General features: G+C 64.7%; 59 protein-coding genes (2 of these 59 cut by a window edge). 14 read left to right on the top strand and 45 right to left on the bottom strand.

Annotation, left to right across the window (positions count from 1 at the left end; translation table 11 throughout):
* Window positions 1-634, bottom strand: the 5' portion of a protein-coding gene (locus GGD67_RS35120) for a FadR/GntR family transcriptional regulator (RefSeq protein WP_179739185.1). It extends 179 nt beyond the left edge of the window; only the first 634 of its 813 coding nucleotides appear in the window; the start codon lies at window positions 632-634; the stop codon falls past the left edge of the window.
* 141 nt (window positions 635-775) lie between these two features.
* On the opposite strand from GGD67_RS35120, the gene GGD67_RS35125 reads away from it, so the two are divergent.
* Both GGD67_RS35125 and GGD67_RS35130 read left to right on the top strand, forming a co-directional pair.
* Window positions 776-2,260: a mannitol dehydrogenase family protein gene (locus tag GGD67_RS35125; protein ID WP_179739188.1), complete on the top strand. Its 1,485-nt coding sequence runs from the start codon at window positions 776-778 to the stop codon at window positions 2,258-2,260.
* Between the two features lie 98 nt (window positions 2,261-2,358).
* Window positions 2,359-2,766 carry a nuclear transport factor 2 family protein gene (locus GGD67_RS35130; protein WP_018318475.1) on the top strand — a complete coding sequence of 136 codons (408 nt, stop codon included), beginning with the start codon at window positions 2,359-2,361 and terminating at the stop codon, window positions 2,764-2,766.
* Window positions 2,767-2,790: 24 nt separating this feature from the next.
* On the opposite strand, the gene GGD67_RS35135 is transcribed toward GGD67_RS35130, so the two are convergent.
* Window positions 2,791-3,540: an HAD family hydrolase gene (locus GGD67_RS35135; protein WP_179739191.1), complete on the bottom strand. Its 750-nt coding sequence runs from the start codon at window positions 3,538-3,540 to the stop codon at window positions 2,791-2,793.
* A 146-nt stretch (window positions 3,541-3,686) separates the two neighbouring features.
* Between GGD67_RS35135 and GGD67_RS35140 the strand changes: the two genes are divergently transcribed.
* On the top strand, window positions 3,687-4,535 hold the full coding sequence (locus GGD67_RS35140) for an SDR family oxidoreductase (RefSeq protein ID WP_179739194.1): 849 nt from the start codon (window positions 3,687-3,689) through the stop codon (window positions 4,533-4,535).
* 120 nt (window positions 4,536-4,655) lie between these two features.
* Complete coding sequence (locus GGD67_RS35145) at window positions 4,656-5,924, top strand: serine hydrolase (protein ID WP_179739196.1); 1,269 nt, start codon at window positions 4,656-4,658, stop codon at window positions 5,922-5,924.
* Window positions 5,925-5,988: 64 nt separating this feature from the next.
* On the opposite strand, the gene GGD67_RS35150 is transcribed toward GGD67_RS35145, so the two are convergent.
* A complete protein-coding gene (locus tag GGD67_RS35150; protein ID WP_179739200.1) occupies window positions 5,989-6,876 on the bottom strand; it encodes a dienelactone hydrolase family protein in 888 nt (295 codons plus the stop codon).
* Between the two features lie 659 nt (window positions 6,877-7,535).
* On the opposite strand from GGD67_RS35150, the gene GGD67_RS35155 reads away from it, so the two are divergent.
* Window positions 7,536-8,114, top strand: a complete 579-nt coding sequence (locus GGD67_RS35155) for a MarR family winged helix-turn-helix transcriptional regulator (protein WP_018318472.1) — start codon at window positions 7,536-7,538, stop codon at window positions 8,112-8,114.
* Between the two features lie 14 nt (window positions 8,115-8,128).
* On the opposite strand, the gene GGD67_RS35160 is transcribed toward GGD67_RS35155, so the two are convergent.
* The gene (locus tag GGD67_RS35160) at window positions 8,129-9,085 is read right to left on the bottom strand and encodes a hypothetical protein (protein WP_179739202.1); all 957 of its coding nucleotides are present in this window, start codon (window positions 9,083-9,085) and stop codon (window positions 8,129-8,131) included.
* A gap of 820 nt (window positions 9,086-9,905) precedes the next feature.
* Here GGD67_RS35160 and GGD67_RS35165 point away from each other — a divergent pair.
* A complete protein-coding gene (locus tag GGD67_RS35165) occupies window positions 9,906-10,676 on the top strand; it encodes a response regulator transcription factor (RefSeq protein ID WP_179739205.1) in 771 nt (256 codons plus the stop codon).
* Between the two features lie 371 nt (window positions 10,677-11,047).
* Here the strand turns inward: GGD67_RS35165 and GGD67_RS35170 are convergent, their stop codons facing one another.
* From GGD67_RS35170 to motA, 37 genes are all read right to left on the bottom strand, one after another.
* A complete protein-coding gene (locus GGD67_RS35170) occupies window positions 11,048-11,506 on the bottom strand; it encodes a hypothetical protein (protein ID WP_018318468.1) in 459 nt (152 codons plus the stop codon).
* A complete protein-coding gene (locus GGD67_RS35175; protein WP_179739208.1) occupies window positions 11,503-12,015 on the bottom strand; it encodes a flagellar biosynthesis protein FlgN in 513 nt (170 codons plus the stop codon). The genes GGD67_RS35170 and GGD67_RS35175 overlap by 4 nt, the downstream gene beginning before the upstream one ends.
* Before the next feature lie 42 nt (window positions 12,016-12,057).
* The gene (locus tag GGD67_RS35180; RefSeq protein WP_179739210.1) at window positions 12,058-12,534 is read right to left on the bottom strand and encodes a rod-binding protein; all 477 of its coding nucleotides are present in this window, start codon (window positions 12,532-12,534) and stop codon (window positions 12,058-12,060) included.
* Window positions 12,531-12,950, bottom strand: a complete 420-nt coding sequence (locus GGD67_RS35185; protein ID WP_179739212.1) for a hypothetical protein — start codon at window positions 12,948-12,950, stop codon at window positions 12,531-12,533. The genes GGD67_RS35180 and GGD67_RS35185 overlap by 4 nt, the downstream gene beginning before the upstream one ends.
* A 7-nt stretch (window positions 12,951-12,957) precedes the next feature.
* A complete protein-coding gene (fliR, locus tag GGD67_RS35190) occupies window positions 12,958-13,710 on the bottom strand; it encodes a flagellar biosynthesis protein FliR (RefSeq protein WP_018318464.1) in 753 nt (250 codons plus the stop codon).
* Window positions 13,707-15,788: a flagellar biosynthesis protein FlhA gene (gene flhA / locus GGD67_RS35195; protein WP_179739214.1), complete on the bottom strand. Its 2,082-nt coding sequence runs from the start codon at window positions 15,786-15,788 to the stop codon at window positions 13,707-13,709. The genes fliR and flhA overlap by 4 nt, the downstream gene beginning before the upstream one ends.
* Window positions 15,789-15,865: 77 nt before the next feature.
* Window positions 15,866-16,132 carry a flagellar biosynthesis protein FliQ gene (fliQ, locus tag GGD67_RS35200; RefSeq protein ID WP_018318462.1) on the bottom strand — a complete coding sequence of 89 codons (267 nt, stop codon included), beginning with the start codon at window positions 16,130-16,132 and terminating at the stop codon, window positions 15,866-15,868.
* Window positions 16,129-16,551, bottom strand: a complete 423-nt coding sequence (gene flgD / locus GGD67_RS35205; RefSeq protein WP_179739216.1) for a flagellar hook assembly protein FlgD — start codon at window positions 16,549-16,551, stop codon at window positions 16,129-16,131. Before flgD ends, fliQ begins: the two co-directional genes overlap by 4 nt.
* A 14-nt stretch (window positions 16,552-16,565) precedes the next feature.
* The gene (gene flbT / locus GGD67_RS35210; protein ID WP_179739218.1) at window positions 16,566-16,976 is read right to left on the bottom strand and encodes a flagellar biosynthesis repressor FlbT; all 411 of its coding nucleotides are present in this window, start codon (window positions 16,974-16,976) and stop codon (window positions 16,566-16,568) included.
* On the bottom strand, window positions 16,976-17,320 hold the full coding sequence (gene flaF / locus GGD67_RS35215) for a flagellar biosynthesis regulator FlaF (protein WP_026202022.1): 345 nt from the start codon (window positions 17,318-17,320) through the stop codon (window positions 16,976-16,978). Before flaF ends, flbT begins: the two co-directional genes overlap by 1 nt.
* Before the next feature lie 55 nt (window positions 17,321-17,375).
* Window positions 17,376-18,422, bottom strand: coding sequence for a flagellar hook-associated family protein (locus GGD67_RS35220; RefSeq protein ID WP_179739221.1), 1,047 nt, complete (start codon window positions 18,420-18,422; stop codon window positions 17,376-17,378).
* Between the two features lie 3 nt (window positions 18,423-18,425).
* Complete coding sequence (gene flgK / locus GGD67_RS35225) at window positions 18,426-19,904, bottom strand: flagellar hook-associated protein FlgK (protein WP_179739224.1); 1,479 nt, start codon at window positions 19,902-19,904, stop codon at window positions 18,426-18,428.
* 34 nt (window positions 19,905-19,938) lie between these two features.
* The gene (locus GGD67_RS35230) at window positions 19,939-21,171 is read right to left on the bottom strand and encodes a flagellar hook protein FlgE (RefSeq protein ID WP_179739227.1); all 1,233 of its coding nucleotides are present in this window, start codon (window positions 21,169-21,171) and stop codon (window positions 19,939-19,941) included.
* Between the two features lie 90 nt (window positions 21,172-21,261).
* Window positions 21,262-21,843 carry a transglycosylase SLT domain-containing protein gene (locus tag GGD67_RS35235; RefSeq protein ID WP_179739241.1) on the bottom strand — a complete coding sequence of 194 codons (582 nt, stop codon included), beginning with the start codon at window positions 21,841-21,843 and terminating at the stop codon, window positions 21,262-21,264.
* Window positions 21,794-23,113 (bottom strand): flagellar hook-length control protein FliK, encoded by a 1,320-nt coding sequence (locus GGD67_RS35240; RefSeq protein WP_179739243.1) that lies wholly within the window; start codon window positions 23,111-23,113, stop codon window positions 21,794-21,796. Before GGD67_RS35240 ends, GGD67_RS35235 begins: the two co-directional genes overlap by 50 nt.
* On the bottom strand, window positions 23,110-24,288 hold the full coding sequence (locus GGD67_RS35245) for a chemotaxis protein (RefSeq protein ID WP_179739246.1): 1,179 nt from the start codon (window positions 24,286-24,288) through the stop codon (window positions 23,110-23,112). Before GGD67_RS35245 ends, GGD67_RS35240 begins: the two co-directional genes overlap by 4 nt.
* Window positions 24,285-25,598 (bottom strand): MotB family protein, encoded by a 1,314-nt coding sequence (locus GGD67_RS35250; protein WP_179739250.1) that lies wholly within the window; start codon window positions 25,596-25,598, stop codon window positions 24,285-24,287. Before GGD67_RS35250 ends, GGD67_RS35245 begins: the two co-directional genes overlap by 4 nt.
* Before the next feature lie 6 nt (window positions 25,599-25,604).
* Entirely contained in the window at window positions 25,605-26,297 is a 693-nt protein-coding gene (locus GGD67_RS35255; RefSeq protein WP_179739253.1) for a hypothetical protein, read from the bottom strand.
* Window positions 26,294-27,919: a flagellar basal-body MS-ring/collar protein FliF gene (gene fliF, locus GGD67_RS35260; RefSeq protein ID WP_179739255.1), complete on the bottom strand. Its 1,626-nt coding sequence runs from the start codon at window positions 27,917-27,919 to the stop codon at window positions 26,294-26,296. Before fliF ends, GGD67_RS35255 begins: the two co-directional genes overlap by 4 nt.
* 301 nt (window positions 27,920-28,220) lie before the next feature.
* A complete protein-coding gene (locus GGD67_RS35265) occupies window positions 28,221-29,132 on the bottom strand; it encodes a flagellin (RefSeq protein WP_018318449.1) in 912 nt (303 codons plus the stop codon).
* A 263-nt stretch (window positions 29,133-29,395) separates the two neighbouring features.
* Complete coding sequence (locus tag GGD67_RS35270) at window positions 29,396-30,301, bottom strand: flagellin (RefSeq protein ID WP_028145737.1); 906 nt, start codon at window positions 30,299-30,301, stop codon at window positions 29,396-29,398.
* Between the two features lie 241 nt (window positions 30,302-30,542).
* Entirely contained in the window at window positions 30,543-31,283 is a 741-nt protein-coding gene (gene fliP, locus GGD67_RS35275; protein WP_179739258.1) for a flagellar type III secretion system pore protein FliP, read from the bottom strand.
* Window positions 31,280-31,723 carry a flagellar basal body-associated FliL family protein gene (locus tag GGD67_RS35280; RefSeq protein ID WP_179739261.1) on the bottom strand — a complete coding sequence of 148 codons (444 nt, stop codon included), beginning with the start codon at window positions 31,721-31,723 and terminating at the stop codon, window positions 31,280-31,282. The genes fliP and GGD67_RS35280 overlap by 4 nt, the downstream gene beginning before the upstream one ends.
* Window positions 31,724-31,765: 42 nt before the next feature.
* Window positions 31,766-32,473 carry a flagellar basal body L-ring protein FlgH gene (gene flgH / locus GGD67_RS35285; protein WP_018318445.1) on the bottom strand — a complete coding sequence of 236 codons (708 nt, stop codon included), beginning with the start codon at window positions 32,471-32,473 and terminating at the stop codon, window positions 31,766-31,768.
* A complete protein-coding gene (locus GGD67_RS35290) occupies window positions 32,474-33,241 on the bottom strand; it encodes a MotE family protein (RefSeq protein ID WP_179739264.1) in 768 nt (255 codons plus the stop codon).
* Between the two features lie 67 nt (window positions 33,242-33,308).
* Window positions 33,309-34,439 carry a flagellar basal body P-ring protein FlgI gene (gene flgI / locus GGD67_RS35295; RefSeq protein ID WP_018318443.1) on the bottom strand — a complete coding sequence of 377 codons (1,131 nt, stop codon included), beginning with the start codon at window positions 34,437-34,439 and terminating at the stop codon, window positions 33,309-33,311.
* Entirely contained in the window at window positions 34,436-34,912 is a 477-nt protein-coding gene (gene flgA, locus GGD67_RS35300) for a flagellar basal body P-ring formation chaperone FlgA (RefSeq protein ID WP_179739267.1), read from the bottom strand. Before flgA ends, flgI begins: the two co-directional genes overlap by 4 nt.
* A gap of 13 nt (window positions 34,913-34,925) precedes the next feature.
* Entirely contained in the window at window positions 34,926-35,714 is a 789-nt protein-coding gene (gene flgG / locus GGD67_RS35305) for a flagellar basal-body rod protein FlgG (RefSeq protein WP_018318441.1), read from the bottom strand.
* 17 nt (window positions 35,715-35,731) lie between these two features.
* The gene (locus GGD67_RS35310) at window positions 35,732-36,061 is read right to left on the bottom strand and encodes a flagellar hook-basal body complex protein FliE (protein WP_018318440.1); all 330 of its coding nucleotides are present in this window, start codon (window positions 36,059-36,061) and stop codon (window positions 35,732-35,734) included.
* A gap of 2 nt (window positions 36,062-36,063) precedes the next feature.
* Window positions 36,064-36,480 carry a flagellar basal body rod protein FlgC gene (gene flgC, locus GGD67_RS35315; RefSeq protein ID WP_028145745.1) on the bottom strand — a complete coding sequence of 139 codons (417 nt, stop codon included), beginning with the start codon at window positions 36,478-36,480 and terminating at the stop codon, window positions 36,064-36,066.
* Window positions 36,481-36,491: 11 nt separating this feature from the next.
* Window positions 36,492-36,893 carry a flagellar basal body rod protein FlgB gene (flgB, locus tag GGD67_RS35320; protein WP_018318438.1) on the bottom strand — a complete coding sequence of 134 codons (402 nt, stop codon included), beginning with the start codon at window positions 36,891-36,893 and terminating at the stop codon, window positions 36,492-36,494.
* A gap of 64 nt (window positions 36,894-36,957) precedes the next feature.
* Window positions 36,958-38,043 (bottom strand): flagellar biosynthesis protein FlhB, encoded by a 1,086-nt coding sequence (gene flhB, locus GGD67_RS35325; protein WP_179739269.1) that lies wholly within the window; start codon window positions 38,041-38,043, stop codon window positions 36,958-36,960.
* A gap of 13 nt (window positions 38,044-38,056) precedes the next feature.
* The gene (locus GGD67_RS35330; RefSeq protein ID WP_018318436.1) at window positions 38,057-39,097 is read right to left on the bottom strand and encodes a flagellar motor switch protein FliG; all 1,041 of its coding nucleotides are present in this window, start codon (window positions 39,095-39,097) and stop codon (window positions 38,057-38,059) included.
* Window positions 39,098-39,099: 2 nt separating this feature from the next.
* Window positions 39,100-39,489: a flagellar motor switch protein FliN gene (fliN, locus tag GGD67_RS35335; RefSeq protein WP_179739272.1), complete on the bottom strand. Its 390-nt coding sequence runs from the start codon at window positions 39,487-39,489 to the stop codon at window positions 39,100-39,102.
* A 76-nt stretch (window positions 39,490-39,565) separates the two neighbouring features.
* Window positions 39,566-39,880, bottom strand: coding sequence for a hypothetical protein (locus tag GGD67_RS35340; RefSeq protein ID WP_092253783.1), 315 nt, complete (start codon window positions 39,878-39,880; stop codon window positions 39,566-39,568).
* The gene (locus GGD67_RS35345; RefSeq protein ID WP_092253785.1) at window positions 39,861-40,802 is read right to left on the bottom strand and encodes a flagellar motor switch protein FliM; all 942 of its coding nucleotides are present in this window, start codon (window positions 40,800-40,802) and stop codon (window positions 39,861-39,863) included. The genes GGD67_RS35340 and GGD67_RS35345 overlap by 20 nt, the downstream gene beginning before the upstream one ends.
* Window positions 40,799-41,695: a flagellar motor stator protein MotA gene (gene motA, locus GGD67_RS35350; protein ID WP_028145751.1), complete on the bottom strand. Its 897-nt coding sequence runs from the start codon at window positions 41,693-41,695 to the stop codon at window positions 40,799-40,801. The genes GGD67_RS35345 and motA overlap by 4 nt, the downstream gene beginning before the upstream one ends.
* A gap of 143 nt (window positions 41,696-41,838) precedes the next feature.
* Between motA and GGD67_RS35355 the strand changes: the two genes are divergently transcribed.
* The 4 genes from GGD67_RS35355 to GGD67_RS35370 all read left to right on the top strand — a co-directional run bounded on the left by GGD67_RS35355 (window position 41,839) and on the right by GGD67_RS35370 (window position 46,215).
* Window positions 41,839-42,624: a DUF1217 domain-containing protein gene (locus GGD67_RS35355; protein ID WP_018318431.1), complete on the top strand. Its 786-nt coding sequence runs from the start codon at window positions 41,839-41,841 to the stop codon at window positions 42,622-42,624.
* 3 nt (window positions 42,625-42,627) lie between these two features.
* Entirely contained in the window at window positions 42,628-43,356 is a 729-nt protein-coding gene (gene flgF / locus GGD67_RS35360; protein WP_018318430.1) for a flagellar basal-body rod protein FlgF, read from the top strand.
* Window positions 43,357-43,398: 42 nt separating this feature from the next.
* Complete coding sequence (gene fliI / locus GGD67_RS35365) at window positions 43,399-44,724, top strand: flagellar protein export ATPase FliI (RefSeq protein ID WP_179739275.1); 1,326 nt, start codon at window positions 43,399-43,401, stop codon at window positions 44,722-44,724.
* A gap of 855 nt (window positions 44,725-45,579) precedes the next feature.
* Window positions 45,580-46,215: a MarR family winged helix-turn-helix transcriptional regulator gene (locus tag GGD67_RS35370; protein ID WP_018318428.1), complete on the top strand. Its 636-nt coding sequence runs from the start codon at window positions 45,580-45,582 to the stop codon at window positions 46,213-46,215.
* A gap of 589 nt (window positions 46,216-46,804) precedes the next feature.
* On the opposite strand, the gene GGD67_RS35375 is transcribed toward GGD67_RS35370, so the two are convergent.
* Window positions 46,805-48,376, bottom strand: a complete 1,572-nt coding sequence (locus tag GGD67_RS35375) for a porin (RefSeq protein ID WP_018318427.1) — start codon at window positions 48,374-48,376, stop codon at window positions 46,805-46,807.
* 510 nt (window positions 48,377-48,886) lie between these two features.
* Here GGD67_RS35375 and GGD67_RS35380 point away from each other — a divergent pair.
* Window positions 48,887-49,366: a MarR family winged helix-turn-helix transcriptional regulator gene (locus tag GGD67_RS35380; protein ID WP_018318426.1), complete on the top strand. Its 480-nt coding sequence runs from the start codon at window positions 48,887-48,889 to the stop codon at window positions 49,364-49,366.
* A gap of 75 nt (window positions 49,367-49,441) precedes the next feature.
* On the opposite strand, the gene GGD67_RS35385 is transcribed toward GGD67_RS35380, so the two are convergent.
* Both GGD67_RS35385 and GGD67_RS35390 read right to left on the bottom strand, forming a co-directional pair.
* Window positions 49,442-50,524, bottom strand: coding sequence for an alpha/beta hydrolase (locus GGD67_RS35385; protein ID WP_179739278.1), 1,083 nt, complete (start codon window positions 50,522-50,524; stop codon window positions 49,442-49,444).
* Window positions 50,525-50,744: 220 nt separating this feature from the next.
* Complete coding sequence (locus GGD67_RS35390) at window positions 50,745-51,023, bottom strand: hypothetical protein (protein WP_179739280.1); 279 nt, start codon at window positions 51,021-51,023, stop codon at window positions 50,745-50,747.
* Between the two features lie 361 nt (window positions 51,024-51,384).
* Here GGD67_RS35390 and GGD67_RS35395 point away from each other — a divergent pair, with 361 nt between their 5' ends.
* A complete protein-coding gene (locus GGD67_RS35395; RefSeq protein ID WP_179739283.1) occupies window positions 51,385-52,449 on the top strand; it encodes a ketopantoate reductase family protein in 1,065 nt (354 codons plus the stop codon).
* Window positions 52,450-52,477: 28 nt separating this feature from the next.
* Here GGD67_RS35395 and GGD67_RS35400 read toward each other — a convergent pair whose 3' ends face one another.
* Window positions 52,478-53,062 carry a LysE family translocator gene (locus tag GGD67_RS35400; RefSeq protein WP_179739286.1) on the bottom strand — a complete coding sequence of 195 codons (585 nt, stop codon included), beginning with the start codon at window positions 53,060-53,062 and terminating at the stop codon, window positions 52,478-52,480.
* 261 nt (window positions 53,063-53,323) lie between these two features.
* Between GGD67_RS35400 and GGD67_RS35405 the strand changes: the two genes are divergently transcribed.
* Window positions 53,324-54,142, top strand: coding sequence for a YkgJ family cysteine cluster protein (locus GGD67_RS35405; RefSeq protein ID WP_179739289.1), 819 nt, complete (start codon window positions 53,324-53,326; stop codon window positions 54,140-54,142).
* Window positions 54,143-54,245: 103 nt separating this feature from the next.
* Window positions 54,246-55,253: the 5' portion of an ATP-binding protein gene (locus tag GGD67_RS35410; RefSeq protein WP_179739292.1), read on the top strand. Its footprint extends 507 nt past the window's final position; only the first 1,008 of its 1,515 coding nucleotides appear in the window; the start codon lies at window positions 54,246-54,248; its stop codon lies off the right edge, out of view.

Raw genomic sequence — 55,253 nt, forward strand, 5'->3', positions numbered from 1 at the left:
CGCGCGCGGCTTGCGGATCATGCGCCGCGATCGCCTCGCGCACGGCGCGATGCTCGTCGAGCGCGGTGCGCCAGGTGCCCGGGCTTTCGAAATAATGCGCGAGCTGCGCGAAATAGGGATTGAGGCGCTGGTCGAACAGCTCGCCGACCACGCGCACCAGAACGGCATTGCCGAGGCTTCCGGCGATCGCGACGTGAAACGCGCGGTCATGCACCATCGAGGCTTCGCCGGGATGCTCGACGTTCTCCATCGCGATGAGCGAGGCGTCGATGCGGGCGATGTCGTCCCTGGTCGCGACGCGCGCAGCCTGTTCGGCGATGGCGCTTTCGAGGAATTCGCGGGCGCGCAGCAGCTCGAACGGCCCCTCGATGACGGACGCGGCTGCGGGCGCGGCGATTGCGGCGGGCTCGATCACATAGATGCCGGAGCCGACGCGGATGCGCAGGCGGCCCTCGACCTCGAGCGCAATCAAGGCTTCGCGCACCGTGGGCCGGGACACCCTAAGCTGCTCGGCGAGCTCGCGCTCGGTCGGCAAGCGGCTGCCGACCGCGTACTCGCCGCTGTCGATCAGGCTTCGCAATTGATCGGCGACCTGGCGATAAAGCCGTCTCGCCTCCACAGCTTCCAGCGGCACGCTGGTCCTCCCGAAAGGGTCGCGCGGGGCATTCGAGCCCGCGGCCCGCCAATTTTGGAAAATTGGTCTTACCAATTGACCGGAGCATTGACCTGATACGGGCGCCATGTCAAGCAGCGGCAAAGCAAAGGGGAGACGTCCATGCGCCCAGGTTCAATGCGCCTTGGCCGCGCCAATCTCGACCGGCTGGCAGCTGGCGTTCGCCGCCCGGCCTACGACCGGTCGCGCATCACGCCCGGCATCGTGCATCTCGGCCTCGGCGCGTTTCATCGCGCGCATCAGGCCGTCGTCATCGACGATTGTCTTGCCGCAGGAGCCGCGTCCTGGGGCATCGTCGGCGCCAGCCTGCGCAGCCCGGATACGCGCGACGCCCTCGCCCCGCAGGATCATCTCTACACCGTTGCCGTGCGCGCCGCCGAAGGCACCGAGCACCGCGTCATCGGCGCGCTGCTCGACAGCGTCGTCACACGCGAAAGCCCGGCGGCGTTGGTCGAGCGGATGGTCGATCCCGCCATTCGCATCGTCTCGCTGACGGTCACCGAGAAGGGCTATTGCCACACGCCGCAGACCGGCGATCTCGACGAGCGGCATCCTGACATCGTGCATGATCTCAACAATTTCGACGCGCCGCGCTCGGCGCCCGGCTTCATCGTCGCTGCGCTGGCGCGGCGGCGCGCGCTGGGGGCCCCGCCGTTCACCGTGCTGTGCTGCGACAATCTCGCCGCCAACGGCCACACCGTGCAGCGGATCGTGACGCAGTTCGCTGCGCTCCGCTCCAGGGAACTCGGCAAGTGGATCGTGGATAATGCCGCTTTCCCCTCGACGATGGTCGACCGTATCGTGCCGGAGACGAATGATGCCGACCGCGATGCGGTCGCGAACGCACTCGGCATGCGCGATGCCTGGCCTGTCATGACCGAGCCGTTCACGCAATGGGTGGTCGAGGATCGTTTCACCGCGGGCCGGCCCGACCTTGCTGCAGCGGGCGTCGAGCTCGTCGCCGACGTCAAGCCGTTCGAGCTGATGAAGCTGCGGTTGCTCAACGCCAGCCATTCGGCGCTGGCTTATCTCGGCTATCTCGCAGGCTATGAGACCATCGCCGACACCATGCAGGATCGGCATTTTGCGCAGCTCGCCGCACAGGTGATGGAGGAGGCCGCGGTGACGCTGACGATGCCTGCGGGCACTGACCTTGCCGCCTATCGCGCCTCGCTGCTGAAGCGCTTTGCCAATCCGGCGCTGCATCACCGTACCTGGCAGATCGCGATGGATGGCTCGCAAAAGCTGCCGCAGCGGCTGCTCGGCGCGATGCAGGACCGCCTCGCGAGGGGCCTGCCGATCGCAACGCATGCGCTCGCGGTGGCCGGCTGGATGCGCTATGTCGCCGGCCTCGACGAGCAAGGCCGCGCCATCGACGTGCGCGATCCCCTTGCCGCCGAATTCGCCGCGCTGGCGCGCGAGGCGGGGCCTGTTGCCGAACGGCTCGCGCCTACACTGCTCGGGGTTCAGAAGGTGTTCGGGCCGCTGGGTGCTGATCCGCGCCTGCGCGAGGCCGTGACCACGGCGCTCGGCCGTCTTTACAAGGAAGGTGCGCGGCGGGCCGTGGAGACGCTCGTCTCGGCCTGACCACTGAGCGGGCAATGCTGCACTGCGGTCTAAATCGGACACAAGGTCGAACGGAAGTCGCGCTTGATTTTTGCCTGTCCTTGCCCCACCCGAGAGCGATGGCAAAGGACAGCAAGATCATCGCCGCCAACGCGGCCTTTTATGCCGCGTTTTCGACCGGCGACTTCGACGGCATGGAACGGATGTGGGCGGACGACGACGGCATCTCCTGCATCCATCCCGGTTGGCCGGCCATCATCGGGCGCGCGACGGTGATCGGAAGCTGGCGCGACATCCTGCAAAGCCCGGAGCGGCCGCAGATCGTCTGCGCCGAGCCGCAGGTCATCGTCGACGGCGATAGCGCCCGCGTGCTCTGCATCGAGATCGTCGACGGCACCGCCCTGGCCGCCGCGAACCATTTTCGCCGCGTCGGGGACGAGTGGCGCCTGGTGCACCATCAGTCGAGCCCGATCGCGCAGATTGTCGAGCAGGCTGAAGACGATAGAACGAGCCACCGGGTCCACTGAACGCGGCGGACACGCGGGCGTGATCTACTGTGCATGGGGTTGTTTTTCAGTTTCTGGTTTGGCGGCCCCGAGTTCCGACAGGTCATCCAGCACGGCCCGCGCCGCGGAAAAATCATCATCCGCAAAGAACATGCTGCGGGTGATCAGAACCGGAATGCCGGCGCGTGAGGCCGCCATCAGCCCGTTGGCGGAATCCTCTATTGCCACGCAGTCGGCCGCGCCGAGCTGCAGCCGCGCCAGCGTTTCCAGATAGACGTCCGGTGCCGGCTTCTTGTGCCTGACATCGTCACCGGCGACGATGGCGTCGAACTCGGCAGCCCAGTTCGCCCCCAGCGCCTGCGACAGCAGCGCATCGATGTTGCCGTGCGAGGTCGTGGTCGCAATCGCCAGCCGCTGGCCGCGCGCCTTCGCCGCAGCGAGCAGCTCGATCACGCCCGGCCTTAAGGGACAGCAACCGGTCTCGATCAGCCCGGCGTAATGCGCGGTCTTGATGTGGTGAAGCGCGGCGATGGCCTCGTCCGGCAATGGCGGGCTGATCCCTAGCTTTTCGTGGTAAGCGCGCATGCGCTCCTTGCCGCCGGTCACCCGCAGCAGGTCCTTGTAGAGAGCGCGGTCCCACTGCCAGTCGAGACCGTGGCGGGCGAAGGCATGGTTGAAGGCCTGCCGATGCAGCTCCTCGGTCTCGGCGAGGGTGCCGTCGACGTCGAAGATCAGCGCGTTCGCGCGCCGGATCAGCGAATCCGCCGGGGCGAAAGCGAGCGCTTCTGCCTGCATGATCGATGCCTCCCTGTGACAGGCGAACATCGCCCGAGGCAGAAGGCGAGACAAATCGCAATATCTTTTGCCGGACCCAAAAATCTCTTATGAGCAAACGACGCGCGACGGCGCGAACGGGAACTTTCGACCTGCACGGGAGACGCATGCGGCTCTTTATCCTTGGGCTCGGCTACAGTGCCCGGCATTTCGCCCGCAAACATGGCGGCAGCTTCTCGCATATCGCCGGCACCGTGCGCGATCCCGCGCAGCGGAACGGCCTTGCCGACATCGAGGTCCACGCCTTCTCCGGCGAGCCCCTCGCACGCGAGACGATCGAGCAGGTCCGCGATGCTGACGTCCTTGTGGTGTCGATCCCGCCCGGTAGCGGCGGCGATCCCGCCATCACGGCGTTCGGCGACGTGTTGGCGGCGGGCCGCCGCAAGATCGTCTATCTCTCCACCATCGGCGTCTACGGCGATCACGGCGGCGGCTGGGTCGACGAGAGTACCCCGCCGCAGGCGACCCTCGACCGCGCCCGCATGCGGGTTGCTGCCGAGCAGGCCTGGATGGACATTGCGCACGGCGATGCCGCGATCCTGCGGCTTGCGGGCATCTATGGCCCCGGCCGCAACGCGCTGGCGACATTGCGAGCGGGAACGGCGCGTTGCATCATCAAGCCCGGCCAGGTCTTCAACCGCATCCACGTCGACGACATCGCGAGCGCGATCATGGCCGCGATTCAGCACAAGGGCGGCGGGACCTGGAACGTCTGCGACGACGAGCCGGCACCGCCGCAGGACGTGATCGCCTATGCGGCGAAACTGATGGGCGTTGCGCCGCCGCCGGAAGAGGCGTTCGCCACCGCCGAGATGTCGGCAATGGCGCGCAGCTTCTATGCCAGCAGCGCCCGCGTCTCCAATGCGAGACTGAAGCGCGAGCTCGGCGTCGCGCTTGTCCACCCGACCTATCGGCACGGCCTCGATGCGCTGTGGCACGCAGGCGAAGCACGATAGGGTTCCGGCGTCCCGGCGCGTCCCAGACATGCTTTGCCCGCGCTTGACTTCGCGCCGGTGCAGTCGTGATCTAGGCGTGCAACGAGCCGCTCACACAACGAGCTCGTGCGGGAGGACATAATGAACAAGACGATCGCCATGATCGCGGCGGCGGCTGCCGTCATCACATTCGGCACGGCCATCGCCGCGCCGCTGCCCGAAGCCAAACCCGACGATGTCGGCTTCTCCAGTCAGGGCCTTGCGCGCCTCGACAATTTCTTCGCTCGCGAGATCGCCGCCAAGCGCGTGCCCGGCGCGGTGGTCGCCATCGCGCGCGACGGCAAGCTCGTGCACTACAAGGCTTACGGCATGCTCGATCCGGACAAGGGCACGCCGATGCCGATCGATGCGATCTTCGCGCTGGCCTCGATGACCAAGCCGATGGCCGCGGTCGCGGGCCTGACGCTGATGGAGCAGGGTCGGCTGCCCCTCCAGGCCAAGCTGTCCGATTACTATCCCGGCTTTGCCGACATGAAGGTCGGCGTGAGCCAGGCGGACGCTTCGCTCAAGCTCGAGCCGCAGGCTTCGCCGATCTTCATCCACGATCTCTACCGGCATACGTCCGGATTGATGTATGGCGGCCGTCCCGACAGTTCGAGCCCGGTGGCGCGGCAATATCCTGACGGCATCGCGCCGGCGATCGAAGGCGACACGCAGGCCTTCATCGACCGCATCACCAAGCTGCCGCTGGCGCATCAGCCCTCGACCGAATTCGAATACGGCTTCTCGATCGACGTGCTCGGCGCCGTCGTCGAGAAGGTGAGCGAGCAGAAGCTCGGCGAGTATCTCGCCGCCAATGTCTGGCAGCCGCTCGGCATGAAGGACGCGACTTTCCATCCGACCGACGCGCAGCGCCCTCGCCTCGCCCGCCCGTTTGCCAACGATCCGCTGACGGGCAAGCCGCAGGCGATCAAGCTGCTCGACACCCCGACCAAGTTCGACTGCGGCGGCGCTTGCTCGTTTGCGACGGTCGGCGACTACGCCCGCTTCGGGCAGATGCTGCTCAACGGCGGCGAGCTCGACGGCCAGCGCATCCTCGGTCCGAAGACCGTGCATCACATGACGACTAACCATCTTGGCCCCGAGATCAAGAACAACGTGGCCAATGTCGAGCCGCATCGCGGCGGCTTCGGCTTCGGCCTTTCGGTCGCGGTTCGCACCAGCGAAGGGCTGTCGTCGGTCCCCGGCAATCCCGGCGAGTTCACCTGGAACGGCGCCTACGGAACGCAATTCTTCTGCGACCCGAAGGAGCGTCTCGTCGTCGTGGTGGGAACGGCTGCGCCGGGCGAGCTCAGGAAGTATTATCGCGAGCAGGTTCAGGACATCGTCTATGGTGCGATGGTGAAGTGAGATCGGCACGCACTGAACGAAAAAGGGCGGCCGATCGGGCCGCCCTTTTGTTTTGATCCAGCGCTCAGCTCAACACGCCGTACTTCTTGAACCAGGCCTGCGCCTGCTTCCAGGCATCTTCCGCGGCGTCCTTGCGGTAGCTGCCGCGGTAGTCGGCATGGAAGCCGTGCGGCGCTTCGGGGTAGATCTTGAACCCGGCCGTCTTCTTGCTCTGCTCGAGCGCGGCCTTCATCTGCTCGACCTGGGCGACGGGAATGCCGGTATCGGCGCCACCATAAAGGCCGAGCACCGGCGCCTTCATCTCGGGGGCGAGCTGCATCGGGCTCTTCGGCAACAGCGGATTTTCGGGATCGACCAAGGTGCCATAGAAGGCGACGCCGGCCTTGAGCGCGCCGCTGTGGGCGGCATATTCCCAGACCGTGCGACCGCCCCGGCAGAAGCCGATGATGCCGAGCTTGACCGTGTCACCGCCCTGCGATCCTGCCCATGCCACCGTCGCGTCGAGATCGGACATGAGCTCCGCGTCCGGCTTGGCATTGACCACCGGCAACAGATCCTTGACCTCGGCGACCTTGGTCAGATCGATGCCTTTGCGGAAGTAATAGTCAGGCGCGATTGCGAACGCACCAAGCTTGGCGAGACGCCGCGTCACGTCCTTGATGTATTCGTGCAGGCCGAAGATCTCCATCGCCACGATGATCACCGGCGCCTTGGTATTGCCGGCGGGACGGGCGAAATAGACGGGCATCTCTTCGGAGCCGACCTTGATCCTGGCGTCACCGACCTGGAGACCATTGGCGTCGGTCGTGATCGCCTCGGCGCGCACGGGCCCGGCCGCAAGCGTGTAGCCGGCGGCGACGGCCGCGGTGGCGCTCATGAATCCGCGACGCGAAACCGGGGCGGCTTTCGTCAACCCGACGACGTCGGATGTCATGGTGGTTTCGAAGCTCATCGGTCTATCCCTTGCTGCTGCCTGTGCTGATGCCCCCCGGGGGCGACGCATTCGCCAATAGTTGCCGGCGAGATGCAAATCACCAGCCTGCGAGCACGCGCGCTTTCAGGCCAGACCGTGCCAGGCGACCGTGGCTGCCAATGCTGCACGACGTTGAATGGCGCTGACTATTTCGAGTCCCAACGACACTCTGACACCCATCGCTCGTGCGCCGGACTTAACCGTCTAGCTGCACTGCATCGCAACATCCATTAACCGAAAAAGACGGTTCTCTCACGGCTGCCCGCACCGCCAATTGCTGCGGCTGATGCGCATGTGCGCGCATTCGACGCGCTCACTCGCAACAAATGGGCACCGCAGCGGCAATAATGACACATCATGTTGCTCGCGCATCGGCACATCACCGTCAATCACGTGCGAGCCGTCGTCATTTGATTGAAATTTTCAGCGGACTTGAGCCGTGCGATTTACTCGAACTTTCTTTGTGACGCCCTAGTTCCACGGCCGGAAGTTCCATCTCTGCAGAGAGAGCTTCTTCCCCGCGCGCGGTCCGCCGTCCGGCAACGGACCAAGGGGCACGCGGGGACTTCATTCTCGTCCACGCAGATTGCGCACCCCAAGGCTCAATTGAATAAAGCTTTATCCGATCTGGAATTGAAATGAATTTGGCTCGCGAATCGATTGAACTGTTGGAGCAAGTCGCACGAATCCTGTGGTTCGAAGGCACCAAGCACGGCCTGCGCGACCGCGAGTGGATGGCACTGCGATTCCTCTCCCGCGCCAACCGTTTTTCCCGGACGCCTTCGGCGCTCGCGAGTTACGTCGGCACCACGCGCGGCACCGCCTCGTTCATCATCGGGGAGCTCGAGCGGCTGGGTTACATCGAGCGAAAACGCTCGGCCACCGACAAGCGCTCGGTGATGCTGAGCGTGACGCAGCAGGGCAAGAAGTTCCTGGTGCGCGACCCCGTCAGCGTTCTGATCGATGCGATTGCCGTTCTCGACGACGAGGTCAAGATCCGCTTCCGCGACACGTTCCGGCACGTGCTGGATCAGTCGGACGCGGCCGAGCAGCGGCACCACACCGACGTCTGCAAGCGATGCATCTTCCTCCGCGAGGAGCGCACCACCACCGACAGCAAGGCAGCGGCCGAGTTCAGCTGCCGCCTGTTTCGCTCGCCGATCGCGGAGGCGGAGGTCGATCTGCTATGCACCAGCTTCGAGCATCACCGCCAATAGAGGACAGCCCTCGATCAGGGCGTCGCCTTGCGTGACGAATAGATGACACCGCCGCTCGCCTCCACCACCAGGCGCCCGTTCTCGCTCCTGATCTCCTCGATGCGGCCAAGGCCGGGCACCTGCTGTCCCAGCACCGCCTCGATGACGCCGTTCGGACCCTGCAGGATCGCAATGCCTTCATAGGCCTGGCGGACCGACCAGCCCTTGATCACCTTCCGCGGCGCCGGCGCGCGCTCCGACGGAGACACCGAGCCCGTGAACTCGGGTGCTGCGGCCGAGGCCAGCATCGATCCTTGCTGTGGCGAGGGCTGCGATTGCACCATGGCCGGCGCCGGAGCCGGCGTCTGAACCTGCGCTTGAGCGAGCTTGTCGAGCTTCACTGTCGAGGACGAGCTCACCCGCTCGATACGGTCCAAATTCTCGGCGAACCTGCCGAAACGGTCATTGGTCGCCTTGCTCGATTGATCCACCGCGGTGCGCAGGCCGTCGAGATTCTCCGACACGCCCGACACCTGCTTGCGCAGATGCGCGACGGTCTCGCGCAGATTCCTGATCTCCGTATTGGCTGCAACGTTGTTCTGGGCGGGCTGCGTGGTGAGATAGGCGATCACGCCGGTGCAGGCGCAGACCACCAACATGGCGGCGACCGCCAATGTTGCGAGCGGCGCAACCCATGTCGGACGGGGCGGCGGGGGCTTGGCGACGATCACGGCCGGCTTGATCACGGTCGGCGCGGGCTTGGGGATCGCCATCTTGTCGAGACGCGCCTTGGCGCGAATACGTTTCAGCCCCTCGAGTGCCTCCTTTGCCAGAGCTTCATCGCTTGCCGCGGCCGATGCCCGCTTTGCGCCCGCAGCGGGCCTGGGCGCTCGCGCCATATCGTCCTTCGTATCGCGTGCTTCGGAAGTCGGCTTCGTCGTTGCGGAAACATCAGCGGTCGCGTTGGGACGAGCTTGTCCATCGGACAACATGTGAAAATGCTCCGTTCGGTTCGATCTGTCGAACGGTGACGTTATTTGCCGAAGCTTGCCTGAAACGTGCGCATCGAAAACTTTTCCATCGCGCGCGATGCGACGTCACATGAGTCAATCGCGTCATGCACGTGGCGAGAGTGCGACTCGAAAGACACACACTCGCCAAGATTTCGCCAAGCTGGAGTCTCGCCGCCACACGTGAGTCGAATTGTCGCATGGGGAAACACGTCCATGAGAGTCAATCCCGGGTTGAAAACCCCTCGGTATGCCTCATCCCCCACACCACCTAAAATAGCTGTGATTGTACGGGGATGCGGAACCTTAGACCCATCACGATGCAGAACTAGTTTAGCTTCCAAATCAACTGATGCGTTTGAATATATCAAGAAACAACCCGAAACAAACCAACAGCATCAAGCACACGTAGCAATCGCTTTGTTACGCACGCTTGATCGGAAATCGGCAATTGTTACGGTCCTACTCAAGTGATTCTCGCCAGTTGGCGAGGAGATCGACACAGATTCAGTGGCGTTCGGACGCGATGAGCAACTTGGCGCAACTGTTCTAGGTCGTTTCTCAATCCGCCCCGCGAGGTGATCCGTAAGACACCCGCCGGGCCTCACGCAGTAAGCGTTCAGTATCGAGTTGAAGTAACAGGCCTGCGAGACGCAGGCACTGAATGCGTAGGGCTGCCCGCGAATATCGAAACCATAACAACGGTTCGCGGGAAGGAATGTCGTCAAACAGCATCGTTGCCGAGCCGGGCATCACAACAACCAACCGGCGGCGACAGGTGCGAAACAGGGGCGAAAGACTGATGTATATTATCGTTGATGATCGCGAGAGCGTCGCGAACAGCTATGTCGGAGGGCTCGTTCGCGAAGGCGTATCGTCGATCGGCTTCTCCTCCGGAGAATTCTGGGACTGGATGCAATCCGCCAGTGAATCGGATCTGGCGGCGGTGGACGCCTTCCTTCTCGGGGATTGCGATGCCCGCGGAAGCCTGCCGCGGGCGATGCGCAAGCGTTCCTCGGCTCCCATCATCGCCATGAGCGGCCAGAAGATGCTCAAGAACACGCTGGAGCTGTTCGAGTCGGGCGTCGACGACGTCGTGCACGTGCCGATCCACCTGCGCGAGATCCTAGCCCGAACGGCCGCGATCGCGCGCCGCCGGGTGGGCGAGCTGCCGAGGCCCTGCGAGAGCAGGATCCAGGTCTTCTTCAACGGCCGTGACCCCGAGATCGCGGGCCACGCCCTCACCCTGCCCCGCCGCGAACTGCGCATTCTCGAGTATATGGTCAGCAATCACGGCAAGTGGATCACCAAGACGCAGATCTTCAACGCGGTCTACGGCATCTTCGAGTCCACCTTCGACGAGAGCGTGATCGAGAGCCACGTCAGCAAGCTGCGCAAGAAGCTCCGCGACCGCCTCGGCTTCGATGCGATCGTGGCCCGGCGTTACGTCGGCTACCGCCTCGACATCCCCGCCGGCGAGACTCTCGACGTGCCGATGCAGGAGCTCGACGAGGTCGGCATCATCTTGAACAGGGCGCATGCCGTCCCGGCCGCCTATCCGGTCAACAACTGACACGGCACAAGCCTGCGGGCGAAACCAACAACGGCCTCTGCGAAGCACCTTCGCAGAGGCCGTTGCACGTTCGGGGCGGGAAGACGGATGGGATGAGCCCTACGAGTGCCCCGATGGAGCTGCGTTCCCCTACCCTACCCCTGGTGAGCAGGGCAATCGCATATGGGCGCGATTTCGCCTGTGGCCATCCTTCGAGACGCCCGCCGTTGGCGGGCCCTCAGGATGAGGACCGAGAGCGTTGCGCCAGTTTTGACGAGTGTCGATGCCCGCTTAGCCTCATCCTGAGGAGACCGCGAAGCGGTCGTCTCGAAGGACGAGGCGCGCGCTCAGCTCGCGCAAAGCGCCAAATGCGATAGCCCCGGCATCACGTTCTACGGCTTCTGCTGAAATTCTTCCTTGGAGACGTAATTGAAATCCTCGACCAGGACGTCCTGGACGACGTCAGCCTGCATCCGCTCGTTGACGCGCTGCTTGATGGCGGCCGTCAGGATGGAGAGGTCGTAGCGGGCGAGCTTCCTGAAGTCGAGACGGTCGTCGGCATAGATCCTGCGAAAGGCCTCGTCGACGACGAACGGCTCCGGCGGAACGTTGAGCTGGTGCATCGTCCGCGCCTCCACGGTGTAGACGAAGCGCGCGACGATATAGCCCTGCACATTGCCGTTCTCGACCATGGGCACGCTCAATGCCCGGGTCTTCTGGTATTGCAGCCCGTCGAGATATTCGTCCTTCGCCGGCAGCAGGCTGCCGTTCTCCTTCCAATAGGCCACGCCATAGCTCGTGCCCGCGGTGAGGATGCATACCCAGAGCCCGGCCAGCACCAGTCTGATCATTTTCCGTCCTGTGCTGCGCGGCCGGTATAGGTGCCGTCCGACTCGGCCTCCTTGATCGCCTTGACGATGATGCCCGCGACCTCGCGCACCGCGTCGTAGTGCATTTCGAGGATCGAGCGATTCCGCTCGAGCTTCTCGCGCAGCCGCCGAATTTCCTCGGTGACCTCGACGTCGCCGCCGAGATGCATCCGCGCCCGCATCAGGCGGACGAATTCGAGCATGCTCCGGCTCTTCCGCGCGCTGAAGTCGTCGAAATCGATCTTCTGACGCGTCGTGAGCGCGACCGTCTCCTCCTCGACGATGCTCTTGAGTCGGCGGATCGCTGCCAGCAGGCCGCGCACTTCATCCGATCTCGCCGCATCCGCGCCGTCGACCACGACCTCGCCGCTCATGACCGGCAGCAGCACCGGCAGCAGCGCATCGGCTTCTGCTGCTTCCGTCGTCATCACCCCGGTATCCACGACTGGCTGCTCGATCACCATGGCCGCCGCGCTGTCTTGTGCCTGCATAGGAAATCCACCCTTCAACTTCTGTCACCCGTTCGAGGATCATCATCCAGCCTTGCCAGCACCGTTCGGCCCCGCCGGATTGGCGGCGGCCAGCTGCTTGGCGATGCCAACGCCGTTGCCCTTTGCCAGCTGGCTGCCGAGCTGCTCCGCCAGCATCGACTTCCAGACGCCGCCGGCCGTGCCCTTGCCAAAGACCTGCTCGGATTCCTTCGGCAGCATCGTCTCGACGAAGGTCTGGAGGATGAAAGCTTCGAACTTCCGGTACACCTCGCCGGACGCCGGCGCCTTGATCATCCGCACCGGCGCCCCGTTCACCACATCCGACTGCGCCTCGGAAACCTTCGTCGCGGTCTGCTCGGCAGCCGCCGCCGCCTTGCCGGCCTCCGCGTCCATCGTGGCGGCGAAGTCGGCATCGGAGGACTTCAGCGCATCGAGTTTCGCGGTCGCCGCGCGCTGGGTCACGGGATCGGCGGCCTCGAGGACGTCGAGAACGAGGTCGGGCGTCGCGGTCACGATCATGGCTTGTTCCGATTGGCTGGCCGTGGCGTCCACGCGCGCACGGCTGGGCTTATTCCCGTCATCTCCTCGAGCGAGCGCTTCTCGGCGTCACGGAGCTTGTCGGCCAGCGCCGCCTTCGCGACCTGCTCGAGCTGCTTCACGCGGCGGCTCTCGGCGCGGACTTGGTCGAGCTGCTGCGCGGCCTGCGTCTGGATCGCGCGCGCACCGACGCTCGTCCTGTTCAAGCGCCGCGCGATCGAATCGCTCGACGATCCCGCCGGCGGCTTGCCATCATTCAGGGCTCCCACCAGCCATTCCTGCTCGTCCCGCAGGCTTCTCTCCTGCTGCCGCAGCTGCGCGAGCTGCCATTCGGACAGCCGGAGCTGGAGCTTCACCAGCGAAACCATCCGGCCGAGCTTGTCCGCGCGGGACGTCATCACAGGCTCACTCCGCCAGCCAGGACGAGAGGCCGAGCATGAATTGCGTCAGCAGCTCGTCGCTCGTGAGGTAGAGCAGCAGGAAGCCGCCGAACAGCACGAAGGGCACGGAGATGAAATAGACCGGAATCGCCGGCGTCAGCTTGTTGATCAGGCTGACCGCCAGGTTGACGATCACCGAATAGACGATGAACGGGCTGGCGATCCGCAGCGTCAGCACGAATGCTTCCGACAGGCGGCCGACGAGCAGGTCGAGTGCCATGCCGCCGCCGAGCCTGTCGCCGGGACGCCAGACGTCGTAGGAGTTCATCAGCCCGCGCAGGACCTGCCAATGCTGGTCGGTCATGAAGAACAGCGTGGTGACCGACACCATGATCAGCGGCACCAGCGCCGGCGCCGGATCGCTGTCGGCAACCGGCGTTCCCGGGATGTTGCTGAGCCCGATCGCGCTCGCCATCACGGTCGCCATGGTCTGGAGCGCCAGAAAGAACACCCGCCCGCCGAGCCCGATGACGCTGCCGACCACGAGCTCGGAGCAGATCAGGAGCGCCAGCGTCAGCGGCGCGGCGTTGTCCGTGAGCGGCTTCAGCACCGCGATCAGGATCGGCGTCAGCGCGAAGGTCGTGACGAGCGCGACGAACAGGCGGACCTGGGCCGGAACGTTGACGCTGGAAAAGCCGGGCACCAGCATCAGGCAGGCGCCGATGCGGCAGAACACGATGAACGTCACCAGCACGCTGTCGGCAAGGCCGCTGATCACGACACCGCTCCGAGCGCCCTGATCTCGGCGCTGCGCGCGACTTCGACATGCGACAGGATCGGCAAGGTCGGGAACACCCGCTCCAGGATCATCCGGACATAGGGCCGGGCTTCCGGCGTCACCGCCAACACGACGCTGGTGCCGTTCTCGGTGAACTTGCGGATCGCGGCGCTGGCTTCGGTCGCGAACTGCTCGATCAGGCGCGGATCGGCGTCGAACTCGACGACGTCGCCCTTGGCGTCGCGCTTCAGGCTCTGATGGAACGCCAGCTCCCAGCGGTTGCCGAGCCGGACGACGTTGAGCACGCCGTTGTCGGAGAGATCGCCGCAGATCTGCTGGGCAAGCCGGGTCCGCACGTGCTCTGCGACCTGCTCGGAGCGCCGCACATGAGGCGCGATCTCGGCGATCGCCTCGAGGATGAGGTGAAGATTGCGGATCGAGACCCGCTCGGCCAGCAGGATCTTCAGGATCGCCAGCAGGCCGGAATAGGAGATCTGCGACGGGCAGAGATCCTCGACGAGGCGCTTGTATTCGGGATCGAGCCGGTCGAGCAGCGCGCGCATGTCCTTGTAGGACAGGAGCTGGGCGAGGTTCGCCCGGATCACTTCGCTCAGATGCGTGAGCAGCACCGACAGATTGTCGACCGGCTTGCAGCCCTGCCGCTTGACTTCGTCCGTGAAGGCTTCCGTCACCCACAGCGCCTTCATGCCGAAAGCGGGTTCGACCACCTCTTCGCCGGGCACGTCGGGCTTGCCGTCCTTGTCGACCAGCACCAGCACCTCGCCGAGCCTGAGCTCGCCATGGGCGACGCGGGTGTCGTGGATCCGGATCTGGTAGCCCTTGGGGTCGATCGACAGATTGTCGCTGAGCTTGATCTCGGGAATGACGAAGCCGTACTGCTTGGCGAACTTCTTGCGGATCTTGGCCACGCGGTGGGCCAGCTCGGTGCGCGAGCCCAGCAGATGGACCGAAAGATGGCCGCCGAGCGCCAGCTCGATCTCGGCGGTCTTGAGCTGGTCCTTGACGGATTCCTTGGCCTCAGCCTGGGCGCGCTCGTCGGCCTTGCGCGCGTCCTCCTTCTGCTTCAAGGCCGCCTGCTGCTTCGGCAGCGAGTAGCCGACGAAGGCCATGACGCCGCCGAGCAGCACGAAGGGCGCCAACGGCAGCCCCGGCATCAAGGCGAGCACGAACATCATCAGCGCGGCGGCCGAGACAGCACGGGGATAGCCGCCGAGCTGGCGCAGCACGGCCTGCTCGGCCGATCCTCTCGTGCCGCCCTTGGAGACCAAGAGGCCGGCCGACAGCGACACGATGAGCGCCGGCATCTGCGACACCAGACCGTCGCCGACGGAGAGCTTCGTGTAGACGTCGGCGGCGCGCGACAGCGTCAGGCCGTGATGGGTGACGCCGATGATGATGCCGCCGAAAATGTTGATCGCGGTGATGATCAGGCCGGCGATGGCGTCGCCGCGAACGAATTTCGAGGCACCGTCCATGGCACCGAAGAACGCGCTTTCCTCTTCGAGCTCGCGGCGCCGGCGCTGGGCTTCCTTGTCGTCGATCAGGCCCGCCGACAGATCGGCGTCGATCGCCATCTGCTTGCCGGGGATGGCGTCGAGGGTGAAACGGGCGCCGACTTCGGCGATACGCGTCGCACCCTTGGTGATCACGACGAAATTCACGGTGACCAGGATGGCGAAGATGATCAGGCCGATGACGAAGTCGCCGCCCATGACGAACTTGGAGAAGCCGGCGACGACGTGGCCGGCGGCCTGCTCGCCCTCCCCGCCGCGCGACAGGATCAGGCGGGTGGTCGCGACGTTCAGCGCCAGCCGCAGGATGGTCGCGATCAGCAGCACGGTCGGGAAGGCCGAGAAGTCGAGCGGTCGCTGGATCCACAGCGCGACCATCAGGATCAGCGCCGACAGCGCGATCGAGAACGCAAGGCCGAGATCGATCAGGATCGGCGGGATCGGCAGGAACAGGATCGTGAGCATGGCCACGATACCGCCGGCGAAAAAGGCGTCGGCCCCCAATCGTCGTGGGGTCGGCAGGCTAGCAGCTAACGTATCGGCCATGGGTCACCGGCAGAGGGTCCACCCCTAATCTGCCCGGCAAAGCTTACGCGGGGATGGTGGCAGATCGCTGGCGCGGATCAGAAGCCGCGCTCGATCCGCGAATAGACCATCTCGGTGAAGGTGGAGAGATGCGCGCCGATGAAGGAGCCGGAGACGGCAACGACCAGGAGGATGACAATGATCTTCGGAACGAAGGTCAGCGTCACCTCCTGGATCTGGGTCAGGGCCTGGATCAGCGCGATGATGGTGCCGACCAGCATCGCGGCGCCGACCGCGGGCCCGGAGGCGACGATGATGGTCCAGATTGCCGCCTGGACGATGTCGAGAGCGTCCCGTTCGTTCATGACTGGCTGATCGTGAGTCCCGGTCCGACCGCGACCTTGGTGCCGTTCTCGAGGGTCGCGATGGAGCCGTCGGCGTTGATGGAGACCGAGACGACCTTGCCGCTGAAGTTCGCGCCGGTGGCGTCGGTGAAGCTGACGGTCTTCCCGATCAGGCCGTTGGCCTGTGACAACGACTGCGAGGACAGCAGCGCATCTAGCTTCGAGTTGGTCTGCATGGCCTGCTCGACCGTCGAGAGCTGCGCGAACTGGCTCATATATTGCGAGGTATCCATCGGATTGGTCGGATCCTGGTTCTTCATCTCGGCGACGAGAAGCTGAAGAAACGTGTTGTAGTCGACGCTGTTGCTCGAGGTCGAATTGGTGGAGCCGGTCGAACTGGACGACTTGCTCGTGCTGTCGGTCGCGCTGTTGACGTTCATGTAGCTCTCCGCTGTCAGGCAGCCTGGAATGGGGACTCGGTGATGGCGCCGGCCAGGATGGCCTGCTCCACCGGGAACAGGGCCCGGATCCGCTTCAGCGCCTCGAAGTAGCGGGTCGTCTCGACCAGCTCGTCGACCGCGCCCAGTCCGTCCAGCATCTCGCGGCTCTCGCACACGGCGCACAGGGCCGCGTGATGCTGGGTATAGAGCGCCGCGGCGTCGCGGATGTCGGTCGGGTTCATCAGCATGAGCTGGACGATGAAGTAGAGCTGCCGCAGCGCCGTGGTGGCGTCGGAGGCCTGCATGACCTGCCCTTCGAGCAGGAACATCACGTCGTTGACCAGCTCGACGGAGACCTTGCGGTCCACGCGCAGCACCGCGCCGTTGATGTAGATCCGTTCGCCCGCCCGCAAGGAGATCTTCATCAAAGAGCGTCTCGGATCAGGCGGTTGATTTCGATGAGCTGCATCACGTCGTTCGACTTCTCCTCGCGAAGCCGATCGGCCTCCTTGACGACCCACAGGCCGATCGAGATGATGTCGGCGCGCAGCTTGTCCGGGAGCCCGTTCTCCGGATGCGAGAGATCCTCGATGAAGATCGTCCATAGCCGCCGCACATAGAGCAGGCTCTCGACCAGATCCTCGAGGCGGAACACGCCTCGCTGAATCCGCTCGAGCCGGTCGATGCCGAGGCTGAGCGCCTGCCGCTCGCGGCCCCGCGCCTCGTAGCCGCTCTCGTCGACGACCGATTCATAGGCTTCAAACGTCATCAGCATCACTCTGCGCAGGAGACCGGTTAACAAAACGAGGCTGCGAGCCTCGGCTCTAGAGATAGTTGATGAGGCTGATCTGCTGGAGCTGCGAGGTCAGCGCGAGCGCCGTCTTGATCTGGGTCTGCAGGGTGTTGACGCGGACCGAGGCCTCGGTCGGGTCGACCGCCTCCAGCTTGACGATCTGGTCGTTGAGGATGTCCTTCTGGATCTTCAGCTTCTCGGTCGCGCCGGTGACCCGCTGCTGGATCGAGCCGACGGTACCGCCGAGCACGGCGAGATCGTTGATCGCGCCGCTGACCAGACTGATGGCCTTGTCGACGACGACCTGAAACGTGTCCTTGCTCAGGCTCGTGTTCCCGAGATCAGTGAGCATGGTGTAGGCCTCGGCCAGCTTGCGGAAGCCGGGCTGGTTGGCGCTGACCGAGCTGTCGACGACCTCGGTCGTGGAGATACGGCTCGACAGCGTCTGGTCCGTGGCCGACGACCAATTGGCGTTCCAGGCCGGGCTGGCGAACTCGGGGTCGAGGGTGTTGTCGAGGAAATTCTGCATCTGCGCCGGCGTGATGGTGCTGACACCGGCCGCAGCCTGCGAAAAGCCGAACGTCGCCAGGAAATCCGCATCGACCTGGTTCTTGCTGGCCGAGCCGGCCGTGTAGTTCGTGATGGGCACGGTTTGCGTATCGATTCCGCCGAACAGATACGACCCGTTGTAGGAGACGTTGAGCGCGCCGATGACGTCCTGAAGGTTCGCGGACGCGCTCGGCAGGATGATCTTTGCGCCGCTGTCGGCGTCGCGGGCCGCGATCAGGTTCTTGAGGAATTCCGACGCGGTCTTGCCGAGCTGCGTAATCCGGTTCTGGGTCACGTCGAGGCGCCCCGAAACCAGCTCGTTGGTGTCGACGAGCTGATCGGCGAAGTTGAAATCGGCGCGCAGCGCCACGTCGCGGCCCGTTCCCGTGCCGAGCTCGAGGCCGACATCGGCGAAACGCCCGGTGGTCGCCTCCTTCGAGGCCTTGGTCAGCGCGCTCTGGTTGTTCGTGATCGACGACCTCAACGATGAAGACAGCATCAGGGTCGAGATGTAGTTCGCGCTCATCATGACTTAATTCCCCACGGCAGCCAGCAGGCTCTGCAGCATCTCATCGACGGTGGAAATGATCTTCGACGACGCCGAATAGGTGCGCTCGACCTGGAGCATCAACGCCATCTCGTCGTCCATATTGACGCCGCTGACGTTGGACAGCGCCGCAGTGCTGCGGTCGAGCAGCGTATTCTGATACTGGACGTTGTCGTCGGCGGTCTTGCGCTGGCTTTCGATCCAGCTCGCCGAGGAAGACGCGAACTCGATCACGCTGCCGCTCGGCTTGCCCTGGGCCGTGGCATCGAACGGCTGCGGCGCTTCCATCTTGTTGATGAGCTGCTGCAGCCGCGCCGAGAAGCCGGCATTGCCGGTCGTGTTGTAATTATAGGCGGCAACGCCGCTGATCGCGCCGTCGCGCAGCAGGTTCGGGTTTCCGCCCACGGCCGGATCGACCGAAGCGGCAACCGAGATCCTCCCGGCGAGGCCCACCGAGATCGTGGCGCTCGCGGGCATCGCGGGCGCGCCGGGATAAGTGAACAGGCCGGGCCGGTCCGCCAGCGTCGGGACAGCCGACTGGTCGCTTTCCTTGAAGGCGTCGATCAGGCCGCGCGCGATTTCGTCGAGCTGGCTCTGATACGTGACCGTGTCCTTGTCGCGCAGCTGGGCCAGGCCGGCGAGCTTGCCGGACTTGAGCGGCATGACGGAATTGGCACCGGTCACGGGAACGCCGTCGATGAAGACGGCATTGCCCGTGGTGCCGGCGGTATAGGCGTTGGTCGGCGCAAAGCTCACGGCCCGCGCCGTCTTGTCGAACAGCACGACGCCGCTGTCGGTATAAAGCGCGGCATCTCCATTGGTCCGGATCGACATCGAGACGCCGACCTCCTGCGACAGCCTGGAGACGATGCTGTCGCGCTGGTCGAGATAGTCGGTGACGTCGTCGCCGAAGATCGTGCCCTTCACGATGGCGGTGTTGACGGTCTGGAACTGGGACAGCAGCTGGTTGATGTTGGCGACCGAATTCGCCATGTCGGCGTCGGCCCCCTCGCGGACCGACTGCACCGTCCTTGTGGCCTGGTTGAGCCCGGTCACCATGTCCTTGGCGGACGTCACGGCGGCCTGCGCCAGGGTCGCATTGTCGGTGGAGTTGGCGAATTGCTGCAGCGCCTGCTTCAGCTTGTTGAGCTGGGCGGTCGGTGACTGCTCGAGCTCGGGATCGTCCACCGTCGCGGCCGCGATCTTCTGCAGGCCGTCATAGATCACGTTCTGCTTGGCCGACGACGAGGTCGCGGTCAGCACGTTCGAGTAAAGGCCCGAACTGGCCGCGCGCTGGATCGCCGCGACATAGACGCCGGTGCCGGGTAGGTTGTCCAGCACGGCGATCTTGCGCGAATAGCCGGTGGCGCTGGCACCGGCGATGTTGCGGGAGATCGTCGACGACTGGATGCCCGACGCCATGAGCGAGGCGCGAGCGGAGTCGAGGGCGGCGGTAAGGGACATGATCTGCTCTTGCCGGGGGTGAGCGCTGGAGAATTCAGCGCTTCAGGTTGACGACGACGTCGAGCAGGTCGGCGCCCGTCTGGAACGATTTCGAGTTGGCGGTGAAGCCGCGCTGCGCCTCGATCATCCCGGTGAGCTCGTCCGCGAGATCGACGTTGGAGTCCTCCAGCGCACCGGACTGGACCGTGCCGAGCCCGCCGGTGCCGGCATTCCCGGCCTGCGCATTGCCGGAATTCATGTTGGTCGAATAGACGTTACCCGGCTCGGGCGTCAGATTGTCGGGGCTCGCGACGTCGGCGAGCATGATCGTGTAGAGCGTCAGCTGCTGCCCGTTCTTGAGGATCGCCGTCACGTGGCCCGCCTCGTCGACATCGACCTTGTCGATCGCCGCGGGGACGCTGCCGTTGACGGTGGCCTTGAAGCTGAAGTCGGCTCCAACCTGCGTCATGTTCGACAGGTCCATGGTCATCGCCGCGCCGCCCGGGACCGTGAACGTAAGGCCCGTCGGGCTCGCCGCGGCCAGCGCGCCCTTTCCGGTCGCGGTGGTGTCGAAGGTGAAAGTGGTGGCGGCGGCGAGCGAGGTGCCCGTCGCGGAATTGTAGACCTGAACCTGCCAGGTATCCGAGCCGGCCGCCGTCGCGGTGTGGGACATATAGACGTCGAGCGTAACGGCCTGGCCGATATTGTTGTAGGCGACGATCGAGCTTTTCGACGAATATGACGCCGGACCCGGCGGACCGGCAATGACAGCCCCCTTCGGATCGAGATTGCCGGTCGTCAGGGTGCCCGCAGTCGACGGCACCGGCACCTGCGAGACCTGGGCGATGTTCACGATCTGCATTCCAGCCAGGCTGTTCTGCGAAAAATTGGTCACTTTACCGGGCTGGCCCAGAAGGTAGTAGCCGGCCGCGTTGACGAGGTTACCCTGAGCGTCCGGCACGAAGGAGCCGGCGCGCGTCAGATATTGCTGCGTGTTGGTGGCGTTCGAGACCACGAAGAAGCCGTTGCCCTGCACGGCAAGGTCGGTGGACGAGGTCGTGAACTGGGTATGTCCGGCGTCGCTGATGGCGTAACGGACGGTCGTCTCGACGGCGCCGGAGTCGTAATTGCCGGAGCCGCTCTTCAGGATCAGCGAGGAGAATTCGGTCGAAGCCCGCTTGTAACCGGTGGTGTTGACGTTCGCGATGTTGTCCGAAACCGTCGACAGCTTGTTAGACTGCGCGCTCATACCGGAAACGCCGGTGCGCATAACACCATACAGGCTCATGAAGTGGGCTCCTTTGGTAGGTTGCAGTTACAATGGGGGATCTTGCTTGCGCGGGGCTGATGGTTCGGAACCATGCACAACTTCACGTCGTCATGTCGTTTTCGGCTGACAGAACGAGCGCGCCTTGTCGGTCCAGGCGCCGAAACCGCTCGACACGAGGTGCGCCACGATGTGACAGACATAGCGCTTCTGCGCCGGCTGGTTGTTGGGCCCGGCATTGTAGCGAGCCACCGCCATGGTCCAGCTGCCCTCGCGCTGCTTCAGCTCTTTCAGGAAGCGCGCGGCATATTCGACGTTCTTCGCGGGATCGAACATCGCGCGCACCGAGACGAACTTGTCACCGTGATAGTAGTGATTGATCTGCATGCAGCCGAGATCGATCAGCTTGATGCCCTTGCTGCGCATGACCTGGAAATTTGCGATCGCATCATCCATGTCCCTGGCGAACACGGTCTGGCCGTCGGCGCCGAGGGCGTAAGGATGAAGCGCGCCGCGGCGGCCGGTCTCGGTGAGACCGACTGCATAGAGAATGCCGAGCGGAATCCCATGCTGCTGGGCCGCGCGCGCCATCTCGCGCTCGCAGGGGCGCACGACGTCGGTGGCCGCGTCCGCGGCGCGCGCATTACAGATAAACAGGGCCGCGACGATTCGGCTGACCCACGTCCTGGTCATGACGCGTCTCCTGGGGCTGGCGTTCCTGGCGGGCCTGTTTCGCGCTGCCATCGGATTGCCCCGACGACGTGCCTGCGCCACCGAACGCACCTTGCGACTGCGACGAGGGCTGTTGCTGGCCCGAGAGCTGCGGCTGCGACTGGCCGGAGCCGCTCTGGAATCCATCCAGCGAGCCGTGCTGCACGGGCGCGACGTCGGCGACATAACCCGCCGTCTGCATGAGATCGCGGATCTGGTCGCGCTGCTGATCCAGCATCTGGCTCGTGTCCTTGCGCGCGGCCGCAAGGTGGACGGACACTTCGGTGCCGACGAGACGAAGGCGCACGGTGACGTTGCCGAGCGCCGGCGGCTCGAGATTGATGGTCAGGATCTTGAGCGGCTGATCCGGCGCATTGGTCTGGGATGCTGCGAGATCGGGCGCTGCCGACGCCGCCGGGGCTGCGGAGTCCTTCAGCTCGGCGACGACCGCATTGGCGACCTGTTGCGGGGCGTTGAACTGCGCCGGGGGCAGATGCGTCTCCTGCTGGACCACGGTGACCTTGGTCGTCTCCGGCAATGCGTCGCGCGTCGAGACCTTGGCGGCGCGTTCGACATTGCCCGTGACCGCCTCGAAGCCTGAGGTCGCGGGCATGGCTTTGGCTGAAGCCTCGCTGCCTGGCTGTGCGGCCGCGGCTTGCGATACATCGCCTTGTGCACGCGCGCCGGTCGGAACGGCAGAAGACGGCGCGGAATCCGCTGTCGTTGCCTTCGCCAAGCCTGTGGCCGCAACTTCGCGCTTCGTCCCGGATGAGCGCTCGTCGCGCGCGGGCACGTCTTTCCTGTCGCCCGACGGCAACGGCATTTGCGGCTTCGCGGCGGCAACGAGATCCTGTCCCGCGATCACGGGAGCGTTCGGGCGGTTTGAAACGTCCGGCTTCGGATCATGGCCGACCGGACTTTGCGTCTCCGACGATTTGTCGGTCGTCTGGTCGCCGGCCTTGAGCACGTCGGTCGCCTCGGTGCGCTCGTCCGTCTCGTCCTTCGACTTGTCCTTGCCCGCTGGGTGGGCCAGACGCGTGCGCAGCGCTCCGGCCTTCGCCGTCGTATCGCTGCCCTCATCGTTGAGTGCCTGCTTGGCGAGGTTCGAGACGGTGTGGAGCAGATCGTTGAACGACGAGCCAGCCTGCGATTTGGCCCCGGCGCTCTTTGCCGAACGCGACGTGCCGCGGATGTTGAGGCTCTCGGCGAGACCCGAGAAGAGCTGTCCGGAGGTTCCACTGAGCTTGGTCATGGGCGGCGGTCCCTGGTAAGGAGTTCGAGTTCGCCGAGCTGCTTCTGCGCGCGCGCGAGCGTCACGGTCGATGACGCCAGATCGAGACGCGCCGGCGTTGCCGGAGGCTTGTCGGCCGAGGCGGCGGATCCGCCCGGAAACGGCTTGCGAACATCGAGCGCGAGCTGCACCGTGGCATTCATAAGGGGCACGTCGCGCTCGGGCAGCTTCGACCGGTCGACTGCCTTCAGCTCGGCAAGACCGCCGTCATATTCGTCGGTGAGCGCTCGCGCGGCGCCGCGGAAGAAATGCGCCCGCTCGCGATCCGCCGAGGCGTCGGCGCTGAGCGTCAGCGCCCGCTCGCCGGCAAGCCGCGTCACGGCCATCTGCCCGCGCACCATCGCCGCGCGCGCGATCACGAGATAGAGCTTGAGGCGGCTCGCGCGATCAATCTGCTCGAGCAGCGCTGCGATCCGCGCGAAGCGGCGATCGTCGAGCGCCAGACTCGATTGCGTCAGGCCCGAGGAAAAGCGCTGCCAGAAATCGCCAGCATAGATCGAGTTGCGGTAATGGCGGATATAGGCCAGCGCCAGGAACTCGAACTTCTCGAAATCCTCCGCCTGCCCCACCAGCAGGATCTCGCGCCGCAACGCCGCCTCCTCCACCAGCGTACCGGGCAGGAGCAGGCGCGCGTCGTCCAGACGCTCGATCGCCAGCGATGCCTCGGAACGCGCGAACAACGCGCCCTGGACCAGCGCGACCTGTCCGCCAAGGCCGGAGGACAACGTCCGCGGCTTGACGTCCTTGAGCAGCTCCCGCGCCTCCTCCTGACGGCCCTCGACATAGGCGAGCGCGCCGTTGAACAGCCGCTCGTCGACGTTCATCTTGTCGCGCGGCAGCTTGCGGACGATTTGCGGCGCGCCGCCGCTGAGCAAGTAGATGACTGCAGCCTGGCTGTTCTGCGCATTGCTCCACACGTCCGGATCGGCGGCGAGAAACTTCTCTCCGATCTGCCGGATCAGCGCGACGTGGCTGCCATGCGCGGCGGTGTCACCGTTGGCGATGCCATCCTGCACGGCCTGCAACGCGCGGACGAGCTCATAGGGCTCGCCCGACTGGCGCGCGGGTTGTGCGAGCGCGTTCGCTGCCGTGAACGGCAGGAGCAGCAGGACGGCGCAGAGGAGCGGCCTGATCAAGGGCGCTTCTCACGGATCAGGATCTCGATTCGGCGGTTCTGAGCAGCCGCCGGATCGTTCGGAAGCTTCGGCCGGCGGTCGGCATAGCCTTCGACATGCTCGATCCGCTGCGCGTCGACACCGGAGCGAACCAGCATGTAATAGGCCATCTGCGCGCGGGCGGTCGACAGCCGCCAATTGTCGTAAGTCTCAGAACGATACGGCCGATTGTCGGTATGGCCGCGGACGATGATCATGCCCTGGCGTTTCGTCAGCAACGGCCCGATCTTGTCGATCACGCGGATCAGTTCGGGCCGCGGCTCGGCCGAGCCGACCGCGAACATGCCGAAGCTCGCATCGTCGGTCAGGCTGATCAGGAGGCCCTCCTCGACCTGACGCACCTCGGCCGCCGGCCCGGCGCCCGCCTTGATGTCAGACAGCGCGTCCGCGATCGCGGCCTGAAGCTGCTTCACGGTCGGCTGCTGGGTTTGCGCCGCATCGCGCGGCTCAGACTCCTTCGTCGTATCGTTGGGACGCGCCTGCGCGGCGGCGTTGGCTTGAACGCTCGCTTGCGCGCTGCCCTCGCGCGGGGCTTGCGCCGGCGCGGGCCCTGGCGGCAATAGCGGCGACAGGTTTGCGGACGCTGCATCCGCGTTCGGCGCCAGGCTTCCGCCGGCATCGTCCGCCTTGGCACGACGGGCCTGCGGCTCGCCCTGATTTGTGCCCGAGGCGCCGTCGCGCGCGGAGGCATTCGGCTTGGGCTCGCTCTCGATCATGCGATCGGCATCCTTGGATGCTTGCGGCGCCAGCTTCCAATAGCCGGGGTCGAAGGGATCGCGGTAGGCGTCGCCGCCCTTGAGACCATCCTCTTCGGCGGACGTCAGCGCGCCGGCGCGCCGCTGTCCCGTGGACTGGTTCGCGCTGTTCGCGATCTCGGAGAGCGTCGCATAGGGATCACGGAACAGGACTTTCTCTTCATAGGAGGCCGGCTTCTCGGCCGTCGGCGAATCGCCGCGACGTTCCTCGTTCGAGCCGGCCGGCTGACGCTTGCCGTCCTGACCTTCGAACGAGGTCGGCTCCTTCTTGGAGAGATTCTTCAGGCCCTTCGGCGCGGGGGCATTTTCCGCGAGCTGGATCGGATTGAAATAGCTCGCGACGACCTGCTTCTGGTCCTGGTTGAGCGCGTTGAGCAGCCACATGACCAGGAAGAACGCCATCATTGCGGTCATGAAGTCCGCATAGGCGATCTTCCACACGCCGCCGTGATGCGCCTCCTCAGCGAAAGCGCTGCGCCGGCGGACGATCACGAGTTCATGCTTGACCTCTTCCATGGCGGGCTACCGGCGTGCTTCCTTCAGACGTTCGCTCCAGGCCGTGATCTGCGTCTCGATCACGGTCTGGTCGGCCACGACGCGAACCTCCAGGGTGTCGGCGGCCTCGTACTCGATGCCGGTGCGCCTCGACGCCTCGAGCTGCGTCTTCACGAGGTCGAGCAACTCGCTCGGGCCGGTGACCTTGAACGCCGGCACCGACGAGTTGCCGGTCAGCGCCGCGATCTGCTCGACCAGCGATCCGATCGCCTTGTCGCGGACCGCCTCGGTGAGGAACGGCAGCAGTATCCGCGCCACGGAGCTTGCGATGTTGGTCTCGATCTCGCGGCAAGCCGTCTCGAAGCCGCTCACGATCGCGACCGCCTGCTGGTCGGACCATTTGGCGCGCTCCTCGCCGAGCCGGATCGCGCTGCGGACGCGCTCCTCGGCAAGCCTGGCGTCGCCTTCCGCGACGCCGGCCGCATGGCCGCGCCGGTAGGCGTCGTCCAGGACATTGGCCGGCGGGGCTTCCGCCTTCGGCGCTGGAGACGGCGACTGCGGCAGCGGCTGCGAATGGGCCTGGGGCTGCGGCAAAGGCTCGCGCATGACCTCCTTCGGCCTCGTCAGCACGTCCTGGATCCTGGGCGGCGGAGGCGGCGGTGATTTGGCCCGGCCGTTCGCGTCGAACTGCGTCAGGAATTTTCCGATTGCCGCGTTCATGCCGCCTCCTCGCGTCGCATCCAGTCTTTAAGGATCGCTGCGGCCTGCGCCTGGTCGAGCCGGACGATCTGCTCCAGTCGTTTCTGCGGCGTTCGCTGCATCTTGCCTTCGAGATCTTCGACGAGATTGAGCTCGGGGTCCTGACTCTCGGCCAATGCAAGGGCCGCAGCAGCCTCGATCTCAGCGGCCTCGGCGGCCTCCACCTGCTCCTGCTCCGCGCGATGGGTCAGAATGCCGTTGACCGCCGGCCGCAAGCCGAACCAGACCAGCATCGACGCGACGGCCAGGATCGTCACCGCGTTGATGACGCTGCCGAGCTGCTTGTTGATCATCTCGACGAAGCTGATCGGCGGCACCGGCGCCAGCTCGCGCGAGCCCTCGATGAAGTCGACGGCGGTCACCTGGATCTGGTCGCCGCGCTGCTTGTCCAGTCCGCCGGCCGTCGCCGCGAGCTGGCTGATCTCGGCGAGCTTACTGTCGACGATGGCCTGGTTGCTCTTGTCGCCGAGATCGGCGACCAGCCGCGCCCGATTGACCAGGACGGCGATGAAGAGCTTCTTCACCGAATAGCCGTCGCTCACCGTCGTCGTGGTCTTGGACGAGACCTCGAAGTTGGTGACGTCCTCGCGGCGGGTCCTGTCCTCGCTGGAGTTCTTGCCGCCGCCGGCGTTGACCTGCTGATCGGGAAGGTTCTGCTGCACCGTGGTCGGCGTCGAACGGTCGGCGTTCTGCGAGGATTCCTTCTCGCGCACGTTCCGCACCGAACGCTCGGCCCGGCTCTCCGGATCGTAGACGGTCTCGTTGATCTGCCGCTTGTCGGTGGAAAGCTGCGGCGCGACGCTGACCTCGAAATTGTCGAGGCCCAGATACGGCGTCAGCGCCTTGCGGATGTTCTCCTGCACCATGCCGCCGACCGTCTTCTGCAGGCTCGCCATCTTGGTCGGGGCGGCGCTCGCCTCGTCCTCCTCGGCGAGCAGCATCGAACCGTCGGCATCCAGCACCGTCACCTTGTCGCGGTTCATGCCTGGAATGGCGGCGGCGACGAGATGGCGGATCGACTGCGCGGTGCGGGCCTCGATCGCGCCATCGGTGCGCAGCACGACCGATGCCGATGGCGGCTGCTGCGTCGCGCGGAACGAGCCGCGCACCGGCAGCACGATATGCACCCGCGCCGCCTTGACGCCCTTCATCAACTGCACCGTGCGCGCGATCTCGCCTTCCAGCGCCCGGAGCTTGGTGACCTCCTGCATGAACGAGGTCAGGCCGAGCGAGCCGATCTTGTCGAACAGCTCGTAGCCGGAATTGGCGCTGGTCGGCAGCCCCTTCTCGGCCAGCAGCATCCGCGCCTGCATGGTCTGGCTCGGGCGCACCGAGAGCGCGTCGCCAGCGGTATTGACGTCGAAAGTGATGTTCTGCTCGCGCAGCGCGGCGCCCATGCGCGTCACGTCTTCGCGGGTGAGGCCGGTATAGAGCGTCTCGAATTCAGGCCGGCTCAGATAGTACGCGCCGCCGACGACGGTCACGAGAACGGCAAAACCGATCAGGCCCAGGGCCATCAGGCGTCGCGGCCCAAGCTCCAGCAGATTGTTGAGCAGTTGCTGTACCTGCGCACGACTGAGCATATGACCTCGTACCAATGCGAACGTACGGGACACTCCGCTGCCAACCTTGTCTGAAGGTTGCGCGAGGACACGAATGTGTCAGTTCGCAGGCGAGGCGTTGCAATTTTACAAGAAGGCCGGGTGACGCAATCGGGCCAGCGGCTACATGCGCCGGGACGCATGGCCGCACGATCGGCCGCGGCGTATCGCATGAAATTCAACGTCGGGAGATCGATTGCGGGCGTCTTGTGCCGCCACCTCCGCCGGTCACGGCGGGGACCGTGCTCCCTTAAGGGAGCACGGTCGTTTTCGAAAGCGCCGCTTAGCCGCGGAACAGCGACAGGATGCTCTGGCTGTTCTGGTTGGCGATCGAGAGCGCCTGAACGCCGAGCTGCTGCTGGGTCTGCAGCGCCTGGAGCCGGGTCGATTCCGCGTTCATGTCGGCGTCGACGAGCTGGCCGATACCGCGATCCACCGAGTCCATCAGCGACTTCACGAACTCAGTGTTGTTCGAGATGCGGTTCTTGATGGCACCGAGGTTGGCGGCGGACTGGCTGACCGTGTTGATCGCGGTGGTGACCTGCGCGATGTAGCCGTCGAGGATGGTCTGGTCGGCCGTCGAGTCGGTCAGCGAACCGATACCGATGGTGTTGACCGACGCGCTGCCGGTCACCGTGTCCAGGATACCACCCGTGGTCGCGGTGTAGAGCGAGTAGTTGGCGACCGTCACCGTGATGGTGTTGATCGTCGGCGTGCCGCCGACGCGCGAGAACGACGACACCAGGTTGACGGTGGTCGGCGTGGACGCGTTGGTGCTCAGCCAGTTGACGCCGTTGAACGTCGCCGCGTTGGCCACGTTCTTCATGTCCTGCTGGATCTGGGTGATTTCGGCCTGGATCTTGGTGCGGTCGATGCCGGCGGTCTTGGCTTCGACCAGCAGCGCCTGGAGCTTGGTCAGGCCGGAGTTCTGGTCGCCGATGACCTTGTTCAGAGCGGTGTACTCGGTGTCGACCGTCGCAGCCGACAGACCGAGCGAGTCGGAGACGGCGGAGAGCGCGGCGTTGTCGGCGCGCATCGAGGTCGCGATCGACCAATAGGCCGAGTTGTCCGAAGCGGTCGAGACGCGCTGGCCTGTGGAGATGCGGTTTTCGGTGGTCTGCAGGCTGGCGCTGACATTCCGGAGGGTCTGGAGCGCAGTCATTGCAGCGGAGTTGGTAAGCAGGCTGGAAGCCATCTTTGATGTCCCTTTGAAAACAGATTGGATGGGGACATACCGGGCTTGCACCGGTACGACAGGGCGGCATCATGCCTTTGGGCTGCGGAAATGCGCGTAAACCCAATCCGTCGTAACGGCCAGACTAGCCGGCGAAGCTTGTGCGGGGCTTGTGGCGCTGTGCCCCCGCGGCAACAGGGCAGCCGAAATCACGGTGCGCGGGTCAGGCAAACGAAAGGGCCGCGCTTCGCAAGAAGCGCGGCCCTCCCGAGATCGTCGAAGGCTTAGCGGAACAGCGACAGGATGCTCTGGCTGTTGTTGTTGGCGATCGAGAGCGCCTGAACGCCGAGCTGCTGCTGGACCTGGAGGGCCGCCAGGCGGGTGGACTCCTGGTTCATGTCGGCGTCGACGAGCTGACCGATACCGCGATCCACCGAGTCCATCAGCGACTTCACGAACTCCGAGTTGTTCGAGATACGGTTCTTGATGGCGCCGAGGTTGGCGGCGCCCGAAGACACCGTGCCGATCGCTGCGGTGACCTTCGCGATGTATCCATCGAGAATGGTCTGGTCAGCAGCCGAGTCGGTCAGCGCACCGATGTTGAGGCTGTCGACCGACGCGCTGCCGCTCACCGTGTCGAGGATGCCGCCCGTGCTGGAGGTGTAGAGCGAGTAGTTGGCGACGGTCACCGTGATCGAGCTGGTGGTCGGCGTGGAGCCGACACGCGAGAACGACGACACGAGATTGACGGTCGTCGGCGTGGAGGCGTTCGTGCTCAGCCAGTTGACGCCGTTGAAGGTCGCCGCGCTTGCGACGTTCTTCATGTCCTGCTGAATCTGGGTGATTTCCGACTGGATCTTGCTGCGATCGATACCGGCGGTCTTGGCTTCGACCAGCAGCGACTGCAGCTTGGTCAGGCCGGAGTTGCTGTCGCCGAGGACCTTGTTCAGAGCGGTGTACTCGGTGTCGACGGTCGCGGCCGACAGACCGAGCGAGTCGGAGACGGCGGAGAGCGCGGCGTTGTCGGCGCGCATCGAGGTCGCGATCGACCAGTAGGCGGCGTTGTCGGCGGCGGTAGCCACGCGCTGGCCGGTGGAGATCCGGCTCTGCGTGGTCGAGAGTTGCGAGCTGACAGACCGCAGGGTCTGGAGCGCGGTCATGGCGGACGAGTTCGTGAGCAGGCTTGACATTGCGAATGTCCCTTTATGTACGCGTTACATTTTCATCAGGGGACATACCGGACTTGCACCGGTACGGAGGGGCGGCATCATGCCTTTGGACTGATGTGGGTGAGGTCCAACCCGCCGTGACGCCTTGCTAACACGTCGAATCTTGCCGGCGGATTAAGATCGGCTTGAATTCCGCAGCAATATCATATGGTTAATATTACTTTCCGCTAACCATAACGCGCCGGGCCGACGCTCGCCGCCGCTACGAGAACGAGCGCACCAGTCCGGAGGCGAGCAGATTCCAGCCGTCGATCAGCACGAAGAACAGCATCTTGAACGGCAGCGCCAGGATCGTCGGCGGCATCATCATCATGCCCATCGACATCGTCAGCGTCGCCACGATCATGTCGATGACGAGGAACGGCAGGATGATGAGAAATCCGATCTCGAACGAGCGCCTCAGCTCGGAGATCATGAAGGCCGGAATGATGACGCGCAAATCGACGCGCTTGTCGTCGAACTTCTTGCGAAAGCTCTCCGCGGCGAGCGACTCGAAGGTCTGGAGATCCTTGTCGCGGACATGGGCCAGCATGAACTCGCGGAACGGATCCGTGATCTTCAGATAGGCCTGCTCTTCCGAGATCTCGTTCTTCATCAGCGGCTGGACGCCGGTCTCCCAGGCGCGATCGAAGGTCGGCGCCATCACGTAGAAGGTCATGAACAGCGCGAGGCTGATCAGCACCAGATTGGCCGGCGTGGTCTGGAGGCCGAGACCGGCGCGCAGGAACGACAGCGCCACCACAAATCGCGTGAAGCTCGTCACCATGATGAGCAGTCCCGGCGCCACCGACAGCACCGTGATCAGCGCCATCAGCTGGATGATCCGGCCGCTGGTCGAGCCGTTTCCGGGCGGCAGCAGCGAGTTGAGGTCCGGAATCTGGGCGAGCGCCACTTCGGGCAGCACGACCAGGACCAACGCGAGCAGCAGGATTTTCACTCTCACTGAATCACCAGAGTCTCAATGATCAATTCGCGCACCTTGCCCGACGAGCGGATATTGGCGCGCTCGGTCAGGTCGTCGCGCAGATGCTGAAGCCCGCGCGATCCCTCGAATTGCGTCACCGTCGCCGACCGCAGATAGGTGACGATGTCCTCGCTGATGTGGGCGGCCAGGATGCCGGCATCCTCGTCGCTCATGCTCTCGGTCACCATGGAGGCTTCGATGCGGGCCCAGTTGTTGGCCGGCGCGGACAGATTGGTCACGATCGGGGACAGCTTCCTGAGCCGCGCGCTGCCGGCGTAGCTCGAGGCAAGCGGCGGCGGCGTGGTGGTTTTCTTCGCGTCGGCGACGCGCTCGGCGGCCGCGAACAGATGCAGCCCGGCCAGCGCGCCCGCACCGATCGCGACAAGGGTCAGCGCCACGATGGCCGCAATCAGGCGCATCACGTCCCCTGCCCTCGCGACGCGGCCAGACCGGCGCGGACTTCAGAATGGTGCCACGGCGTCATAGATCCGATGTCCCCATCCAGGCTGCTGCACGTCGGACAGATTTCCGCGACCGCCATAGGACACGCGGGCCTCGGCGATCTTCTCGTAGGAGATCGTGTTGGTGCGCGAGATATCGCGCGGACGCACGATGCCGCCGACGTTGAGCACGCGCATCTCCGTGTTGACGCGAAACTCCTGCGAGCCGCTGATCATCATATTGCCGTTCGGCAACACGTCGGTGACGATGGCCGCGATCGAGAGCTTGATATCCTCGGTGCGATCGATCTGGCCATTGCCCTTGATCTGGGTGTTGGTGCTGAGATTGGCGTTGGCCGATCCCTTGTCGCTCCACCCTGCGACATCCATCAGCCAGTCGAGCCCGAACTTGACCTGCGAATCGCGCGAGCGGCCGGTCTTGTTGTCGAGCTTGGCCTTGTCCTGCATCGAGATGATCACGGTCACGACGTCGCCGGTGCGCCGGGCGCGGGGATCGCGGTAGAGGTCGGTGCCGTCGTCCCAGGTCGAGCGATAGCTGACGGGCGTGCGCATGCGCGGCGTCACGGGAATCGGATCGGCCTGGGTCCGGAGGCCGCTGCCGACCGGCGACATTTGCGGGCCGGTCAGGACCTCGGACGGATCATGGAAGCATCCGGCCAAGGGCACGGACGCCAGCACGAGCGAGAGGATGAGGATCGGCTTCTTCATCTATTTGGTCTTTCCGTCATCCACGCGACGCATTCCGCCGAGCAGGTCGGCGAGGTGCGCCGCGCGTGCCGTATCCATCTCGTTGAAGATCGCGCTCGAGTTCCTCGGGCTGAGCTTGGCGAGCACGGCGGCGGCAGTCTCGTCCGCCATGCCGGCAATCTGGGTCGCCGCAGCTTCAGGCTTCATGCGTGAATAGATCTCGACGACGCTGGCTTCGGCCTTCTTCAGGAAGTCATCGCGCAACGCCATCCACTTCTCGTATTCGACGCGCTTGGCCTCGACCTCGGCAATGCGCTCGCGCAGCAGGCTCTCGGCCTTTTCGAGCTCCTTGAGCTGCCAGGCCAGCCTCGCATCGACGGCGGGATCGGCGACGTTGCTGCAGAACAGGGCCACTTCGTTGTCCGCCGATACCGCGGCCTGTGGCGGCGCAGGTTTCGGCGGCGCCGTGACGCTGCCGGGCTTGGCCGGACGTGCCGGTGGTGGTGCAGGTGCAGCCGCTGGCGTCTGGGAAGCAGGCACCGCGCCGGTGGTCGCAGGTCCCTGGTCTTCGGCGGCCCATGCCGTCGCCCGGATCGACGCATTGTCGCCAGGCATCGCCGTGACCGGCTGCGGCTTCTGCGGGCCGGAGGCGCGGGCGCGCGCGAAGGAGAGCAGGTTGAGCGGCTTCGATTGCTTGGCCTCATCCAAGGCCAGCACGGGCGACGCGCCCGCGAGCACGGAGGCCGCGACCAGCAGGAGGAGTTTGGCTTTGTGATCCAGCTTCAGCATCGGGCCGCGTGCGATTCTCGGTCGAGACACGAGCATTGAGCGACCAAGCTTGCACGACGCTTGCGCATCATTGCACGATGACATCGGCCTGGAGCGCACCGGCCGTCTTGATCGCCTGCAGGATCGCGATGATGCCCGACGGCTTCAGGCCGATCTGGTTCAGCCCGCGCACCAGGCGCTGGAGATCGACCCCGCTGAGGATCGCCACCTGAGATCCGGCCTCGTTGGCCTCGACCACGGTCTGCGGGACCACCACGGTCTGCCCTCGCGAGAACGGCGCCGGCTGCGACACCACGGGCATCTCCGTGACACGAACCGTCAGATTGCCGTGCGTCACGGCGACGGTCGATATCCGCACGTCGCGCCCGATCACGACAGTGCCGGTGCGCTCGTTGATCACCACCCGGGCCGGCGTATCCGGCTCGACCGTTAGTTCCCCGATCTCGGCAAGGAAGCGGACAGGGCCGATGTGGCGCGGCTTCGACAGCACGATGGTACGGTAGTCGCGCTCGAAGGCGATTTGCGCGCGGTAGCGTCCACCGGCGTACCGGTTGATGGCGTCCAGGATGCGCGTTGCGGTGACGAAGTCGGGGTTCTTCAACTGCAGCACCAGGAACTCCATCTCATGAAGACTTCCCTGCACCTCGCGTTCGACCAGCGCACCGTTCGGGATGCGCCCGGCCGTCGGCGTACCCTGACTGACGTTCTGCGCCTGGCCTCCGACGCTGTAACCGGCGACCGTGATCGCGCCCTGCGCCACCGCATAGACGGCACCGTCCGCCGCACGCAGCGAGGTCATGACCAGCGTACCGCCGAGCAGCGAGGTCGCATCGCCGAGCGACGACACCGTCACGTCCATGCGCTCGCCGGGCCCGATCGAGGGCGTCAGGTCCGCAGTCACCATCACGGCCGCGACGTTGCGCGTGCGCAGCGTCGTCGGACGCGGGGGATTGTTGGTGCTCGTGGTCTCGTTCCTGACGTTGATGCCCATGTTCTCGAGCATCGATTGCAGGGACTGCTCCGTGAACGGAGCGTTGCGAAGCGTGTCGCCGGTGCCGTTCAGGCCGATGACGAGGCCGTAGCCGACGATCTGGTTTTCGCGCAGGCCCTTGATGTCCGCGATGTCCTTGATGCGGACGGCGGCATGGGCGCTGGCGGCCGAAAGCAGCAGGACGAGCGCAAGCAGGATTCTGGTCATGACCCGTCCACGACCTTCACGGTGCCGTCCGGCTGGACCACGCCCCTGATGATCACGCCGGTATCCGTATTGCGCACCGGGATGAGCGCGCCGGACGCACCCGATTGCATCGCCGAGCCGTAAGTGACGATGGACAGGCCGCTGTCTTCCACCACGACCTTGACCATGGCGCCGCGGGCGACGGTCCAGGGGTCTTCCACCGAGTTGGTTGGGATGGGCTGGCCCGGCAGCAGCGCGCGCCGCGCCATGCGGCCGACCAGGACCTGGCGCCCTTCGACGAACATGGCAACGCCGAGCAGGCTTGGCGCGAAGGCGCGCTCGGTGATCATGTCGTCCCGGATCAGCTCGCCGGGGCGGATCGCAACCGCCGGCACGGGAAGCCGCTTCTCCTCGGCCATGGCAAGGCGCACCGAAGCCAGAACCAGCAGCACGGCGGCCAACCCGCGCACGATCAGGCCCACCCTGTTCAACATCGAGACACCGGAACTAGCGCATGCCCTTCGATACTGTCTGGGCCATTTCGTCCGAGGCCTGGATGACCTTGGCATTCATTTCGTAGGCGCGCTGCGCCGAGATCAACTCGGTGATTTCCTTGACCGGGTCGACGTTCGAGGCTTCGAGCCATTTCTGGTTGATCTTGCCGTATCCGGAATCGCCCGGCAGGCCGACGACCGGCGTGCCCGACGCCGTGGTCTCCTTGTAGAGATTGCTGCCCAGCGGCTCGAGGCCTGCCTCGTTGGCGAAGTTGGCGAGGTTGAGCTGGCCGATCTGGCGCGGGTTCACCTCGGTATCCAGCTTGGCGAAGACCTGGCCGGTCTGGTTGACCGTGACCTCGACCGTGCCCTGCGGTATTGTGATCGCGGGATCCAGCAGATAGCCGTCGATCGTGACGAGCTGGCCGTTGGCATTGGTGTTGAACGAGCCCGCGCGGGTGTATTGCACCTCGTTGTTCGGACCGAGCACCTGAAACCAGCCGCGGCCGTTGATCGCCATATCGTAGGGGTTGCCGGTCTGCGTCAGCGCGCCCTGGATGTGCAGCTTGCGGATCGCGGCCGACTTGACGCCGAGACCGAGATTGGCGCCTTCCGGGATTGGCGAGGAACCGTTGACGTTCGCGACGCCCTGCATGCGGTCCATCTGGTAGAACAGATCGGTGAACTCGGCGCGGGCACGCTTGTACGACGTCGAATTGATGTTCGCGATATTGTTCGCGATGACTTCGATGTTGGTCTGCTGGGCGTTCATGCCCGTGGCCGCAATGGCGAGCGATTTCACAGCTTCATTCCTTCAGATCAAATCGACATCCGGACGACTTCCTGGTAGGCCTGCACGACCTTGTCGCGAACCGCGACCGCCGTCTGCAAGGCCTGCTCGGCCGACATCAGCGCCTCCACGACCTTGCGCGTCGATTCCTTGCCCTGCATCGCCGAGATCGACGCCGCTTCGCCTGCCTTCAGCGTCCCGATCGCGTCGGTCGTCACCTGCTTCATCACCGATTCGAAGCCGACATCGTCGGTGGACTGAATGGCGGTCGGAGCCGCCGGCGAGATGGCCTGCGCCTCGGTCGCACGGCTCGCCGCCTGCCCGGCGGAAATCGCAGTGGATGAAATTGCCTCAAGCATTGTCAGCTCCTCAAGAGGTCGATGGTCATGCCGAGCATCGACCTCACCTGTTTCACGACCTGGAGATTGGCTTCATAGGACCGGTTGACTTCCCGCATGTCGGCCATCTCGATCATCATGTTGACGTTCGGCAGCTTGACGTAGCCGGCCTTGTCGGCAGCGGGATGTCCCGGGTCGTACTCCACGCGGTACGGCGTGGTGTCGACCCCGATCTCCTTGACCTTCGCCAGCTGCGAGCCCGAGGCACGATCCATCGCAGCATCGAAGGTGATCGTCTTGCGCTGATAGGGATCGGCGCCGGCGGTGCGCCCCGTCGAGGTCGCGTTCGCCAGATTCTCCGAGACGATGCGCATACGCGTCGACTGCGCTTCGAGCCCGGAGCTCGCGACCGTCAATGACGCTTGCAGTGAGTCCAGCATCTCAATTCACCTCAGCTCTTCGCGCTCGACAGCAGCATGCGGTGAAAAGACCGCACGATCGCCGAGTTCATCGAGTAATCGCGACTGACGTCGCTGCCCTTGATCATTTCCTGCTCGAGGCTGACCGAATTGCCGGAGTGAACCACTTCCCAGCTGTCCTTCTTCGCGGTCGCCCGCGTGTCGGTCTCGGCCGCGGCCAGCTGCATGTGCGACGGCGACGTCATCGCAAGCCTCACCGGCAAGCCGTCGAGCACCTTGTTGAAGGGCTCGACGTCGCGCGCCTTGAAGCCGGGCGTGTTGGCGTTGGCGACGTTGGTGGCGATGGTCGACTGGCGGAGCTCGAGGTACCGCGCCTGCGACGATGCGAGTTCGAAGAGATAAAGCGGTCCCACGACAGCCCCGTTCTGGTCCATTCGGGAGAAGCCTAGGGCGTTAAGCTTTCGTCAAGCTGTTGGGCCGGACGTCGTCCTCTGAATTCTACTGGACCTTCTCGGTGCGCGACGCCTGCTTCGACTGGAGGAAGTAGATGATCTCGGCGACGGGGCGGAAGAATTCCGCCGGGATCACCTGATCGACCTGGACCGCCTCGTAGAGTGCGCGCGCCAGCGCCTTGTTCTCGATCACCGGAATCCGGTTCTGCTCGGCGACCTCGCGGATCTTCAGCGCGATCACGTCCATGCCCTTGGCCACCACGAGCGGCGCGGGATTTTCCTCGCGCTTGTAGCGCAATGCGATCGCGAAGTGCGTGGGGTTCGCGATCACCAGCGTCGCGCGCGATGCGGACGCGATCATCCGCTGCCGCGAGCGGTCGCGCGCCAGCGAGCGCAAGCGCGCCTTGATCAGCGGATCGCCTTCCGCCTGCTTGTGCTCGTCCTTGATCTCCTGCTTGGTCATGCGCAACTGGCGCCGCCAGTGGAAGCGTGCCCAGGCGAGATCGATCGCCACCAGGACGATGGTCGCGATGCAGATCGCCGAGACGATCCGCATCGCGATGTTGAGAATCATCTCCGGCAGCGCAACCGGATCGGTGTACATCGCCTCGAACGCCTTCGCCTCCGACGCGCGCAGCACGAAGGCGACCACGGAGGTCACCGCGGCCAGCTTGAACAGCGACTTGGCGAATTCGACCAGTCCCTGCGTTCCGAACAGACGGCTCCAGCCGCTGATCGGAGAGATACGCGACAGGTCGGGCTTGATGCGCTCCAGCACCAGGCGCGGCGCGTTTTGCAGCAGCGAGGCGGCGAGCCCGAACGCGCCGAGGGTGACGACCAGCGGCACCAGGAAGCGCAATGCCTGGAGGCCGACCACGGTGAGCAGATTCTGCGCGTCCGCGCCGGTCGAGAGCGGGAAGCCTTCGGGATCGTCCAGCAGGTTCTTCAACGTCGGCGTCAATTGCTGCACGCCCTGGCCGATCAGGAACGCCTGAATGACCATCAGCGCGGCCATCGAGGCGAAAATAGAGGCCTCCCGAGAGACCGGGATCTTGCCCTGTTCGAGCGCATCACGGACTTTCTTCTCGGTCGGCTCTTCTGTCTTGCTCTCCTGATCGGATGATTCTGCCATGCCCGTTCAGCGGTCAGCGGAAGACCAGCTCATCCTCCTGGTCGGGATTGAGCTCGATTTCACCCTTCTCTGCGAGCTCGAGCGCGAGGTCGGTGATAACGCGGCGCGCCTCCAGCACGTCACGTTGGTTCGACGGCTCGCCGATGGCGAGCTCGTGCTCGACGACGCGGCGGACGCGCGAGGCGACCGCGGACAGGATCAGTTCGCGGAAATGCTTGTCGGTGCCCTTCAGCGCGACGACGATACGGTCGGTCGGCACCTGGTCGAAGATCATGGTGCGCGCCTTCGGCGCCAGGTTGATGACGTCGTCGAAAGTGAACAGCAGCTCCTTCAGCACTTCGGCCGACTTCGGCCGCTTCTCCGACAGGCTCTTGAGCATGTCCTCGATGTGTCCGCGCTCCATCTTGTTGATGATGTCGGCGACGCGGGCGTAAGTGTCGGCGCCGAGGTTGCGGGCGAAGTTCAGCGTCAGATCCTCATGCAGCGTCTTCTCGAGCACTCTCATGGCGTCATCGGCGATCGGCTTGAGGCTGAGTACGCGCCGCATCAATTCGTTGCGCAGGCTCGAGGGCAGCTGGCTCATGACCTTGGCGGCGCAGGCCGGCTTGACCTTGGACAGGATCAGCGCCGCGGTCTGCGGATGCTCCTTGGACAGATAGCTCGCGAGCGAGTTTTCGGACACCGACGAGACACGGTCCCACACCGACCGGCTCGAATTGCCGAGCAGGTCCGACATGATCGCCGACACCTGGTCGGCTGGAAGCACGTCGCCGAGCACGGCCTCGAGGCCACCGAGGGTGCCGAGAATGTTCGCGCCCATCGAGAATTGCTGGGCGAACTCCTCGACGATGGATTCGAGTTCTTGCGCCGTGATCGGCCGCAGCTCGGCCGCGGCCTTGGTAACGATGCGAATATCCTGCGGCTCGAATTGCGCAAGCACGCTCGCGGCCGCCTGCCGGCCCATGGCCAGCAGCAGCGCCGCGACCTTTTCCGTACCGCCCAGCGTGGCAACGCCTCGCTGCTTGACGGGAGCGATGCCGACCTGTGCCGCCATGGTCAGCTGTCACCCTGCCCCAGCGGTCCGACGATCTCCGTGAGCGAGACGCCGAAGCGGGAATTGTCCTCTTCGACGACGACCACCTCGCCGCGGGCGACGATGCGGCCGTTGACGACGACGTCGACGGGCTCTCCGACCCGATGGTCGAGCGGAACCACCGCGCCGCGCCCGAGCTTCATCAGGTTCGCCACCGGAATGGTCGCCGATCCCAGCACCACCTGCATGGTGACCGGGATGCGCAAGATCGCATCGACATTGGCGAATTTGCCGCTCTCCTCCGCCGTGCGCGCGGCGATCTCCGCGAGCCGCTCCAGCGGAGTCGTGTCGGTATGCCCCTCGTCGGCGGCCGGTGCTCGCGTGGCAGTGTCATAGTCGAAGGATTGCGCCATCTGGTATCGCCTCTTGGTATTTCCGCTCCCGGAACGCCTCGGCGTTCCGCTCGTATTGGTTCTGCCGGCTCTCGCTTCAGTGCTTGTTCACCTCAGCGCCACCTGCGGTCGCGGCCGGCGCGAGCCCGCTGCGGGCGTCAAGCGCCGCAATCGCTTCGTGGGCCTGATCGATCTTGGTGGTCAGCACGTTCGCTAAGCGTCCGAGATTGGCGGTGGAATCATGCGCTGCGGTGATGACGGTGTCGAAGGCGCCCGCGGTCTCGTGGACGATGGTGGAGAATTCGCCCTGGTAGCTGCGCAGCCGCGCCAGCTCGCGGTGCATCCGCGTCACCCGCATGCTGGTGAAGGCGAGCGCGATCAGCAGCACGGCATCAACGAGATAGGATATCATCGACGAACTCCCGTTTCTGATCGACGGGATCGGCCACCTGCATGGCGTAATAGCCATCGAGCTGGCCGATCTGACACCAGAACAACACCTGGTTGTTGCTCTCGAGACGGGCCAGCGTGCGCGGCGTCGCCTCGAGCTCGAGCACCTGCCCCACCTTGAACTTCACGACGTCCTCGAGCGAAATCATCTTCTCGTCGAGCACCGCGCTCAGGGTCACCTCGGTCCGGTGGACCTCGCTCTCCATCTGCTCGCGCCAGCGCGGATCGGTCGCGCGACCGTCGCTGGCGGTGACCGTTGCAAGCTTCTGACGCAGCGGGTTGAGCGCGGAGTGCGGAATGATCAGGAACATCTGGCCGCCGCGGTAGAGTGCCTGCACCATCATGTTCGCGCAGATCGACATGTTGCTGGCGCGCCCGATCGCCAGCGAGGCCATCGCCGTCTCGACCCGCTCGACGCGGAAGGTGACGTTCGACGTGCCGGCAAAGGCGCTCTGCAGCGCCTTGGCGAACCGCTCGAACAGCGCCTGGACCAGGCGGATCTCGATGTTCGAGAAAGTGCGTTCGACATCGAGCGGCGGTTCCGCGCCGTCGGATCCGAACATCGCCTCGACCATCGTGAAGACGAAGTCGCGGTCCAGCATGATGATGACGCGCGAGTCCCACTGCTCGGCATAGAGCACCGCCGCGACCGCGTTGCCCTCGTAGTCCTTGATGATGTCGCCGAGGGGATCGTTGGTGATGCCGTTGACCGAGAAATAGCACGGCGTTCCCGCCATCGGCTGCAGGCTGTCGGTGCACGATGCCGCCATGCGATCGAAGATCACATTGAGCATCGGCATGCGTTCGATCGATATGCCGGCCGCGTCCAGCAGATAGTTCGGCAGCTGCTTGCGCTGATCGACCTCGACGTCTTCCATCATCATGCGCGGGCAGCCTTGGGTTCGGGCTCGGTGACGACGGCCTTGGGACCTGCGATCGTCTCGTTCTCGACGACGTCGATCGACGGCCGCTCGGTGCTCGCGATCATCTTGCGGCCGTGCTCGACGGCGATCTGCGGCATGGCGCCGTTCATGAACGCCAGCAGCGTCTGCTTGACGATGATGTAGGGCCGGCACTTCTTCTCGCGCGTCATCTTGATCTTGATCGCGAAGGGCGAAAGGACGCCGTAGGACAGGAAGATGCCAGCGAAGGTGCCGACCAGGGCCGCGCCGATGAAGCCGCCCAGCAGCTTCGGGGACTGGTCGAGCGCGCCCATCGCCTTGATGACGCCGAGCACGGCGGCGACGATGCCCAGCGCCGGCAGCGCCTCGGACACCGTCACCAGCGCATGATAGGGCGCCAGCTTGCTCTTCACGATGGTGTGGATCTCCTCGTCCATCAGCGCCTCGATCTCGTGCGTGCGCGCGTTGCCCATGATGATGAGGCGGACGTAGTCGCAGATGAACTGGAGCAGCGAGGGATCCCCGAGCACGCTCGGAAACGCCTTGAAGATCTCGGAGGACGCGGGATCGTCGATATGGGCCTCGACCTCGTTGCGGCCCTTGCCCCTGAGCTCGCGCATCAGGGCGTGGAGCGCGCCGAGCAGATCAAGGTAGTAGCGTTGGCCGGGCACCGCGCCGGTGATGGCCTGCATGCAGGCAACGCCGGTATCCACCACCGTCTTCCACGGATTGGCGACGATGAAGGTGCCGACCGCGGTCCCCATGATGATCACGAACTCCCACGGCTGCATGAGCACGGCCAGATGCCCGCCCATGGCGGCAAATCCGCCGAGCAGCGCCGCTACCGTGATGAAAATCCCCACGAAACTGCCCAACGCGCCGCTCCATCGCCAATCCCACCGGGAATATCTAGTCGGCGAGCCTTGCGCGAAGCTGGCTTCCCGCCTCGCCAGCCCCGCGCAAGCAATCGGCGGCAGCTTGGGGCGGCGTCGCAACAGCGGCCAGAGGGGCGCGTGTCATGCTATCCACCATCGCGGACTACACCAGACTGACCAAGGACATGGGCAAGTCGCTGACGCAGGTCGCGACACAGCCGGATGTCAGCCGCGAGACCGACTATTTCCTGAGCCATATCGGCAACGTGAAGACGATCGACGACTTCCTGAAGGACTATCGCCTCTATTCCTACGCGATGAAGGCCTTTGGCCTCAGCGATATGACCTACGCCAAGGCGTTCATGCGCAAGGTGCTGACCGAGGGTGTCGGGAACAAGAACACCTTCGCCAACAAGCTGACCGACACCCGCTACCGGGAATTCGCCACCGCCTTCAATTTCGCCGCCCTCGGCAGCAACGCCACGAAGACCACCCAGGCGACGACCGGGACGGCGACCCATTACGTCACGCAGACGATGGAGCAGAAGGCCGGCGACCAGAACGAGGGTCTGCGGTTGGCGCTCTATTTCACCCGCAAGGCGTCCACGATCACGACCGCCTACCAGGTGCTCGCGGACAAGGCGCTGACGCAGGTGGTGCAGACCGCGCTCGGCCTGCCCTCGACGATCAGCGCGGCCGACATCGACGCCCAGGCCAAGATGATCACGAACCGGGTCAAGCTCACCGATTTCCAGGACCCGGCCAAGGTCACCAAGTTCGTGCAGCGCTTTGCGGCGATGTGGGATGCGACCCAGGCCCAGAGCGACAATTCGACCAATCCCGCGCTAGTCCTGATCGGCGGTGCCAGCTCGGCCAGCATGGATATCGACATGCTCTCGAAACTTCAGTCCCTCCGGTTCGGAAAGTAGACCATGCAATCGGCCCTCTATGTGGGATTGTCGGCCCAGGTCGCCCTCGAAAAGCGCCTCCAGACGATCGCCAACAACGTCGCCAACGTCAACACGGCAGCATTCCGCACCGACGTGGTGAAGTTCGAGACCGTGCTGTCCAAGGCCGGCGCAAACCCGGTCGCCTTCTCCTCGCCCGGCGACAACATCATCTCGCGCGAGCAAGGCAACATCACCGAGAGCGGCAATCCGCTCGACGTCGCCGTGGTCGGCCAGGGCTGGATCGCCTTCGCAGGTCCCAACGGCACGGTCTATACCCGCGACGGCCGGCTCCAGATCGCCGCCAACGGCGATCTTCAGACCGTAAGCGGCTTTCCCGTCGTCGATTCCGGCGGCGCGCAGATCACGCTGGACCCGAACGGCGGACCGATCTCGATCTCGCGCAGCGGAGCGATCACCCAGGACAACAACGAGATCGGCACCATCGGCCTGTTCAACATTCCGGCTGACGCCAATCTCGAGCGCTACGGCAATTCCGGCGTGACGCCGGACCGGCCTGCGAGCGCCATCGCCGATTTCTCCCGCGACGGCTTCAAGCAAGGCTATGTCGAGGGCTCCGGCGCCAATCCGATGATGGAATTGACCAAGCTGATCGCGGCCTCGCGTGCCTTCGACGGCACCAATTCGATGATCGAGGGCACCGAAAGCTCGCTGCAGAACGCAATCCGGACGCTGGGCGAACCCGGCAAGTAGACCGCGCCTCGCGCGCATTGAGATTGAGGTTGGACGGTTTCCTTGAACGCTCTTCGGCAACTCGAGTGGGCGCTGCTGGAGCTTCAGCAGAGCACTCCCCTGGCAAGCGTCAGCGGCGCGATCTCCGAGATCGCGCCGACGCATTTCCGTGTCTCCGGCCTGTCGCGCTTCGTCAGGCTCGGCGAGCTCATCGGCGTCAATTCGGGCGGCAAGCCGCAGATCGGCGAGGTGGTGCGAATCGACAGCGAGGGCATCATCGCCAAGCCGTTCGACCGGCAGTTCGCCGGCGGCCTCGGCTCGGTCGCCTACCGGATGCCGCCCTTGTCCTTTGCACCCGATCCGAGCTGGAAGGGTCGCGTCATCAACGCCCTCGGCGCGCCGCTGGATGGATTGGGGCCCCTCACGCCGGGCCCACAGGCGGTCTCGGCGGAGGCTGAGGCGCCCTCGGCCATGAAGCGCGCACGCGTGCACAAGCCGCTGCGCACCGGCGTACGCGTCATCGATTTGTTCGCGCCGATCTGCGCCGGCCAGCGCGTCGGCATCTTTGCCGGCTCCGGCGTCGGCAAATCGACGCTGCTTGCCATGCTCGCCCGCAGCCAGGGTTTCGACACCGTCGTGCTGGCCCTGGTCGGCGAGCGCGGCCGCGAGGTGCGCGAGTTCATCGAGGACGTGCTGGGCAACGATCGCCAGCGCGCCGTCACCATCGTGTCGACCGGAGACGAAAGCCCGATGATGCGGCGGCTGGCGCCGAAGACGGCCATGGCGGTCGCGGAATATTTCCGCGACCGGGGCGAATCGGTGCTGCTCATGGTCGATTCGATCACCCGTTTCGCCCACGCCGCCCGCGAAGTCGCGCTCGCCGCCGGCGAGCCTGCGGTCGCGCGCGGCTACGCGCCGACGGTCTTCACCGATCTGCCACGCCTTCTGGAGCGCGCCGGGCCCGGCGAGGAAGGTGCCGGCACCATCACCGGAATCTTCTCGGTGCTGGTCGACGGCGACGATCACAACGAGCCGATCGCCGATACCATCCGCAGCACGCTCGATGGGCACATCGTGCTCTCTAGGCACATCGCCGACCAGGCGCGCTATCCGGCCGTCGATGTGCTGGCTTCGGTCTCGCGCCTCGCCCACAACGTCTGGGATCCCGAAGAGCGCGAATTGGTCAGCAAGCTGCGCGCCTTGATCGCCAAATACGAGGACACGCGCGACCTTCGCCTGATGGGCGGTTATCAGTCGGGACGTGATTCGGGCCTCGACCAGGCGGTCGACATGGTTCCGAGAATCTACGGCGCGATGCGACAGGACGCTTCGGCTCCGCCGAGTGCCGATCCGTTCCGCGAGCTGCGAGACATGCTCAAGGGCGAATAGCAGCGCGAGAGGCCGCGACCGCCCGCAACATGCGCCGCTATCCTGCTCCTGCCCGTTGTTTTCGACAGGAGATTGCGCATGCCACCACGCCGCCCGCGCATGCGCCGCACGGCCGTCGCCGGTTTTCCGCCCTGAGCGCGGCCACCACTCGGGTGAGAGCAGCGGACGACCGCGCCGGAAGCGACCGCACCGGCGATTCTGCGAGCAAACGGTCAACAACCGGCGCGTGTAATTCTTCCGAATTCCCTTGACGATTCTCCGGCTCCACCCACAAGTTGTGGATGACCTGCCGAACTCATCGTCGTCATGCACAAGCTTCGATCAATTTGCGTCGATCACGGACAGCAGGACGCCGTGCAATCATGGCGTCGCAGAGTTGAGTGCATGCTGCTTGCCGGACAGCGTATTGCGTTCACTATCATGTGTCCCGATGAGCGAGATTGTCTTGAACGTTACATTCGCCTGCAACGACATCTGGGCTCCGCGAGCCTCTCTACTTGATTTTGTTGAGAAGCTCATTCATCGTTTCGACGGAATATAAGAAACGTCTGCGTGTGACTTGAACTCAGGGGCTTCGGTTGAACTATTCCGATCCATCGTCTGCTGGCGACGGCAACTCGGGCTCCCGTGCGACGACGCTGTTGGCATGCCAACGACGCAGTTCGTCACTCCGAAGCACGCGACGCGCATCGGTCCAGGTCGGCCGCGCTATAATTCGTTCCTATGAACGAGAGCTCGACACGACGCATTCGCCGGACAGCTGCAGCCGTTCGATGTCTTTCGAAGGTTTCGCGAGCCAGGATGCAAAGCGGCTTCGGGGCGCCGCAGACGAAGTTCCGGGGACGAGGTAGATTCATGCCATTGGCACGGGAAGCCGTCGAGCTGCTGGTTCAGGCGGCGAGGGCTTGGTATTTCGAAGGCAATCAGCATGGATTGCGCGATCGCGAATGGATGGCGCTGCGCTTTCTCGGCCGCGCCAACAGGTTTTCGCGCACGCCGTCCGCGCTGGCCGGCTTCATCGGCGCCACCAGAGCAACTGCATCGCAGATCGTGAAAACGCTGGAGAGCAAATCCTTTCTGGTGCGCAAGCCGTCGCAAGAGGACAAGCGTTCTGTCGTCCTGCACGTCACCGCCCAGGGCGAGAAATGCCTGAACCAGCACGACCCGATCAATCACGTGGTCAATGCGGTCACCTCGCTTGGAAACGACGAATGCGTCAGGCTGCGCGACTCGCTCCGCGAAGTTCTCAATCACCTCGACGCGGCCCATCAGCGGCTCGATGCCAGCGTCTGCCGCGACTGCATGTTTCTCGCTGAACGCGGCCCGGCTACCTCCAAAGGACGCGCGAGCGCCGAATTCATGTGCCGGCTGTATCGCGCTCCAGTCTCGCTCGATGAGACCGAACTGCTGTGCACCAGTTTCGAGCGCACCCGCGACCGCCCCAAGATCGAGGAGCATCTCGACCGCGCGCGGATGGCAAGCCAGGGCTGAGACGCACGCAATTTCCGCGCGAGTGGTTGCGGCACAGCCCGCGGACAACTTCGCAGCGCCGGTCTCTGAACGACGCATGCAGTTCCCTCGTGTCCCGGACAAGCCGCAACGCTGACAGCGTTGCTGCGCAGATGCTTCGCATCGCCAGGGAGACGCTGCGCTGCGTCCGGGGCACGCGAGCAGTGCTATGACGCCCGCTCCCTCCACGCCGTCATTGCGAGCGCAGCGAAGCAATCCAGACTCTTTCCACGGAAGGATTCTGGATTGCTTCGTCGCAAGAGCTCCTCGCAATGATCGAGCGTCCTGCAATCACCTCTGTCGCCGAAACCGAATTTCGGTAGATCGAAATATTTGCACCGCGATTCTCGGAGCAGCGAAACAGGCTCGGTTGCCGTAGCCCGGATGGAGCGCCAGCGTAATCCGGGATGGCCCGCGATGCCGGACGAGCGGTCCCTACACCATCGGGCAGCGCATTCACGCGACCCGTTGGCTCGATCCGGGCAACACGGGGGCGTCAGGCATCACGCGGGCGCACAAAAAAACACCCGGCGGTTTCCCGCCGGGTGTTCATCACGTGGTTCGAAAGATCTTACCAGTTGCGCTGGGCGCGGAGCAGCAGGGTGACGCTGTCCTGATCCTTCAGCTCGTACAGGGCGGCCGGCTTGGCCGTCGTGCCGGCACCGGCGTAGCCAACCGTGCCCGAGTACTTCTGGTCGAGACGGGTCCAGTTCAGGTCGCCCGAGAACGTCAGGTTCTTGACCGGGGTCCAGCGGGTGATGATACCGACCTGGCCGACGGCGAAGTCAGGGTTACAACCCGTGACACCGGCGAGACCGCCGAACACGCCGCCTGCACCGCCAGCGCCGCAGAGAGCGGTCTTGGCGACCGAGCCGTACTGCGCCTGAGCGTAGGCGCCGTACAGCGCGGTGTTCCAGTAGGGATCCCAGTTGTGGGTGTAAGCGCCGCGGAAGCCCCAGGTCTTGACGGTTTCCTGCTGGCCGCCCGTGACGAACACGGTGTCCGGAGCATAGGCGAAGCCGACGCTCTGATAGGCGACGCCCGAGCTGCCGAACATCGAGTAGCTGCTGCCCGCCAGGTTCTGGAAGTTGTAGCGGGTCGCGCCGTCGGTGTAGACGCCCGAAATGTTGATCACGTCACCCGCACCGGTCGGGATGTTCTTGATCGACAGAGCGAGCTGAACCGCCCAGCCCCACTTGTCGTCGGGGTGACCGGTGGCTTCATTCGCGCCGTAGTAGGCGACGTGGTTGTCATGCGCAGCGACCGACGCCTGGAACATGCCCCAAGCCTGGTCGACACGAACCATACCGACGAGGTTCGGCGAACGCGAGCCGCCGATGGCGTTGGTGCCGTACGTACCGCCGACCATGCTGCCGACGGTCGCGCCGGTCAGGTTCACGTTGCCGGCCTGGTAGTAGGCCGTCGCGTCTTCCGCCGAGAACGACGCCGTCACGCCCTGACCGAAGTCAGCGGTGTAGGTGAACTGGTTGACACCAGTGACCGTGCCGCTGCCGCCGACGAGGCTGTCGATGTTGTTGCCGGGATAGTTGGTCCAGGGCGCGTCGAACTGCGACACGGCCTTACCCATGGTGAAGCCGGCGAACTGGATGAAGGCGTAGTACACGCCGAGCGAACCGCCCGAGGTGTTGCCGTCGGTGCCGTTGATCGACGAACCAACGAGCGCCGGGGTGGCGCCGGAGGTGTTGAGGCCGAGGTTGCCGGTATAGACCGTGCCGCCCGTCGCGGAGCCGGAGCCCTGATAGCCACCGGTGGTCCAGGTGAACACGCCGTCGAAGAAGGTACGGACGACGCCGTATTCGGTCGCGGTGCGCGTGTCGATGTTGAGATCCTGACGAGCGCGCATCTGGTAGTAGTTGCTGAGGCGGTTGTGCGCACCAGCCGGGGAGCCGTTCGAGATGCCGTAGTTGCTGTTGGTGTTGAACGCGACTTCAGCGCGCAGGTAACCACCCAGCTTGATGCAGGTGTCGGTGCCCGGGATGTAGTAGAAGCCGGCGCCGTACAGCGAGCAGATCTTCACGTATTCGACGGCCTTGGCCTTCACGGGGAGATCGGCTGCGAACGCCCCGGAGACGGCCATCAGGCCGGCAGCCGAGCCGAGAAAGAGCGTCTTCGTCAACTTCATTAGTAAACCTCCAGGTCGGTTCAGGGGGCTCGGCTCCTCGGAGGACGCCGCTTAACCCACTTAATTTCCGTTCAATTCAGGTCCGCACTGAAGGTCCGGACTGAAACGACAGTGAGGTGCCCCCCCTCCGTCGTAGCTTCACGTATAGTTTATAAAAACAACGGCCTCAATTTATTGATTTAGTGAATCGTAACTTCCGTCGGAGATGTTGCCCGATGGCAACAGAGGCGATCGGAACGGCAACTAACTCTTTAATCCAAAACGAAAAAGCCCTCAGGGGGCATCCCGAGGGCTTTCTTGGAGGTCTCACATCGCTGTCCATCGACAGGGTCAAGAGCAGCAAAGATTGAGTGGGAGGAGACGTAATTTAATTAATTGCTTTTTGCAAGTACTAAACCGCGAACCGTTTCCGCCGTGCGGTGTCCGCCACAATTGTCCACGCGCGATATGCGAGACGATTCCCCAATATCCCATTAAAAGAGTGAACTGAGGGAAACGGGGGGCAGCCACATGATCGAGAAGAAACTCGACAGGGCGATTACGGACTTCATCTGGAACGTCGTCGAAATTCACTCCCAGCTGGAGGACATCCATACCTGCTGGGCCGGACTGCTGGGCATCACCGAGCCGCAGTGGCTGATCCTGATGGCGATCACCGAACTGGACGACGGGCGCGGCGTCGCCGGCATCGATATCGCGAACAAGTTGCGGGTCCACCCGGCCTTCGTGACCAACCAGACCAAGAGCCTCGAAAAGGGCGGCTTCCTGTCGCGGCGGCCGGCACCGGACGATGCCCGCTTCGTTCTGATGTCGCTGACGGAGAAGGCCACGACGGAAATCGAAAAACTATCCAAGAGAAAGCTCGCCTTGAATTCGACCATCTTCAACGAGCTCGACGAGAAGACCCTGGCTGAACTGAATGCCGCGCTGGCAACGATCGCCAGGAACGCGCGGCTGGCGGCACGATTGCTGGCTATCGACGTGTCGTGACGCGCGCCTCGGCTTCGAGGCGACCGCCCGAAGCATGGCGGCAAACACCGCTCTCAAATGCGATTCCCCCTGGGGCTAGAGATAGGTCACGGGGTCAAGCTGACGGGCCGTTCCGAGCTTGCTGCCGAGCCATTCGAAGACGAAGTCGTCGACAGCGATGAAATTCTCGACCTCGCCGAGCGGGTGCCGGACATTGTTGGGCACCACGACTGAGCAATCCGCTCCGGTCTGCCGATAGCCGGCTTGCAGATCGAGGGCATCCTGCTCCCATATCATGGAGCGGCTCCCGACGACCATGAGCAGCGGGCACGGGAGTCGACGCGACGGCGGTAGCGAACCCGTCGCGGCCCCGTCGGGGACCGCTTGCCCGAAACCGGTCATCCAGCGAAGCGACGCTCGACGCATCACCGGCGTCAAAAGTCCGCCATCGCACACGGCGGCCGCTATCCTGCGATCCGAGAGGGCAAGGCGGGACGCATGAGAGGCGCCCTCCCCTTCGCCATAGATTGCGATCCGCCGCGCATCGACATCGGGGCGAGCCTCCAGATAGTCCAACCAGCACTGAAGCCTGTGCTCCGGCTTGAAGGAGCGATGCACCGTTGAATTGCCGGCATCGACGAACAGGAGCGACATGGTCCCGCAGAGTGAGGCCGGCAACAGCCTGCTCATCATCGAGCCCAGGGTGATGTCCTCGTCGCTGAGGCAGATGACCGTCGGCGCGGAAGTCCCATGACGGAGCGCCGGCAGAAAGAAGCCGGCCAGCGCCCCTTGGTCGAAGCAATCAATCTTGACCCGCTCGATCGCCAGTCCGGCCTCCGCCTCGAAACCTCGCAGGCTGATGCCGACCTCGTCTGCGAGGCCGGCACTTTCGACATCTTCCGGACAAGACAAGCGTCTGACGACTTCGAGGGCCGTTAGCGAACACAGCCACGCTTCCCGCGAAACCCAGGCGGAACGGTTTTGGTGCGCGGATTCGGCCAAGGTCCGGTAGTCGTCCGCGACCTTCAACCAGTCCGAAATCCACAGATGCCGGTGCGTCTCATGCCCAAGCTCCGCGACGGACAGGCTTTGGAAAAATTGGGAGGCGCGATCCCGCAAGCGCGCCAAGCTTTGCCCGGCGCCGTCGCACGAGCCGTGAGGCCAATGATCACCTTCCATTTCAACCCCCGAGCGGCGCCGTCAACGGTTGCCCGGACTTGCGTCCAGACTAGCCGGCTTTGCATTCTGCGCAGCGTCCCGCGCCCCTGCTCGATGCGATCGCCGCCGCCCCTGATCGCGTCCATCGCGCTTGCGTCTGGCGAGGCAGCCCGCCGCGTCGACGTCTTTCGCCGCCATTCCAAACCAGCCCGCTTGAGCCCAAGGTCGAGGCCGGCCCAACTCAATCGTCACGTCCCAGCTCCATCGCTGAACACAGTTGCTTGCCGCGCACTCCGCCAGTCTTGCGATCAGACTTGCGATGCGGGCCCTGACTTTTCTTGTTGCGATCGGCGAACTGAAATGACTCACTTCGCCGACGTAAAATACATGCCTGCGTAGGCCGGCATTGTGAAAGCACGATATGGTGAGAGATGCGGCGGATTGCCGCTTCATCAATGCCGAAAGGCAAATGTGACAACAAGAAAACAGCGCGACCAGCCGACGTGGCGATCATCGGCACGCGACATGCACGATCGCACCTCACGCTGAGCCGGGACGAGCGAGACATCCTCCGGCCTACCGGATTCGGTAAAGCCGTATGGCGTTGAGTGAGCCGATTGACAGCCGCAGGTGGCGGCACAGCAAGGACCCGTCGGGCAAAATTGGGGCTCGTAGCGGATGAGCGCGGCATGAGCCTGGTCCTTGCCGGCAGGCCGAAGTATTTGCCGGACTTCGCTCCATCGCGGCCGCCGGATCCTGGCGCACCTTGTATGCATTATCCCAGTTGCCATCCCCGCGCACTTCGCTTTACATGCCGGCAACTCGCCCGCGGATGACGGCCGGGGCTCAAAGAATCACACACATTGTCAAAGGGACGGAATATGGCGCGCAACATATTGATTCTCGGGGCTTCTTACGGCTCGCTGCTGGGGACGAAGCTGCTGATGGCCGGGCACAATGTGACCCTGGTCTGCCGCGCCAAGACCGCGGAGCTGATCAACCGCGAAGGTACCGAGGTGCGCATCAAGCTGCGTGACGAGGCGGTGCACCGGGCGATCTTCTCGCGCAACCTGCCCGGCAAGCTCGACGCCGTGACCCCCGCCAATGTCGACCTCTCCCGCTACGACATGGTCGGCCTTGCGATGCAGGAGCCGCAATACACCAACCACACAGTTCGCGTTCTCATGGTCAAGATCGCCGCGGCGAAGCTGCCGTGCCTGTCGATCATGAACATGCCGCCGCTGCCCTATCTGAAGCGGATCCCGGCGCTCGCCGACATGGATCTGGAAGAGGCCTACACCAATGCCCAGGTGTGGGAGCGGTTCGAGCCGAGGCTGGTGACGCTGTGCTCGCCCGACCCGCAGGCGTTCCGTCCGCCGGAAGAAGCCGCCAACGTGCTGCATGTCGGCCTGCCCACCAACTTCAAGGCGTCGGTGTTCGCCGACGAGAAGCACAACAAGGTGCTGCGCGAGCTGGAGGCCGACATCGATGCGGTGACGCTCGACGGCCACGACGTGCCGGTGAAGCTGAAAGTGTTCGATTCCCTGTTCGTGCCGCTGGCGAAATGGTCGATGCTGCTCACCGGCAATTACCGCTGCATCACGCCGCACGATCCGCAGTCGATCCGCGACGCCGTGCACGGCGACCTCAGCCGCTCGCAGACGATCTACGACCATGTCGACGCCATCGCCCGCAAGCTCGGCGCCGATCCGCAGGACCAGGTGCCGTTCGCGAAATACGCCAAGGCCGCCGAGAGCCTGCTCAAGCCGTCATCGGCGGCGCGCGCGGTCGCGAGCGGCGCGCCCTTCATCGAGCGCGTCGACCTCCTGGTGAAGCTGATCTCGCATCAGCTCGGCGTGCCCAACGCCGAGATCGACCGCACGGTCGAGACCGTCGATCTGAAGCTGAACGAGAAGATCGTGCAGGGCGGATCCGGCGCGCAGTAAGCGCGCCGCCTCCACCGACGTTCGACGCTCACGCGCTCAGGAATGATTGAAGCCAGATCAGGCCGGTCACCGCGACAAGCGTGACCGCGCCGGTGCGCGTGACCAGGTCGGGATGCCCGAATCGGCGCGCGCCGCGGCCGAGTGTTGCGCCCAGAGTGATCCACGCGGCGCCAGCGGTGACAATCTGAAGCGCAATCGCGCCCAACCAGGGCAACAGTTCAAGCGGCCCTGCTCCAAGTGGCAGGAGCAGGAAGGCGAAGACGAGCGCTTTCGGGTTCAACAGGGTTGTGAGCAGCACCTGGCCGAACGTCACCGGTGCACCGTCGCGCAGCTCGCGCGTGTTGACTCGCCAGAGCATGACGGCAAGGCACAGGATGTAGATGGTCACCGCGACGCGAAGCACGACCGCCGCGAGCGGGATATCCATGACGATGGGCCCGAGCGCCAGCCGCAACAGCGCGATCGCCAGCAGATAGCCGGCGAGCTCCGCCACAAGCAGATGAAGCGAGCGCGCGATCCCGATCCCTGCGCCCGATGTCGCGAGCAAGGTGTTGGTCGGCCCGGGCACGGCCAGCAGGAAATAGGTCGCCGTGAAGAAGGTCAGGAAGCTCATGCGCCTGAGCTAGCAGGCCCCTGGCCAGGCTGGTTTGATCTTCATCATCGAATCCGGTCGTCAAAGCCCGGAATCGACCCGAATCCGCCCACCCCCGTGGTCGCCGATTTGCGAAAACGTTGCATCCGTGCGAGGTCTGGCCTTACGTAACGGAGGCCGCCGAGATGCTTCGGCAGAGACTCCAGATGCCGGCTGCGGGCAGCAGGTTCCAAGCCTGCCCGCGATAGCCGGATTGACGGGCGAAAGAACAAGTCATCGAAGATGGATCAGTCGACGTTGCAGGTCGCTCGCGCGGTGGAGGCCGGCGCGACAACCATGAAGAGTGTCATCGACGCGACCGGATTGTCCCGTCTCAAGGTCGAGCGCGCCTTGAACACGCTGGAGAAGCAGAAGGTGCTCGTTCGCGACGGCCAGGGCTTCAAGGCAGCCGGCCAGCCGAAGACGGCGCCGTTCGCCCGGCAATGCGGATCGTGCAACGCCTGCTGCGACATTCTCGAGGTGGCGGCCGTCGACAAGCCGGTGAACCAGCTCTGCAAGCACTGGCAGACGGGCACCGGCTGCACCATCTACGACCGCCGCCCCCAGATGTGCCGCTCCTTCGTCTGCGCCTGGCTGCAGGGGCATCTCGACGATGACTGGTTCCCGGCGAAGTCGGGGATCATCGTCCATTTCAGCCAGGATGCCGTGAACGTCACGGTCGACGACCATTGCCCGGATCGCTGGCGCGAGGAGCCGTATTTCAGCAAGCTCGCCGAATGGTCGCTGAATGGCATCAGGCGGATCGGAAACCGGGGCTATGCGACCCTTGTCGTCTCCGGCGCCGACCGCTTCCTGCTGCTTGGACGCACGGTCGTTCCCGAGCCGACCCTGTTCGGCACGGCCTTCGTGCCGCTGACGGCCGACACGTTCCGGTTCTGGCGAGCGACATCGCCGGAACATTTGCAACGGTTGCACGAGCGCATCGCCGAGATGGAGCGGATCAGGCAGGAATTCGGCTCTTGCGTCATCCCGGCGAACGAGGACGATGATCCGCAAGCCCCCTATCGGCCCGCACTTTTACGGCTATCGAATCACGCCTGAACGCCGCCGTGGGCAACGCGGCCTGATCAGCGCCGTGCCGCTCGACGCGCCGCGGCGGGATTGATAAGCCCCTGTCCGCGAATGACGGGGACTTGAGTCGGGCATGACGGTTGCAATCGAGATGGGGCAGACCACGGCGGGCGCCGCGGCTGCCATGGACCTCGAGGAACTCTTGGCGACCCGTCTCCTGGTGCAGGGCAATTCGGGCTCCGGCAAGTCGCATCTGCTGCGGCGGCTGCTGGAACAGAGCGCGCCCTGGGTGCAGCAGGCCATCATCGACCCCGAAGGCGATTTCGTCACGCTGGCCGAACGCTTCGGCCATCTCGTGATCGAGGCCGAGGATCACACCGAGCGCGGCCTTCAGGTCGCCGGCGAGCGCGCGCGGCTGCATCGCGTCTCCACGGTGCTCAATCTCGAAGGGCTCGACGCCGAAAACCAGATGCGCCGTGCGGCCGCGTTTCTCGGCGGGATGTTCGACGTCGACCGCGACCATTGGTATCCGATGCTCGTGGTCGTCGACGAGGCGCAGCTGTTCGCGCCGGCGGTGGCCGGCGAAGTCTCGGACGAGGCGCGAAAACTCTCGCTCGGCGCCATGACCAATCTGATGTGCCGCGGCCGCAAGCGCGGGCTGGCCGGCATCATCGCGACCCAGCGGCTGGCGAAGCTCGCCAAGAACGTCGCGGCGGAAGCCTCCAATTTCCTGATGGGCCGCACCTTCCTCGACATCGACATGGCGCGCGCCGCCGATCTGCTCGGCATGGAACGGCGGCAAGCCGAATCCTTCCGCGATCTCGAGCGTGGGCAGTTCATGGCGCTGGGACCTGCGCTGTCGCGCCGGCCGCTGCGTTTGCATATCGGGCCGACCGACACGAGCCCACGCAATTCCACGCCGCGGCTGATGCCGCTGCCGGAATCCTCGCTTGAAGATATGCGCGCCGTGATCCTGGCCGCGCCGCCGCCCGATGCCAGCCGGCCACAGCGCCGGCCGGCGCCGGATCTGCTCGAACAGCTCCGCGCCGCGAAGGCCGCCGCCACGCCGGAGATCCGGCCCGACTTGGTCGAGGTGCCCGTCAGCGCCGAAGAGCTCGCGGAACGGCGCGAGCGCGTCGCG

Origin of the sequence: Bradyrhizobium sp. IAR9 (genome assembly GCF_013408065.1) — a bacterium.
Classification (GTDB): Bacteria; Pseudomonadota; Alphaproteobacteria; order Rhizobiales; family Xanthobacteraceae; genus Bradyrhizobium.

Excerpts from the sequence above, each read along its gene's own strand:
- GGD67_RS35125 (WP_179739188.1), top strand. The coding sequence starts at position 776 with ATGCGCCCAGGTTCAATGCGCCTTGGCCGCGCCAATCTCGACCGGCTG.
- GGD67_RS35130 (WP_018318475.1), top strand. The coding sequence starts at position 2,359 with ATGGCAAAGGACAGCAAGATCATCGCCGCCAACGCGGCCTTTTATGCC.
- GGD67_RS35135 (WP_179739191.1), bottom strand. The coding sequence starts at position 3,540 with ATGCAGGCAGAAGCGCTCGCTTTCGCCCCGGCGGATTCGCTGATCCGG.
- GGD67_RS35140 (WP_179739194.1), top strand. The coding sequence starts at position 3,687 with ATGCGGCTCTTTATCCTTGGGCTCGGCTACAGTGCCCGGCATTTCGCC.
- GGD67_RS35145 (WP_179739196.1), top strand. The coding sequence starts at position 4,656 with ATGAACAAGACGATCGCCATGATCGCGGCGGCGGCTGCCGTCATCACA.
- GGD67_RS35150 (WP_179739200.1), bottom strand. The coding sequence starts at position 6,876 with ATGAGCTTCGAAACCACCATGACATCCGACGTCGTCGGGTTGACGAAA.
- GGD67_RS35155 (WP_018318472.1), top strand. The coding sequence starts at position 7,536 with ATGAATTTGGCTCGCGAATCGATTGAACTGTTGGAGCAAGTCGCACGA.
- GGD67_RS35160 (WP_179739202.1), bottom strand. The coding sequence starts at position 9,085 with ATGTTGTCCGATGGACAAGCTCGTCCCAACGCGACCGCTGATGTTTCC.
- GGD67_RS35165 (WP_179739205.1), top strand. The coding sequence starts at position 9,906 with ATGTATATTATCGTTGATGATCGCGAGAGCGTCGCGAACAGCTATGTC.
- GGD67_RS35170 (WP_018318468.1), bottom strand. The coding sequence starts at position 11,506 with ATGATCAGACTGGTGCTGGCCGGGCTCTGGGTATGCATCCTCACCGCG.
- GGD67_RS35175 (WP_179739208.1), bottom strand. The coding sequence starts at position 12,015 with ATGCAGGCACAAGACAGCGCGGCGGCCATGGTGATCGAGCAGCCAGTC.
- GGD67_RS35180 (WP_179739210.1), bottom strand. The coding sequence starts at position 12,534 with ATGATCGTGACCGCGACGCCCGACCTCGTTCTCGACGTCCTCGAGGCC.
- GGD67_RS35185 (WP_179739212.1), bottom strand. The coding sequence starts at position 12,950 with ATGACGTCCCGCGCGGACAAGCTCGGCCGGATGGTTTCGCTGGTGAAG.
- flhA (WP_179739214.1), bottom strand. The coding sequence starts at position 15,788 with ATGGCCGATACGTTAGCTGCTAGCCTGCCGACCCCACGACGATTGGGG.
- fliQ (WP_018318462.1), bottom strand. The coding sequence starts at position 16,132 with ATGAACGAACGGGACGCTCTCGACATCGTCCAGGCGGCAATCTGGACC.
- flgD (WP_179739216.1), bottom strand. The coding sequence starts at position 16,551 with ATGAACGTCAACAGCGCGACCGACAGCACGAGCAAGTCGTCCAGTTCG.
- flbT (WP_179739218.1), bottom strand. The coding sequence starts at position 16,976 with ATGAAGATCTCCTTGCGGGCGGGCGAACGGATCTACATCAACGGCGCG.
- flaF (WP_026202022.1), bottom strand. The coding sequence starts at position 17,320 with ATGACGTTTGAAGCCTATGAATCGGTCGTCGACGAGAGCGGCTACGAG.
- GGD67_RS35220 (WP_179739221.1), bottom strand. The coding sequence starts at position 18,422 with ATGATGAGCGCGAACTACATCTCGACCCTGATGCTGTCTTCATCGTTG.
- flgK (WP_179739224.1), bottom strand. The coding sequence starts at position 19,904 with ATGTCCCTTACCGCCGCCCTCGACTCCGCTCGCGCCTCGCTCATGGCG.
- GGD67_RS35230 (WP_179739227.1), bottom strand. The coding sequence starts at position 21,171 with ATGAGCCTGTATGGTGTTATGCGCACCGGCGTTTCCGGTATGAGCGCG.
- GGD67_RS35235 (WP_179739241.1), bottom strand. The coding sequence starts at position 21,843 with ATGACCAGGACGTGGGTCAGCCGAATCGTCGCGGCCCTGTTTATCTGT.
- GGD67_RS35240 (WP_179739243.1), bottom strand. The coding sequence starts at position 23,113 with ATGACCAAGCTCAGTGGAACCTCCGGACAGCTCTTCTCGGGTCTCGCC.
- GGD67_RS35250 (WP_179739250.1), bottom strand. The coding sequence starts at position 25,598 with ATGGAAGAGGTCAAGCATGAACTCGTGATCGTCCGCCGGCGCAGCGCT.
- GGD67_RS35255 (WP_179739253.1), bottom strand. The coding sequence starts at position 26,297 with ATGAACGCGGCAATCGGAAAATTCCTGACGCAGTTCGACGCGAACGGC.
- fliF (WP_179739255.1), bottom strand. The coding sequence starts at position 27,919 with ATGCTCAGTCGTGCGCAGGTACAGCAACTGCTCAACAATCTGCTGGAG.
- GGD67_RS35265 (WP_018318449.1), bottom strand. The coding sequence starts at position 29,132 with ATGGCTTCCAGCCTGCTTACCAACTCCGCTGCAATGACTGCGCTCCAG.
- GGD67_RS35270 (WP_028145737.1), bottom strand. The coding sequence starts at position 30,301 with ATGTCAAGCCTGCTCACGAACTCGTCCGCCATGACCGCGCTCCAGACC.
- GGD67_RS35280 (WP_179739261.1), bottom strand. The coding sequence starts at position 31,723 with ATGCGCCTGATTGCGGCCATCGTGGCGCTGACCCTTGTCGCGATCGGT.
- flgH (WP_018318445.1), bottom strand. The coding sequence starts at position 32,473 with ATGAAGAAGCCGATCCTCATCCTCTCGCTCGTGCTGGCGTCCGTGCCC.
- GGD67_RS35290 (WP_179739264.1), bottom strand. The coding sequence starts at position 33,241 with ATGCTGAAGCTGGATCACAAAGCCAAACTCCTCCTGCTGGTCGCGGCC.
- flgI (WP_018318443.1), bottom strand. The coding sequence starts at position 34,439 with ATGACCAGAATCCTGCTTGCGCTCGTCCTGCTGCTTTCGGCCGCCAGC.
- flgA (WP_179739267.1), bottom strand. The coding sequence starts at position 34,912 with ATGTTGAACAGGGTGGGCCTGATCGTGCGCGGGTTGGCCGCCGTGCTG.
- GGD67_RS35310 (WP_018318440.1), bottom strand. The coding sequence starts at position 36,061 with ATGCTTGAGGCAATTTCATCCACTGCGATTTCCGCCGGGCAGGCGGCG.
- flgC (WP_028145745.1), bottom strand. The coding sequence starts at position 36,480 with ATGCTGGACTCACTGCAAGCGTCATTGACGGTCGCGAGCTCCGGGCTC.
- flgB (WP_018318438.1), bottom strand. The coding sequence starts at position 36,893 with ATGGACCAGAACGGGGCTGTCGTGGGACCGCTTTATCTCTTCGAACTC.
- flhB (WP_179739269.1), bottom strand. The coding sequence starts at position 38,043 with ATGGCAGAATCATCCGATCAGGAGAGCAAGACAGAAGAGCCGACCGAG.
- GGD67_RS35330 (WP_018318436.1), bottom strand. The coding sequence starts at position 39,097 with ATGGCGGCACAGGTCGGCATCGCTCCCGTCAAGCAGCGAGGCGTTGCC.
- fliN (WP_179739272.1), bottom strand. The coding sequence starts at position 39,489 with ATGGCGCAATCCTTCGACTATGACACTGCCACGCGAGCACCGGCCGCC.
- GGD67_RS35340 (WP_092253783.1), bottom strand. The coding sequence starts at position 39,880 with ATGATATCCTATCTCGTTGATGCCGTGCTGCTGATCGCGCTCGCCTTC.
- GGD67_RS35345 (WP_092253785.1), bottom strand. The coding sequence starts at position 40,802 with ATGATGATGGAAGACGTCGAGGTCGATCAGCGCAAGCAGCTGCCGAAC.
- GGD67_RS35355 (WP_018318431.1), top strand. The coding sequence starts at position 41,839 with ATGCTATCCACCATCGCGGACTACACCAGACTGACCAAGGACATGGGC.
- flgF (WP_018318430.1), top strand. The coding sequence starts at position 42,628 with ATGCAATCGGCCCTCTATGTGGGATTGTCGGCCCAGGTCGCCCTCGAA.
- GGD67_RS35370 (WP_018318428.1), top strand. The coding sequence starts at position 45,580 with ATGCCATTGGCACGGGAAGCCGTCGAGCTGCTGGTTCAGGCGGCGAGG.
- GGD67_RS35375 (WP_018318427.1), bottom strand. The coding sequence starts at position 48,376 with ATGAAGTTGACGAAGACGCTCTTTCTCGGCTCGGCTGCCGGCCTGATG.
- GGD67_RS35380 (WP_018318426.1), top strand. The coding sequence starts at position 48,887 with ATGATCGAGAAGAAACTCGACAGGGCGATTACGGACTTCATCTGGAAC.
- GGD67_RS35385 (WP_179739278.1), bottom strand. The coding sequence starts at position 50,524 with ATGGAAGGTGATCATTGGCCTCACGGCTCGTGCGACGGCGCCGGGCAA.
- GGD67_RS35395 (WP_179739283.1), top strand. The coding sequence starts at position 51,385 with ATGGCGCGCAACATATTGATTCTCGGGGCTTCTTACGGCTCGCTGCTG.
- GGD67_RS35400 (WP_179739286.1), bottom strand. The coding sequence starts at position 53,062 with ATGAGCTTCCTGACCTTCTTCACGGCGACCTATTTCCTGCTGGCCGTG.
- GGD67_RS35405 (WP_179739289.1), top strand. The coding sequence starts at position 53,324 with ATGGATCAGTCGACGTTGCAGGTCGCTCGCGCGGTGGAGGCCGGCGCG.